This window comes from Bacillus sp. UNCCL81 (assembly GCF_900112535.1).
GTDB classification, from domain to species: Bacteria; Bacillota; Bacilli; order Bacillales; family Bacillaceae_G; genus Gottfriedia; species Gottfriedia luciferensis_B.
This window is the reverse complement of record NZ_FOMF01000020.1, coordinates 1-46,367: the sequence shown is the minus strand read 5'-3', so window position 1 is coordinate 46,367 and position 46,367 is coordinate 1. Positions and strand designations below refer to the sequence as shown.

Annotated in this window: 57 protein-coding genes, 2 rRNA genes and 2 other annotated features; all 59 genes read right to left on the bottom strand. The window is 36.9% G+C overall.

The window, feature by feature from the left end:
* Nucleotides 1-156: 156 nt before the first annotated feature.
* Nucleotides 157-546 (bottom strand): 30S ribosomal protein S11, encoded by a 390-nt coding sequence (rpsK, locus tag BM319_RS23535; RefSeq protein WP_056467481.1) that lies wholly within the window; start codon nucleotides 544-546, stop codon nucleotides 157-159.
* A gap of 29 nt (nucleotides 547-575) precedes the next feature.
* Nucleotides 576-941: a 30S ribosomal protein S13 gene (gene rpsM / locus BM319_RS23530; RefSeq protein WP_056467478.1), complete on the bottom strand. Its 366-nt coding sequence runs from the start codon at nucleotides 939-941 to the stop codon at nucleotides 576-578.
* Nucleotides 942-962: 21 nt separating this feature from the next.
* Nucleotides 963-1,076, bottom strand: a complete 114-nt coding sequence (gene rpmJ / locus BM319_RS23525; protein WP_000868344.1) for a 50S ribosomal protein L36 — start codon at nucleotides 1,074-1,076, stop codon at nucleotides 963-965.
* Between the two features lie 38 nt (nucleotides 1,077-1,114).
* Nucleotides 1,115-1,333 carry a translation initiation factor IF-1 gene (gene infA / locus BM319_RS23520; protein WP_056467475.1) on the bottom strand — a complete coding sequence of 73 codons (219 nt, stop codon included), beginning with the start codon at nucleotides 1,331-1,333 and terminating at the stop codon, nucleotides 1,115-1,117.
* Between the two features lie 226 nt (nucleotides 1,334-1,559).
* A complete protein-coding gene (locus BM319_RS23515) occupies nucleotides 1,560-2,210 on the bottom strand; it encodes an adenylate kinase (protein WP_056467472.1) in 651 nt (216 codons plus the stop codon).
* Nucleotides 2,211-2,259: 49 nt separating this feature from the next.
* A complete protein-coding gene (secY, locus tag BM319_RS23510) occupies nucleotides 2,260-3,567 on the bottom strand; it encodes a preprotein translocase subunit SecY (RefSeq protein ID WP_069033616.1) in 1,308 nt (435 codons plus the stop codon).
* Between the two features lies 1 nt (nucleotide 3,568).
* On the bottom strand, nucleotides 3,569-4,009 hold the full coding sequence (rplO, locus tag BM319_RS23505; protein WP_056467467.1) for a 50S ribosomal protein L15: 441 nt from the start codon (nucleotides 4,007-4,009) through the stop codon (nucleotides 3,569-3,571).
* A 30-nt stretch (nucleotides 4,010-4,039) separates the two neighbouring features.
* Nucleotides 4,040-4,222, bottom strand: coding sequence for a 50S ribosomal protein L30 (rpmD, locus tag BM319_RS23500; protein WP_056467464.1), 183 nt, complete (start codon nucleotides 4,220-4,222; stop codon nucleotides 4,040-4,042).
* Nucleotides 4,223-4,237: 15 nt separating this feature from the next.
* The gene (rpsE, locus tag BM319_RS23495) at nucleotides 4,238-4,738 is read right to left on the bottom strand and encodes a 30S ribosomal protein S5 (RefSeq protein WP_056467462.1); all 501 of its coding nucleotides are present in this window, start codon (nucleotides 4,736-4,738) and stop codon (nucleotides 4,238-4,240) included.
* Nucleotides 4,739-4,758: 20 nt separating this feature from the next.
* Nucleotides 4,759-5,121 carry a 50S ribosomal protein L18 gene (rplR, locus tag BM319_RS23490; protein ID WP_069033615.1) on the bottom strand — a complete coding sequence of 121 codons (363 nt, stop codon included), beginning with the start codon at nucleotides 5,119-5,121 and terminating at the stop codon, nucleotides 4,759-4,761.
* A gap of 33 nt (nucleotides 5,122-5,154) precedes the next feature.
* Nucleotides 5,155-5,691 carry a 50S ribosomal protein L6 gene (rplF, locus tag BM319_RS23485; RefSeq protein WP_069033614.1) on the bottom strand — a complete coding sequence of 179 codons (537 nt, stop codon included), beginning with the start codon at nucleotides 5,689-5,691 and terminating at the stop codon, nucleotides 5,155-5,157.
* Between the two features lie 30 nt (nucleotides 5,692-5,721).
* Nucleotides 5,722-6,120: a 30S ribosomal protein S8 gene (rpsH, locus tag BM319_RS23480; RefSeq protein ID WP_056467453.1), complete on the bottom strand. Its 399-nt coding sequence runs from the start codon at nucleotides 6,118-6,120 to the stop codon at nucleotides 5,722-5,724.
* Nucleotides 6,121-6,153: 33 nt separating this feature from the next.
* Nucleotides 6,154-6,339, bottom strand: coding sequence for a type Z 30S ribosomal protein S14 (locus BM319_RS23475; RefSeq protein ID WP_056467450.1), 186 nt, complete (start codon nucleotides 6,337-6,339; stop codon nucleotides 6,154-6,156).
* A gap of 34 nt (nucleotides 6,340-6,373) precedes the next feature.
* Complete coding sequence (gene rplE, locus BM319_RS23470; protein ID WP_069033613.1) at nucleotides 6,374-6,913, bottom strand: 50S ribosomal protein L5; 540 nt, start codon at nucleotides 6,911-6,913, stop codon at nucleotides 6,374-6,376.
* A 28-nt stretch (nucleotides 6,914-6,941) separates the two neighbouring features.
* Nucleotides 6,942-7,253 (bottom strand): 50S ribosomal protein L24, encoded by a 312-nt coding sequence (gene rplX, locus BM319_RS23465; RefSeq protein WP_056467443.1) that lies wholly within the window; start codon nucleotides 7,251-7,253, stop codon nucleotides 6,942-6,944.
* A gap of 56 nt (nucleotides 7,254-7,309) precedes the next feature.
* Nucleotides 7,310-7,678: a 50S ribosomal protein L14 gene (rplN, locus tag BM319_RS23460; protein WP_056467440.1), complete on the bottom strand. Its 369-nt coding sequence runs from the start codon at nucleotides 7,676-7,678 to the stop codon at nucleotides 7,310-7,312.
* Between the two features lie 46 nt (nucleotides 7,679-7,724).
* Entirely contained in the window at nucleotides 7,725-7,988 is a 264-nt protein-coding gene (gene rpsQ / locus BM319_RS23455; protein WP_069033612.1) for a 30S ribosomal protein S17, read from the bottom strand.
* Between the two features lie 21 nt (nucleotides 7,989-8,009).
* Complete coding sequence (gene rpmC, locus BM319_RS23450) at nucleotides 8,010-8,210, bottom strand: 50S ribosomal protein L29 (RefSeq protein ID WP_056467434.1); 201 nt, start codon at nucleotides 8,208-8,210, stop codon at nucleotides 8,010-8,012.
* Nucleotides 8,200-8,634 carry a 50S ribosomal protein L16 gene (gene rplP, locus BM319_RS23445; RefSeq protein ID WP_069033611.1) on the bottom strand — a complete coding sequence of 145 codons (435 nt, stop codon included), beginning with the start codon at nucleotides 8,632-8,634 and terminating at the stop codon, nucleotides 8,200-8,202. Before rplP ends, rpmC begins: the two co-directional genes overlap by 11 nt.
* 2 nt (nucleotides 8,635-8,636) lie before the next feature.
* On the bottom strand, nucleotides 8,637-9,296 hold the full coding sequence (rpsC, locus tag BM319_RS23440; protein ID WP_056467428.1) for a 30S ribosomal protein S3: 660 nt from the start codon (nucleotides 9,294-9,296) through the stop codon (nucleotides 8,637-8,639).
* A 3-nt stretch (nucleotides 9,297-9,299) separates the two neighbouring features.
* On the bottom strand, nucleotides 9,300-9,641 hold the full coding sequence (gene rplV / locus BM319_RS23435) for a 50S ribosomal protein L22 (protein WP_056467425.1): 342 nt from the start codon (nucleotides 9,639-9,641) through the stop codon (nucleotides 9,300-9,302).
* Between the two features lie 17 nt (nucleotides 9,642-9,658).
* Nucleotides 9,659-9,937, bottom strand: coding sequence for a 30S ribosomal protein S19 (rpsS, locus tag BM319_RS23430; protein WP_069033610.1), 279 nt, complete (start codon nucleotides 9,935-9,937; stop codon nucleotides 9,659-9,661).
* 57 nt (nucleotides 9,938-9,994) lie between these two features.
* On the bottom strand, nucleotides 9,995-10,825 hold the full coding sequence (gene rplB, locus BM319_RS23425; protein ID WP_056467419.1) for a 50S ribosomal protein L2: 831 nt from the start codon (nucleotides 10,823-10,825) through the stop codon (nucleotides 9,995-9,997).
* Between the two features lie 31 nt (nucleotides 10,826-10,856).
* The gene (rplW, locus tag BM319_RS23420; protein WP_056467416.1) at nucleotides 10,857-11,147 is read right to left on the bottom strand and encodes a 50S ribosomal protein L23; all 291 of its coding nucleotides are present in this window, start codon (nucleotides 11,145-11,147) and stop codon (nucleotides 10,857-10,859) included.
* Nucleotides 11,147-11,770, bottom strand: coding sequence for a 50S ribosomal protein L4 (gene rplD / locus BM319_RS23415; RefSeq protein ID WP_091024920.1), 624 nt, complete (start codon nucleotides 11,768-11,770; stop codon nucleotides 11,147-11,149). The genes rplW and rplD overlap by 1 nt, the downstream gene beginning before the upstream one ends.
* A 27-nt stretch (nucleotides 11,771-11,797) precedes the next feature.
* Nucleotides 11,798-12,427 (bottom strand): 50S ribosomal protein L3, encoded by a 630-nt coding sequence (rplC, locus tag BM319_RS23410; protein ID WP_056467410.1) that lies wholly within the window; start codon nucleotides 12,425-12,427, stop codon nucleotides 11,798-11,800.
* Nucleotides 12,428-12,460: 33 nt separating this feature from the next.
* Nucleotides 12,461-12,769 carry a 30S ribosomal protein S10 gene (rpsJ, locus tag BM319_RS23405; RefSeq protein ID WP_056467407.1) on the bottom strand — a complete coding sequence of 103 codons (309 nt, stop codon included), beginning with the start codon at nucleotides 12,767-12,769 and terminating at the stop codon, nucleotides 12,461-12,463.
* A gap of 337 nt (nucleotides 12,770-13,106) precedes the next feature.
* On the bottom strand, nucleotides 13,107-14,294 hold the full coding sequence (tuf, locus tag BM319_RS23400) for an elongation factor Tu (RefSeq protein ID WP_056467401.1): 1,188 nt from the start codon (nucleotides 14,292-14,294) through the stop codon (nucleotides 13,107-13,109).
* Between the two features lie 130 nt (nucleotides 14,295-14,424).
* Nucleotides 14,425-16,503 (bottom strand): elongation factor G, encoded by a 2,079-nt coding sequence (gene fusA / locus BM319_RS23395; RefSeq protein WP_069033608.1) that lies wholly within the window; start codon nucleotides 16,501-16,503, stop codon nucleotides 14,425-14,427.
* Between the two features lie 235 nt (nucleotides 16,504-16,738).
* Complete coding sequence (gene rpsG, locus BM319_RS23390) at nucleotides 16,739-17,209, bottom strand: 30S ribosomal protein S7 (RefSeq protein ID WP_056467395.1); 471 nt, start codon at nucleotides 17,207-17,209, stop codon at nucleotides 16,739-16,741.
* Between the two features lie 32 nt (nucleotides 17,210-17,241).
* Complete coding sequence (rpsL, locus tag BM319_RS23385; RefSeq protein ID WP_056467392.1) at nucleotides 17,242-17,664, bottom strand: 30S ribosomal protein S12; 423 nt, start codon at nucleotides 17,662-17,664, stop codon at nucleotides 17,242-17,244.
* A gap of 248 nt (nucleotides 17,665-17,912) precedes the next feature.
* Nucleotides 17,913-21,521 carry a DNA-directed RNA polymerase subunit beta' gene (gene rpoC, locus BM319_RS23380; protein WP_091024918.1) on the bottom strand — a complete coding sequence of 1,203 codons (3,609 nt, stop codon included), beginning with the start codon at nucleotides 21,519-21,521 and terminating at the stop codon, nucleotides 17,913-17,915.
* A 47-nt stretch (nucleotides 21,522-21,568) separates the two neighbouring features.
* Entirely contained in the window at nucleotides 21,569-25,099 is a 3,531-nt protein-coding gene (rpoB, locus tag BM319_RS23375; RefSeq protein ID WP_069033606.1) for a DNA-directed RNA polymerase subunit beta, read from the bottom strand.
* A 246-nt stretch (nucleotides 25,100-25,345) separates the two neighbouring features.
* A complete protein-coding gene (locus tag BM319_RS23370; RefSeq protein ID WP_069033605.1) occupies nucleotides 25,346-25,945 on the bottom strand; it encodes a class I SAM-dependent methyltransferase in 600 nt (199 codons plus the stop codon).
* Nucleotides 25,946-26,055: 110 nt separating this feature from the next.
* Nucleotides 26,056-26,415, bottom strand: coding sequence for a 50S ribosomal protein L7/L12 (rplL, locus tag BM319_RS23365; RefSeq protein WP_069033604.1), 360 nt, complete (start codon nucleotides 26,413-26,415; stop codon nucleotides 26,056-26,058).
* 56 nt (nucleotides 26,416-26,471) lie between these two features.
* Entirely contained in the window at nucleotides 26,472-26,972 is a 501-nt protein-coding gene (rplJ, locus tag BM319_RS23360; protein ID WP_069033603.1) for a 50S ribosomal protein L10, read from the bottom strand.
* Nucleotides 26,973-27,015: 43 nt separating this feature from the next.
* Nucleotides 27,016-27,153: a sequence feature (ribosomal protein L10 leader region), on the bottom strand.
* A 54-nt stretch (nucleotides 27,154-27,207) separates the two neighbouring features.
* Entirely contained in the window at nucleotides 27,208-27,897 is a 690-nt protein-coding gene (rplA, locus tag BM319_RS23355; RefSeq protein WP_056467376.1) for a 50S ribosomal protein L1, read from the bottom strand.
* Between the two features lie 115 nt (nucleotides 27,898-28,012).
* Nucleotides 28,013-28,438: a 50S ribosomal protein L11 gene (gene rplK, locus BM319_RS23350; RefSeq protein ID WP_056467373.1), complete on the bottom strand. Its 426-nt coding sequence runs from the start codon at nucleotides 28,436-28,438 to the stop codon at nucleotides 28,013-28,015.
* Nucleotides 28,439-28,607: 169 nt separating this feature from the next.
* Nucleotides 28,608-29,141, bottom strand: a complete 534-nt coding sequence (gene nusG, locus BM319_RS23345) for a transcription termination/antitermination protein NusG (protein WP_056467370.1) — start codon at nucleotides 29,139-29,141, stop codon at nucleotides 28,608-28,610.
* 114 nt (nucleotides 29,142-29,255) lie between these two features.
* The gene (secE, locus tag BM319_RS23340) at nucleotides 29,256-29,453 is read right to left on the bottom strand and encodes a preprotein translocase subunit SecE (protein ID WP_235832964.1); all 198 of its coding nucleotides are present in this window, start codon (nucleotides 29,451-29,453) and stop codon (nucleotides 29,256-29,258) included.
* Between the two features lie 110 nt (nucleotides 29,454-29,563).
* Nucleotides 29,564-29,710 (bottom strand): 50S ribosomal protein L33, encoded by a 147-nt coding sequence (gene rpmG / locus BM319_RS23335; protein WP_082459366.1) that lies wholly within the window; start codon nucleotides 29,708-29,710, stop codon nucleotides 29,564-29,566.
* A 134-nt stretch (nucleotides 29,711-29,844) separates the two neighbouring features.
* Entirely contained in the window at nucleotides 29,845-30,495 is a 651-nt protein-coding gene (gene sigH / locus BM319_RS23330; protein ID WP_056467364.1) for an RNA polymerase sporulation sigma factor SigH, read from the bottom strand.
* Nucleotides 30,496-30,560: 65 nt separating this feature from the next.
* Entirely contained in the window at nucleotides 30,561-31,040 is a 480-nt protein-coding gene (locus tag BM319_RS23325; protein ID WP_254664585.1) for an NYN domain-containing protein, read from the bottom strand.
* A 34-nt stretch (nucleotides 31,041-31,074) separates the two neighbouring features.
* Nucleotides 31,075-31,818 carry a 23S rRNA (guanosine(2251)-2'-O)-methyltransferase RlmB gene (gene rlmB, locus BM319_RS23320; protein ID WP_069033601.1) on the bottom strand — a complete coding sequence of 248 codons (744 nt, stop codon included), beginning with the start codon at nucleotides 31,816-31,818 and terminating at the stop codon, nucleotides 31,075-31,077.
* A 1-nt stretch (nucleotide 31,819) separates the two neighbouring features.
* On the bottom strand, nucleotides 31,820-32,236 hold the full coding sequence (locus BM319_RS23315; RefSeq protein ID WP_091024916.1) for a Mini-ribonuclease 3: 417 nt from the start codon (nucleotides 32,234-32,236) through the stop codon (nucleotides 31,820-31,822).
* 4 nt (nucleotides 32,237-32,240) lie between these two features.
* The gene (gene cysS, locus BM319_RS23310; protein ID WP_069033599.1) at nucleotides 32,241-33,641 is read right to left on the bottom strand and encodes a cysteine--tRNA ligase; all 1,401 of its coding nucleotides are present in this window, start codon (nucleotides 33,639-33,641) and stop codon (nucleotides 32,241-32,243) included.
* 4 nt (nucleotides 33,642-33,645) lie between these two features.
* Nucleotides 33,646-34,284 (bottom strand): serine O-acetyltransferase, encoded by a 639-nt coding sequence (gene cysE / locus BM319_RS23305; RefSeq protein WP_069033598.1) that lies wholly within the window; start codon nucleotides 34,282-34,284, stop codon nucleotides 33,646-33,648.
* Between the two features lie 83 nt (nucleotides 34,285-34,367).
* Nucleotides 34,368-34,587, bottom strand: a binding site (T-box leader).
* Between the two features lie 42 nt (nucleotides 34,588-34,629).
* A complete protein-coding gene (gltX, locus tag BM319_RS23300) occupies nucleotides 34,630-36,090 on the bottom strand; it encodes a glutamate--tRNA ligase (protein WP_069033597.1) in 1,461 nt (486 codons plus the stop codon).
* A gap of 42 nt (nucleotides 36,091-36,132) precedes the next feature.
* The gene (gene ispF, locus BM319_RS23295; RefSeq protein WP_091024914.1) at nucleotides 36,133-36,612 is read right to left on the bottom strand and encodes a 2-C-methyl-D-erythritol 2,4-cyclodiphosphate synthase; all 480 of its coding nucleotides are present in this window, start codon (nucleotides 36,610-36,612) and stop codon (nucleotides 36,133-36,135) included.
* A gap of 11 nt (nucleotides 36,613-36,623) precedes the next feature.
* Nucleotides 36,624-37,310 carry a 2-C-methyl-D-erythritol 4-phosphate cytidylyltransferase gene (gene ispD / locus BM319_RS23290; RefSeq protein WP_069033595.1) on the bottom strand — a complete coding sequence of 229 codons (687 nt, stop codon included), beginning with the start codon at nucleotides 37,308-37,310 and terminating at the stop codon, nucleotides 36,624-36,626.
* A 20-nt stretch (nucleotides 37,311-37,330) separates the two neighbouring features.
* Nucleotides 37,331-38,401: a PIN/TRAM domain-containing protein gene (locus BM319_RS23285; protein WP_069033594.1), complete on the bottom strand. Its 1,071-nt coding sequence runs from the start codon at nucleotides 38,399-38,401 to the stop codon at nucleotides 37,331-37,333.
* A gap of 49 nt (nucleotides 38,402-38,450) precedes the next feature.
* Entirely contained in the window at nucleotides 38,451-39,524 is a 1,074-nt protein-coding gene (gene disA, locus BM319_RS23280) for a DNA integrity scanning diadenylate cyclase DisA (RefSeq protein WP_069033593.1), read from the bottom strand.
* Between the two features lie 2 nt (nucleotides 39,525-39,526).
* On the bottom strand, nucleotides 39,527-40,906 hold the full coding sequence (gene radA / locus BM319_RS23275) for a DNA repair protein RadA (RefSeq protein WP_069033592.1): 1,380 nt from the start codon (nucleotides 40,904-40,906) through the stop codon (nucleotides 39,527-39,529).
* 179 nt (nucleotides 40,907-41,085) lie between these two features.
* Complete coding sequence (clpC, locus tag BM319_RS23270; protein ID WP_069033591.1) at nucleotides 41,086-43,527, bottom strand: ATP-dependent protease ATP-binding subunit ClpC; 2,442 nt, start codon at nucleotides 43,525-43,527, stop codon at nucleotides 41,086-41,088.
* 20 nt (nucleotides 43,528-43,547) lie between these two features.
* The gene (mcsB, locus tag BM319_RS23265) at nucleotides 43,548-44,615 is read right to left on the bottom strand and encodes a protein-arginine kinase McsB (RefSeq protein ID WP_069033590.1); all 1,068 of its coding nucleotides are present in this window, start codon (nucleotides 44,613-44,615) and stop codon (nucleotides 43,548-43,550) included.
* A gap of 5 nt (nucleotides 44,616-44,620) precedes the next feature.
* Nucleotides 44,621-45,169, bottom strand: a complete 549-nt coding sequence (mcsA, locus tag BM319_RS23260; protein WP_069033589.1) for a protein-arginine kinase activator protein McsA — start codon at nucleotides 45,167-45,169, stop codon at nucleotides 44,621-44,623.
* Nucleotides 45,170-45,188: 19 nt separating this feature from the next.
* Complete coding sequence (locus BM319_RS23255; protein WP_069033588.1) at nucleotides 45,189-45,650, bottom strand: CtsR family transcriptional regulator; 462 nt, start codon at nucleotides 45,648-45,650, stop codon at nucleotides 45,189-45,191.
* Nucleotides 45,651-46,060: 410 nt separating this feature from the next.
* Nucleotides 46,061-46,176: ribosomal RNA gene (rrf, locus tag BM319_RS23250) — 5S ribosomal RNA — on the bottom strand.
* A gap of 57 nt (nucleotides 46,177-46,233) precedes the next feature.
* A 23S ribosomal RNA gene (locus BM319_RS23245) occupies nucleotides 46,234-46,367 on the bottom strand; the annotation flags it as partial.

Here is a 46,367-nt window from a genome sequence, read left to right as displayed (position 1 = left end):
CTCCTTCAAAACGTCGAAACCCTCGGTTAGACCATGCTAACCGAAAGTCCCTATTAGGCAGTTCCTAATTGTGCACAACAAGAGATGTCTGTTAATATTTGCCAAACATATATCATAATCCATTATAGACAATTTTTGAAAATTTATACAGACAAATTATACACGACGACGTTTTGGTGGACGGCATCCGTTATGTGGAACTGGAGTAACGTCTCTGATAGCAGTTACTTCAAGACCAGCAGCTTGAAGAGCACGGATAGCAGCCTCACGACCAGCACCCGGACCTTTAACAGTTACGTCAAGAGTTTTTAAACCGTGTTCCATAGAAGCTTTAGCAGCAGTTTCAGCAGCCATTTGTGCAGCGAATGGAGTAGATTTACGAGATCCTTTGAAACCTAATGATCCAGCGCTTGACCAAGAAATTGCGTTACCATGAACATCAGTGATTGTTACGATTGTGTTATTGAAAGTTGAACGAATATGAGCTGTACCAGCTTCAATATTCTTTTTCACACGACGTTTACGTACATTTGTTTTACGTGCCATGTTGAATACCCTCCTTTACTTAAAAAATATTATTTCTTCTTGTTCGCTACTGTGCGGCGTGGGCCTTTACGAGTACGAGCATTGTTTTTAGTGTTTTGACCACGAACAGGTAAGCTACGACGGTGGCGAATACCACGATATGAACCGATTTCGATTAGACGTTTAATGTTTAAAGAAACTTCACGACGAAGATCCCCTTCAACTTTCAACTTATCGATTAATTCACGAATTTTACCTAATTCTTCTTCTGTTAAATCACGTACACGAGTGTCTTCTGAAATACCAGCTTCAGCTAAGATTTTTTCAGAAGTTGCACGACCGATTCCGTATACATAAGTTAAAGAAACAACCACGCGTTTGTCGCGAGGAATATCTACACCAGCAATACGAGCCATTCTAGTGCACCTCCTTCTTTATTAACCTTGTTTTTGTTTATGTTTTGGATTTTCACAAATTACCATTACTTTACCACGTCTGCGGATAACTTTACATTTTTCACAGATTGGTTTTACTGATGGTCTCACTTTCATGATTTCAACCTCCTTGTAGATTACGGAGTGCATATTTATTATTTAAAACGGTACGTAATACGGCCACGAGTTAAATCATATGGAGATAGTTCTACAGTAACTTTGTCACCTGGAAGAATACGAATGAAGTTCATACGAATTTTACCAGAAACGTGTGCAAGAACGACATGACCATTTTCCAATTCAACCTTGAACATCGCATTCGGAAGTGTTTCCGTAACGGTACCTTCAATTTCAATTACATCATCTTTCGCCATTAGGGCATTCTCCTTTCTTCAAATCAGTAGCTTGCTTGTAGGCAAACATACGCTTAGGAACATTAAGCCAAAGTGCTCTGATATGTTGGAGATTTTTGGCCTACTAAAGACCTATATTATATCAATCGTTCCAAGCAAAGCCATGTTTAAGCTTTAATAACAGTATCAGTTTTGACGAAACAACAATACGTCATACACAAGGAACGACGATCTTATCGTTCAATTATTAAACTAACTCTTTTAAAAGATTATCAATGTCATTGAAAACTTTATTAATCTCTTGTTCACCTTCAATTGTTTTTACATAACCAAGATTATTATAGAAATCAAGTAAAGGCTGAGTTTGTTTGATATTTACTTCAAGGCGATTTGCAACTGTTTCTTCATTATCATCCGCACGTTGATAAAGTTCTCCGCCACATTTAGGGCAAACACCCTCTTCAACAGGTGGATTGAAAATTAAATGATAAGTTGCTCCACACTCTTTGCAAATACGACGACCTGTTAAACGTTCAATTAAAAGTTGTTGGTCTACATGAATGTTTAACACGAAGTCAATTTTACGATTCATTACTTTCAGAGTCTCTTCTAGTGCTTCAGCCTGCGCAACTGTTCTAGGAAAACCATCCAGTAAAAAACCGTTTTGGCAATCATCTTTAGCTAATCGTTCACGTACAATACCAATTGTTACCTCATCAGGAACAAGATGACCTTGATCCATAAACGATTTTGCTTGAAGACCTAGTTCTGTGCCGTCTTTAATCGCTGCACGGAACATATCACCAGTAGATATATGAGGAATGCCGTATTTTTCGACAATTTTCTCAGCTTGTGTGCCTTTGCCTGCACCAGGAAGCCCCATAAGAATTAAATTCATGGTTAATCCTCCTCAAAATTAGGTGAGCAATAGGGAATTATGCATTTCCCTATGCTCGTTCTTTAATAAAGCCTTTGTAGTTTCTCTTAACAAGCTGACTTTCTAATTGTTTCATTGTTTCAAGCGCAACGCCGACTACGATTAGTAAACTTGTTCCTCCAATTTGAGCTGAAGGTGGTAAGTTCGCAATTTTACCAAATACGATTGGTAATAAAGCGATGACAGCTAAGAAAATTGCTCCTACGAAAGTTAAACGATATAAGACTTTAATGATATATTCTTGAGTGCTCTTACCTGGGCGAATACCCGGGATGTAGCCACCTTGCTTCTGAAGATTTTCAGCCATTTGCTCTGGATTTGCCTGAACAAAAGTATAAAAATATGTGAAAGCAATGATCAAGATTAAATAAAATGCCATTCCCCATGGATTGTTATACGTAAAATGCGTTTTAATCCATTCAGTCACATTGTTACTTGGTAAGAACGATGCAATTGTTGAAGGAGTAATTAAAAATGAAACAGCGAAGATTACCGGAATAACCCCAGCGCCATTTACTTTTAATGGCAAGTGAGTAGATTGTCCTCCGACATAGCTATTATTACCATTGTTACGTTTAGCATATTGAATTGGAATTTTACGATTAGCTTGTTGAATGTAAATTACAGCTACGATTACTAAAAGTAAAACTAAAAACACTATGCCAACCTTAACGATGTTCATGAATAGCGCGTCTCCAGCATTTTGAAATTGTTGCTGATAGACTTGGTGAAGTGTATTAGGAATAGCAGCAACTATACCGCCAAAGATGATAACTGATATACCGTTCCCTACACCTTTAGCAGTAATCTGCTCACCTAACCACAATAAGAAAGATGTTCCAGCTGTTAGTACAATTGCTATATAAATATAGGTTGACCAACCTGGATTTTCTATTAACATTCCGCCAGTAACATTGTTCATACTGATTGATAATCCAATTGCTTCTACAAAACCTAGAATAATTGTGATGTATCTAGTCAGTTGAGTCAATTTACGTCGACCAATCTCACCTTGCTTCGACCATTCAGTTAACTTCGGAACAACGTCCATTTGAAGTAACTGAATAATGATTGAAGCAGTAATGTAAGGCATTATACCCATTGCAAAAATCGAGAACTGTTTAAGAGCTCCTCCACCGAATGTATTTAACACTCCGAAAATACTCGTCGTACTATCTTGAGATGCTAATACATCAGCGTTGACGTTTGGAACAGGTATAAACGTTCCAATACGAAATACAATTAACATTAATAACGTAAAGAATATTTTTTTTCTAATATCTGCAATGCGCATAAAGTTGGAGATTGTCCGGAACATTTTAGATCACCTCAGCATTTCCACCAGCTGCTTCGATTGCCTCTACTGCAGAAGATGAGAACTTGTGAGCTTTAACAGTAAGTTTTACTTCTAACTTACCTTTACCTAAAATCTTAATACCAGCTAATTCTTTACGAACAATACCAGTTTCGATCAGTAACTCAGGAGTTACTTCAGTTCCGTTTTCGAAGCGATTTAACGTTTCAACATTAACGATTGCGTAATCTTTACGGTTGATGTTAGTGAAACCACGTTTTGGTAAACGACGGAATAAAGGAGTTTGACCACCTTCAAATCCAAGACGAACACCGCCACCTGAACGAGCGTTTTGTCCTTTATGACCTTTACCAGCAGTTTTACCAGTACCTGAACCAATACCACGACCGATACGTTTAGATACTTTACGAGAACCTTCTGTAGGTTTTAATTCATGAAGTTTCATTAGGGCACCTCCTTACTTATTCATGTTCAATTAAATTTCTTTTACAGATACAAGGTGAGAAACTTTATTAATCATCCCACGCATTGCAGCGTTATCTTGTTTAACAACAGTTTGGTTTGTTTTAGTAATACCTAAAGCACGAACTGTTGCGATTTGATCTTGTTTACGACCAATTACACTGCGAGTAAGGGTAATTTCTAACTGTTTAGCCATCGTTATCCCTCCTTATTAACCTAGTAATTCTTCTACAGATTTACCACGTAATTTTGCAACTTCATCCGCACGTTTTAAGTTACTTAAACCTTCGATTGTAGCACGTACAATGTTTACTGGTGTATTAGAACCAAGAGATTTAGATAAAATATCATGTACCCCAGCAAGTTCTAATACCGCACGAACAGGACCTCCAGCGATAACTCCAGTACCTTCAGAAGCAGGTTTTAAGAATACTTCACCAGCTCCAAAACGACCAGTAATTACGTGAGGAATTGTAGTTCCAACGATTGGTACATTAATTAGATTTTTCTTAGCATCTTCAACAGCTTTACGAATAGCATCAGGTACTTCTTGAGCTTTACCAGTACCAAAACCTACATGACCGTTTTTGTCACCAACAACTACTAATGCTGCAAAGCGGAAACGACGACCACCTTTTACAACTTTAGCAACACGGTTGATCGTAACTAAGCGTTCTTCAAGCTCTAATTTATTAGGATCAATGCGACGCATGTATGTCCCTCCTTCTTTTATTAAAATTGTAAACCAGCTTCACGAGCAGCTTCAGCTAAAGCTTTTACGCGACCATGATATAAGTAACCACCGCGGTCGAATACAACTACAGAAACACCTTTTTCAGTAGCACGTTTTGCAACTAAGCTACCAACTAATGTTGCTGCTTCGATGTTACCAGTACCATTTAAAGTTAATTCTTTATCTAAAGTTGATGCACTTGCTAATGTTACACCATTAACATCATCAATGATTTGAGCATAGATATGGTTGTTTGAACGGTAAACGTTTAAACGTGGACGTTCTTGAGTACCAGATAATTTAGTACGAACACGAGCATGTCTTTTTTTACGTACTGCATTTTTATCAGCCTTAAAGATCATCTTGGTCACTCCTTTCTCTTATCTAGTTATAGATTACTTCGCAGTTTTACCTTCTTTACGACGAACCATTTCGCCTTCGTAACGGATACCTTTACCTTTGTAAGGCTCTGGTGGACGTACTTGACGAATGTAAGCAGCAAGAGCACCTACACGTTCTTTGTCGATACCTTTAATACTGATTTTAGTATTTGAAGGTACTTCGATTTCAACACCATTTTCAGGAGTGATCTCAACTGGGTGAGAATAACCAACAGCTAGAACAAGTTTGTCACCTGTTTTAGTCGCACGGTAACCTACCCCAACTAATTCAAGGTTACGAGTATAACCATTAGTTACACCTTCAACCATGTTACCTAAGATAGCACGAGTTGTACCATGAAGAGCACGGTGCTCTTTGTTATCAGTTGGACGTGCAACTGATAATACGTTCTCGTTAACTTCGATTGTCATATCAGGGCTAAAAGTACGAGTTAACTCACCTTTAGGTCCTTTTACTGTAATAGTATTGTTGTTATTAGTAAGAGTAACTCCAGCAGGAATTACAAGTTCTTTTTTACCAACACGAGACATTCACTACACCTCCATTCTCTCTGTGTTATATTACCAAACGTATGCTAAGATTTCGCCACCAGTTTTTGCTTGACGAGCTTCTTTATCTGTCATTACACCTTTAGATGTTGAAACAATAGCAACACCTAAACCGTTAAGTACGCGAGGTACTTCGTCAGCTTTCGCGTATACACGTAAGCCAGGCTTAGAAATTCTTTTTAATCCAGTGATAACACGTTCGTTGTTCACACCATATTTTAAGAAAATACGGATGATACCTTGTTTATCATCTTCAATGTACTCAACGTCACGGATGAAACCTTCACGTTTTAGAATTTCAGCAACCTCTTTCTTTAGGTTAGAACCTGGGAATTCTAATTTCTCGTGACGTACCATGTTCGCATTACGAATGCGAGTAAGCATATCTGCAATAGGATCTGTCATGACCATGTTCAGATAACCTCCTTCCTAATATCTATAGAATTACCAACTAGCTTTTTTAACGCCAGGGATTTGTCCTTTATAAGCAAGTTCACGGAAACAAATACGGCAAAGTTTAAATTTACGTAATACTGAGTGTGGACGTCCGCAACGTTCGCAACGTGTATACTCTTGTACTTTAAATTTCTGAGCACGTTTTTGTTTCGCAATCATTGATTTTTTAGCCACGTTTTCGCCTCCTCTTCTTTAGCGCTGGCTTTCATTATTTTTGAAAAGGCATTCCGAATAATGTTAGCATTTCACGAGCTTCTTCATCAGTATTTGCAGTAGTTACAATAACGATGTCCATACCACGTACTTTGTTTACTTTATCATAATCGATCTCTGGGAAGATTAATTGCTCTTTAACACCTAAAGTGTAGTTTCCACGGCCATCGAATGCTTTTTTAGAGATTCCACGGAAGTCACGTACACGAGGTAAAGTTACAGAAACTAATTTCTCAAAGAATTCGTACATACGCTCACCGCGTAATGTAACTTTAGCACCGATAGGCATTCCTTCACGAAGACGGAATTGAGCGATTGATTTTTTAGCTCTAGTAACAACAGGTTTTTGACCTGCGATTAAAGTTAATTCCTCAACAGCAGTATCTAATGCTTTTGAATTTGAAACAGCCTCACCAACACCCATGTTGATGACGATCTTTTCAATTTTTGGCACTTGCATAACTGATTTATAGTTAAACTTGCTCACTAGAGCAGGAGTGATTTCATTTTGATATTTCTCGACTAGGCGGTTCATTCAGTTGACCTCCTTTCATAAATTTCTATTATTTATCAAGTAATTCGCCTGATTTTTTTGCAATACGTACTTTTTTACCATCCACTAATTGGTAACCTACGCGTGTAGGTACTCCAGTTTTTGGATCTAATGCCATAACATTAGAAACATGGATTGGTGCTTCTTTCTCGATGATGCCACCTTGTGGGTTAGCTTGAGTAGGTTTTGAGTGTTTTTTAATGATGTTAACACCTTCAACTAGTACGCGGTTATTCTTTGGAAAAGCAGCAAGGATAACACCTTGTTTTCCTTTGTCTTTACCAGAGATAACTTGAACTTTATCACCTTTTTTTACATGCATCTTCTTCGTGCACCTCCTTAATAAGGCTTTCTGAAGTATTTATTAAAGTACATTAATTAAAGTACTTCTGGAGCTAATGATACGATTTTCATGAAGTTGCTATCACGTAATTCACGTGCAACTGGTCCGAAAATACGAGTACCACGTGGGCTCTTATCATCTTTAATGATAACAGCTGCGTTTTCATCAAATTTGATGTAAGTACCGTCTGGACGACGAACACCGCGTTTCGTACGAACGATAACAGCTTTAACTACATCACCTTTTTTAACAACGCCACCTGGTGTTGCTTGTTTTACTGTACATACGATGATATCACCGATGTTAGCAGTTTTACGGCCTGAACCACCTAATACTTTAATAGTAAGTAATTCACGTGCACCTGAATTGTCAGCAACTTTTAAACGAGTTTCTTGTTGGATCATGTCAAATTGACCTCCTTTCGGATTAAGAATGATATCCGATCATCTATTAGATAATAACAGCTTCTTCTACGATTTCAACTAAACGGAAACGTTTTGTAGCTGATAATGGACGAGTCTCCATGATTTTTACGATATCGCCAACTTTTGCAGTGTTTAGCTCATCGTGCGCTTTATATTTCTTAGAATATCTAACGCGTTTTCCGTATAGTTTATGTGTTTTATAAGTTTCAACTACAACAGTAATTGTCTTATCCATCTTATCAGAAACTACACGTCCTGTGTAAACTTTACGTTGGTTACGTTCGCTCACTGTGCAAACCTCCCCTCATCATTAATTATTAGAGTTAATTTCTCTTTCACGAACTACAGTTTTCATACGAGCAATTGCTTTACGAACCTCGCGGATACGAGCAGTGTTCTCTAATTGTCCTGTAGCTAATTGGAAACGAAGATTGAATAACTCTTCTTTAAGAGATTTCACTTTTAATTCAATTTCAGCAGTGGTAAGATCGCGAATCTCATTAGTTTTCATTAGAATCACCACCATTGTCTTCACGTTTTACAAACTTACATTTAACTGGTAATTTGTGAGCTGCTAAGCGTAGTGCTTCACGAGCTACTTCTTCAGATACACCAGCGATTTCGAACATAATTTTTCCTGGTTTAACGACTGCTACCCAACCTTCAGGAGCACCTTTACCGCTACCCATACGAACCTCAAGAGGTTTAGCTGTGTAAGGTTTAGAAGGGAAGATTTTAATCCATACTTTACCGCCACGTTTCATGTAACGAGTCATTGCACGACGCGCTGCTTCAATTTGACGGTTAGTAATCCAAGAAGCTTCAGTAGATTGTAAACCGAATTCACCAAATGCTACTTCAGTACCACCTTTGGCACGTCCGCGCATTTTTCCACGATGCTCTCTTCTATATTTAACACGTTTAGGCATTAACATAATTAATTTCCTCCTTCCTCAGAAGCTTTCTTTTTTGTAGGAAGAACTTCACCTTTGTAGATCCATACTTTTACGCCTAGTTTACCGTATGTTGTATCTGCTTCTGCAGTTGCATAATCGATATCCGCACGTAATGTATGAAGTGGCACTGTACCTTCACTATATGATTCTGAACGAGCAATATCTGCTCCGCCAAGACGACCAGAAACTTGTGTTTTAATACCTAATGCACCAGCACGCATAGCACGTTGAAGTACTTGCTTTTGAGCACGACGGAAAGAAACACGGTTTTCTAATTGACGAGCGATGTTTTCAGCTACTAATTTAGCATCAAGATCTGCTCTTTTAATTTCGATGATGTTGATATGAACACGTTTGCCAGTAAGGTTGTTTAAAGCTTTACGAAGAGCTTCAACTTCCGAACCACCTTTACCGATTACCATACCTGGTTTTGCAGTGTGAACAGTAATGTTTACACGGTTAGCAGCTCTTTCGATTTCTACTTTAGAAACAGCAGAATCTTTTAAACGAGTGCTGATGTACTCACGAATTTTGATGTCTTCATGTAAAAGATCAGCGTAATCTTTTTCAGCGTACCATTTAGATTCCCAATCTTTAATAATACCAACACGAAGTCCGACTGGATTTACCTTTTGTCCCATCGATTATCCCTCCTTCTTCTCTGATACCACGATTGTAATGTGGCTTGTGCGTTTGTTGATTGCGCTAGCACGTCCTTGTGCACGAGGGCGGAAACGTTTTAAAGTAGCACCTTCATCAACGAATACTTTTTCGATGTATAAGTTATTAACATCCATATCATAGTTGTGCTCTGCGTTAGCAATAGCAGATTTTAATAATTTTTCTACAACAGGAGAAGCAGTTTTTGGTGTGTGTCGAAGGATTGCGATCGCTTCGCCAACTTGTTTACCTCGGATTAAATCGACTACTAGACGAACTTTACGAGGAGCGATACGAACTGTTCTCAGTACAGCTTTAGCTTGCATTGGAGTGCCTCCTCTCATTATCTTCTAGTTTTCTTGTCATCCGCATCGTGACCTTTATAAGTACGAGTTGGAGCAAATTCACCAAGTTTGTGACCTACCATATCTTCCGATACATATACAGGTACGTGTTTACGACCATCGTACACTGCAATAGTATGTCCGATAAATTGTGGGAAAATAGTCGAACGACGTGACCAAGTTTTAACAACTTGCTTAGAGTCAGTCTCGTTTAATTTCTCAACTTTAGCTAATAAGTGATCATCAATAAATGGACCTTTTTTCAGGCTGCGTCCCATTGTGGTACCTCCCTTCGTGATTGACCTACGGTTCTAGTGAACCGTAGCACAATCGCGTTATTTTTTACGACGACGAACGATAAACTTGTCTGACGCTTTGTTTTTCTTACGAGTTTTGTAACCAAGAGTTGGTTTACCCCATGGAGACATTGGTGATTTACGTCCGATTGGAGAGCGTCCTTCACCACCACCGTGTGGGTGATCAACTGGGTTCATTACAGATCCACGTACAGTTGGGCGTTTACCCATCCAACGAGAACGACCTGCTTTACCGATGTTAATAAGTTCGTGATGTTCGTTACCAACTTGACCTACTGTCGCGCGGCAAGTTGCTAAAATCATACGTACTTCACCAGAGTTTAAACGAACTAGTACATAACGATCTTCTTTACCTAATACTTGAGCAGAAGTACCAGCTGAACGTACTAATTGTCCTCCACGACCTGGTTTTAACTCGATGTTGTGAATTGTAGTACCTACTGGAATGTTTACAAGTGGTAAAGCGTTACCTACTTTAATATCTGCTTCAGGACCTGAAACGATTTCCATTCCTACTACTAAGTTTTTAGGAGCTAGGATGTAACGTTTTTCTCCATCAGCGTAGTTAATTAACGCAATGTTTGCAGAACGGTTTGGATCGTACTCGATTGTAGCAACGCGTCCTGGTATACCATCTTTATCTCGTTTGAAATCGATGATACGGTATTGACGTTTGTGTCCACCACCTTGGTGACGAACAGTAATTTTACCTTGGTTATTACGGCCAGCTTTTTTACTAAGTGGAGCTAATAATGATTTTTCTGGTTTGTCAGTAGTGATCTCAGCAAAATCATTAGTAGTCATACCACGGCGACCGTTAGTGGTTGGTTTATACTTTTTGATTCCCATCGTAATTTCCCTCCTTTTCTAGTAGTTAGTATTAAACGCCTTCGAATAATGTAATTTCTTGGCTATCAGCAGTTAATTTAACGATTGCTTTTCTACGACGGTTTGTGTAACCAGCATGTTTACCCATACGTTTAAACTTACCTTTGTAGTTCATTACGTTAACTTTTTCTACTTTAACACCGAAGATTGCTTCAACAGCATCTTTAACTTCAGTTTTGTTAGCTCTTACATCTACTTCAAAAGTGTATTTTTTTTCAGCGATTGCTTCCATAGAAGCTTCAGTGATAACTGGGCGTTTGATAATATCACGAGGATCCTTCATTACGCAAGCACCTCCTCTACTTTTTCCACCGCAGCTTTAGTCATGATTAATGTATCATGATGTAAAACGTCGATTACGTTTACTTCATTTGCTGCAAGAACTGTGATTCCAGGGATATTGCGAGCAGATAAAGCTACGTTTTCATTTAGGTCAGCTGTTACGATTAAAACTTTCTTAGCAACTGATAAGCCAGTTAATACAGTAACCATATCTTTTGTTTTTGGTGCGTTTAACGCTAAATCTTCAAGAACTAGCATGCTTTGTTCTAATACTTTAGTAGATAAAGCTGATTTAATCGCTAAGCGACGTACCTTTTTAGGTTTTTTATATGAGTATGATCTTGGAGCTGGACCGAATACGATACCACCACCACGCCATTGTGGAGAACGGATTGAACCTTGACGAGCACGGCCAGTTCCTTTTTGTCTCCATGGTTTGCGACCACCACCACGTACTTCAGAACGTGTTTTAACTTTGTGTGTACCTTGACGTAAAGATGCACGTTGCATCATTACAGCATCAAATAAAGCATGTTCGTTTGGAGCGATTCCGAATACAGCATCAGCTAATTCGATTTCTCCTACTTGAGCACCTGTTTGATTAAACATAGTAACTTTAGGCATTTTATTTCCTCCTTTCTTCTAAATTAATTATTTAGATTTAACCGCAGTACGGATTGTTACGTAAGATTTTTTAGAACCTGGTACATTACCTTTTACTAAAAGTAAGTTACGTTCAACGTCAACTTTAACGATTTGTAGGTTTTGTACAGTTACTTTTTCTCCACCCATTTGACCAGGTAAAGCTTTGTTTTTGAATACACGGTTCGGAGCAACAGGACCCATTGAACCTGGACGACGGTGGTAACGAGAACCGTGAGACATTGGTCCACGAGATTGTCCGTGGCGCTTAATGCTACCTTGGAATCCTTTACCTTTTGAAGTTCCAGTTACATCAACGATGTCACCATTTGCAAAAATATCTACTTTGACTTCTTGACCAACTTCATAAGCTGATACGTCAGCGTTGCGAAGTTCACGAACGAAGCGCTTAGGTGCAGTGTTTGCTTTAGCAGAGTGCCCTTTTTCTGGTTTGTTAGCTAATTTTTCACGTTTGTCAGCGAAACCGATTTGGATAGCTTCGTAGCCATCAGTTTCAGTAGTTTTCTTTTGTAAAACCACGTTTGGAGTAGCTTCGATTACAGTTACTGGAATTAACTCGCCGTTTTCAGCAAATACTTGTGTCATACCGATCTTTTTCCCTAAGATTCCTTTAGTCATAAGTCACACCTCCTGAATTTATATATAATGTTATTAAAGTTTGATTTCAATATCAACGCCAGATGGTAAATCTAGTCTCATTAATGAATCAACTGTTTGAGGAGTTGGATTCACGATATCGATTAAACGTTTGTGAGTGCGCATTTCGAATTGCTCACGAGAATCTTTGTATTTATGAACCGCACGAAGGATCGTGTAAACTGATTTCTCAGTTGGTAACGGAATCGGACCAGATACAGAAGCACCAGAACGTTTCGCTGTTTCAACGATTTTCTCTGCAGATTGATCTAAAATACGGTGATCATAAGCTTTTAAACGAATACGAATTTTTTCTTTTGCCATAATTTTCCCTCCTTTTTCGCCTATTTAAATAATAGACATACTCCATGGAAATTTCCTTACACTCGCCATGGCAAAGCGGCCGGGTGTATCAGCAACCTTCCACTTCTACGCAGTCAAAGACCAACATCATCTATTATACATAAAAAATAATGCTATTGCAAGCATTTGTTATAAGTTTAGATAAATAATGTTCTCGTCGTCTTCAGTACTTAGTTATTATATTATCTTCAATTATTAAAATCAAGCAAGAATCGGTTATATTGCATATTTTAAATATTTCCAATTAACTTATAAAAAAAAGCTTAGAAGAAAAGATCTTCTAAGCTTTTAAGTTTAATTATTCAACGATTGTAGCAACTACGCCAGCGCCTACAGTACGTCCACCCTCACGGATAGAGAACTTAGTTCCTTCTTCAACAGCGATTGCGTTGATTAACTCAACAGTCATTTCGATGTTGTCGCCAGGCATAACCATTTCAACGCCTTCTGGTAATTGGATGATTCCAGTTACGTCAGTTGTACGGAAATAGAATTGTGGACGGTAGTTAGCGAAGAATGGAGTGTGACGTCCACCTTCTTCTTTAGATAAAACGTAAACTTCAGCTTTGAACTTAGTGTGTTGTTTAACTGAACCTGGTTTAGCTAAAACTTGACCACGTTGGATATCGTCACGAGCAACCCCACGAAGAAGTGCACCGATGTTATCTCCAGCTTCTGCTTGGTCAAGAAGTTTACGGAACATTTCAACACCTGTTACAGTAGTTGATTTTGGCTCTTCAACAAGACCGATGATTTCTACTACGTCACCAACTTTAACGATACCACGCTCAACACGACCAGTAGCAACTGTTCCACGACCAGTGATTGAGAATACATCCTCAACTGGCATTAAGAAAGGCTTGTCAGTTTCACGAGCTGGTGTTGGGATATAAGAATCAACTTCAGCCATTAATTCATGAATTTTAGCTTCCCACGCAGCATCTCCTTCAAGAGCTTTAAGTGCAGAACCTTTGATTACTGGAATGTCATCGCCAGGGAATTCGTATTCTGATAATAGATCACGGATTTCCATTTCAACTAATTCAAGTAACTCTTCATCGTCAACCATGTCACATTTGTTCATGAATACTACGATGTAAGGTACACCTACTTGACGAGATAAAAGGATGTGCTCACGAGTTTGAGGCATTGGACCATCAGCAGCAGATACTACTAAGATACCACCGTCCATTTGAGCAGCACCAGTGATCATGTTTTTAACATAGTCAGCGTGACCTGGGCAGTCAACGTGTGCATAGTGACGAGTTTCTGTTTCGTACTCAACGTGTGCAGTAGAGATTGTGATTCCACGCTCTCTTTCTTCTGGAGCTCCGTCGATTTGATCGTAAGCGCGAGCTTCAGCTCCACCTACTTTAGCTAATACAGTTGTAATAGCAGCAGTTAATGTAGTTTTACCATGGTCAACGTGTCCGATTGTACCAATGTTAACGTGTGGTTTTACACGTTCGAATTTAGCTTTACCCATTGTAAAAATCCTCCTTATAATTAAGAAAATTAATTTTTAGTTTTATTATTATGCTATAAAGGGTAACTTGTACCCCTTATAGCTAACATCTAACATAAATAGTTATACATGATGAGAACTAAATAATCAATTACTCACCTTTATATTTTTTAATAATTTCTTCAGAAATTGATTTTGGTACATCTTCGTAATGGTCAAATACCATTGAGAACGTTCCACGACCTTGAGTGTTAGAACGTAATGAAGTTGCATAACCAAACATTTCTGAAAGTGGTACCATAGCACGAACAACTTGAGCGTTACCGCGTGCTTCCATACCTTCAACGCGTCCACGACGAGATGTAATATCACCCATGATATCTCCTAAGTATTCCTCAGGGATAACAACTTCTACTTTCATTAATGGTTCAAGTAGAACTGGGTTACATTTCTTAACAGCATTTTTAAGAGCTAATGAAGCAGCTACTTTAAACGCCATCTCGTTTGAGTCAACATCATGGTAAGATCCATCGAATAATTTCGCTTTAATGTCGATTAGTGGGAAACCAGCTAATACACCATTTTTAAGGGAATCTTCAAGACCTGCAGCTACAGCTGGGATGTATTCACGAGGAACAACACCACCAACGATTGCATTTTCAAATTCGAAGCCTTTTCCTTCTTCGTTTGGTGAGAATTCAATCCAAACGTGTCCGAATTGTCCACGTCCACCTGATTGACGAACGAATTTACCTTCTACTTGTGCAGAAGAACGGAAAGTTTCACGGTATGCTACTTGAGGAGCACCAACGTTAGCTTCTACTTTAAATTCACGACGCATACGGTCAACGATGATATCAAGGTGAAGCTCACCCATACCAGCGATGATTACTTGACCAGTTTCTTGGTCAGTATGTGCACGGAAAGTTGGATCTTCTTCAGTTAATTTAACTAATGCTTGACCCATTTTATCTTGGTCAGCTTTAGATTTTGGTTCGATCGCAATTGAGATAACTGGATCAGGGAACTCCATAGACTCAAGAATTACTAGATTCTTTTCATCACATAAAGTATCACCAGTTGTAGTGTCTTTAAGACCTACAGCAGCAGCGATATCTCCAGCGTATACTTTCGAAATCTCTTGACGAGAGTTAGCATGCATTTGTAGGATACGTCCTACACGCTCACGCTTACCTTTTGTAGAGTTTTGAACGTATGAACCAGATTCTAACGTACCTGAGTATACTCGGAAGAACGTTAATTTACCAACATAAGGATCAGTCATGATTTTGAATGCTAATGCAGCGAAAGGCTCTTCATCACTTGAAGGAACGATTTTCTCTTCATCAGTATCAGGTAATGTTCCTTTGATAGCTGGTACATCTAATGGAGATGGTAGGTAGTCAATTACTGCATCAAGCATTAATTGAACACCTTTGTTTTTGAAAGCAGAACCACAAACTACTGGGTAGAATTGTACTGAACATGTAGCTGTACGAATAGCAGCTTTTAATTCAGGAATTGTGATTTCTTCACCTTCAAGGTATTTCATCATTAATTCTTCATCTAACTCAGCTACCGCTTCGATTAAACGACCACGGTACTCTTCAGCTAGTTCTTGATATTCTTCTGGAATTTCGATTGTTTCAATGTCAGTTCCTAAGTCATTATTATACTTAATAGCTTTCATTTCAACTAGGTCAACAATACCCCAGAAGTTATCTTCAGCACCCATCGCTAATTGGATTGGGTGTGCGTTAGCTTGTAAACGGTCATGTAACGTACCTACAGAGTATAAGAAATCCGCGCCGATTTTATCCATTTTGTTAACGAATACTACACGTGGAACTCCGTAAGTAGTTGCTTGGCGCCAAACTGTTTCAGTTTGAGGCTCAACACCTGATTGAGCATCAAGTACTGCTACTGCGCCATCAAGTACACGTAGTGAACGTTCAACTTCTACAGTGAAGTCTACGTGACCTGGAGTATCAATGATATTTACACGGTGGTTATTCCACTGAGCTGTTGTAGCAGCAGATGTGATTGTGATACCACGCTCTTGCTCTTGCTCCATCCAGTCCATTTGTGAAGCTCCTTCATGAGTTTCACCAATTTTGTGAATACGACCTGTGTAATAAAGGATACGCTCTGTTGTTGTTGTTTTACCAGCATCAATGTGAGCCATGATCCCGATATTACGAGTGTTATTTAAGGAGAACTCTCTAGTCATCAGGGTTCTTTCTCCCTTCCAGTATTAGTTAGGATTTTTTAGTACAAGAAAAAGTTATTCCTATACATACTTCATGTTATTAAGTTAAGCAAGCACTACAAGCAAGGAACTATTATGTCATCCTAAATTATGTAATCCGACGTTCACCTATTTAATCTAGCAAGCTAAATTAGAAATAGGTGAACGACTTAACCAACATTCATTATGTGCAGAAATAACTAAATTGCTTTTAATCTTACCAACGGTAGTGAGCAAACGCTTTGTTCGCTTCTGCCATTTTGTGTGTATCTTCACGTTTCTTAACTGCAGAACCTGAGTTGTTAGCTGCATCAAGAATTTCATTAGCTAAACGCTCTTCCATCGTTTTTTCTCCACGAAGACGAGCATAGTTAACTAACCAGCGAAGACCTAAAGTTGTACGGCGCTCAGGGCGAACCTCAACTGGTACTTGGTAGTTTGAACCACCAACACGACGAGCTCTAACTTCTAGAACTGGCATGATATTTTTAAGAGCTGCTTCGAATACTTCCATTGGTTCTTTACCAGAACGTTCTTGGATTAATTCAAATGCTCCGTATAAGATAGCTTGAGACTTTCCTCTTTTTCCGTCAATCATCATTTTGTTGATTAAACGAGAAACTAATTTTGAATTATAAAGTGGATCTGGCAATACATCTCTTTTTGCAACAGGACCTTTACGTGGCATGTTATTTCCTCCTTTCGGCTAGTTGTTATTTATTACTTCTTAGCTGCTTTTGGTCTCTTAGTTCCATATTTAGAACGACCTTGCATACGTTTGTCAACACCTGCAGTATCTAATGCACCACGAACGATATGGTAACGTACCCCCGGTAAATCTTTTACACGTCCACCACGGATAAGAACAACACTGTGCTCTTGTAAGTTGTGTCCGATACCTGGGATATAAGCAGTTACCTCGATTTGGTTAGTTAAACGCACACGAGCATATTTACGTAAAGCTGAGTTTGGTTTCTTTGGAGTCATTGTACCAACACGAGTACAAACACCACGTTTTTGTGGAGCTGATAAATCAGTTGATTTTTTCTTTAATGAGTTGAAACCTTTATTTAATGCTGGTGATTTTGATTTCCATACTTTAGAAGTACGTCCATTACGCACTAACTGGTTAATAGTAGGCATGAGTTTTCCTCCCTTCAAATATTTATAAGACCACACATCCAGGTGGTTCATAATAAGTTGAAAACAAAGTTTTTGCAAGAAGAAGGAAGCCCTCCTTCTCACAAAAACAGTTTTAACTACTGTATATTCCTAAATTAGCCCCGGATCTAACCTGCTTAGATTAGCAGTGCTATTGTCTAGGAGCAACCTTGAATATCTTATCATTTTTCATCAAATGATGTCAACTCAAGTTTGAAAATATTTTAAGTTTATTTTTCAACTAATACTTCTTCGTTCATTTCAACTGATTCAGTTAAATCTTTAACAAGATCTACTTTACGGTATCTGTTCATACCTGTACCAGCTGGAACCAACTTACCTATAATAACATTCTCTTTTAATCCTAGCAACTCATCACGTTTTCCTTTAATCGCAGCGTCTGTTAATACACGCGTTGTTTCTTGGAATGATGCAGCAGATAGGAATGAGTCTGTTTCTAATGATGCTTTTGTAATACCTAGTAATAATGGGCGCGCAGTAGCTGGTTGTTTACCTGCAAATAAAGCTTCTTTATTCGCTTCAGTAAACTGGTGTAGTTCTAATAATGTACCAGGTAGTAAAGTTGTCTCACCTGCATCCATTACACGAACTTTCTTCAGCATTTGACGTACCATTACCTCTACGTGCTTATCGCCAATTTCTACCCCTTGCATACGGTATACTTTTTGCACTTCACGTAGTAAGTATTCTTGAACAGCATTTGTACCTTTTACTTTTAACAGTTCTTTCGGATCGATTGAACCTTCTGTCATTACTTGACCACGTTCAATTGATTCACCTTCTTGAACTTTTAGTCTAGCGCCATAAGGAACTGGGTAGTTTCTAGATTCAACTGAGCCTTGAACAATAATTTCTTGTTTATCTTTAGCGTCAGTAGAAATTGAGATAATACCATCAATTTCAGAAATAACTGCTTGACCTTTAGGATTACGTGCTTCAAATAGTTCTTGAATACGAGGTAAACCTTGAGTAATATCGTCTCCTGCTACCCCACCTGTATGGAATGTACGCATCGTTAACTGTGTACCTGGTTCACCGATTGATTGTGCAGCAATAATACCTACTGCTTCACCAACTTCAACCTCAGCACCTGTAGCTAAGTTACGGCCATAACATTTTTTACATACTCCATGGTTAGTATTACATGTGAACGCAGAACGAATATTAACTTCTTCAATACCAGCATCGATAATTTCACGAGCTAAGTCTTCTGTAATTAAATCGTTCTCTTGAGCAAGTAATACACCTGTTTCTGGGTGGCGTATAGTTGAACGTAAATGACGACCAACTAAACGATCGTATAATCCTTCAATAATTTCGTTACCTTCTTTAATTGCCTTAACATGTAATCCACGGTCAGTACCACAATCATCTTGGCGAACGATTACATCTTGTGCAACGTCAACTAGACGACGAGTTAAGTAACCTGAATCGGCTGTTTTTAGTGCTGTATCGGCAAGACCTTTACGTGCACCGTGTGTAGAGATGAAGTATTCAAGTACCGTTAGACCTTCACGGAATGAAGATTTGATTGGTAACTCGATAATACGACCAGCCGGGTTGGCCATCAGACCACGCATACCTGCAAGCTGAGTAAAGTTTGATGCGTTACCACGGGCACCAGAGTCACTCATCATAAAGATAGGGTTACGTTTATTTAGGGAAGCCATCAGTTTTCCTTGAATTACATCCTTCGCATCACTCCAAATAGCGATTACACGATCATAACGCTCATCTTCTGTGATTAAACCACGACGGAATTGTTTTAGTACTTTATCTACTTTTTCTTGAGCTTCAGCAATAATTAACTGCTTCTCCGGTAATACGATGATATCGGATACACCAACTGTAATACCAGCTTTAGTAGAGTGTCTAAATCCAAGATCCTTCATGCGGTCTAGCATTTTTGATGTTTCAGTAATTTTGAAACGTTTAAATACTTCTGCGATGATATTTCCAAGTATTTTCTTTTTGAAAGGAGCAATTTCTTCTCTGCTTTCAATGATTTCTTTAATATTCGAACCTTTAGATACAAAATACATCTGAGGAGTTTCCTTCTCAAGATTACTCTGAGTAGGTTCATTAATATATGGGAACGAAGTAGGTAAGATTTCATTGAAGATTAACTTACCAACCGTTGTAATTAATAATGAATTTTTTTGTTCTTCAGTAAATGTTTCGTTATTTAATGAATTTGCTGCAACAGCAACACGAGAATGTAAATGTACATAACCATTTTGGTATGCAATTAACGCCTCATTGATATCTTTAAATACCATACCTTCACCGACAGCGCCTGCACGCTCAAGAGTTAAGTAATAGTTACCTAATACCATATCTTGAGATGGTGTAACTACTGGCTTACCATCTTTCGGGTTAAGGATGTTTTGTGCTGCAAGCATTAGGATACGAGCTTCTGCTTGTGCTTCACTTGATAACGGTACGTGAACAGCCATTTGGTCACCATCAAAATCGGCATTGTATGCAGTACATACAAGTGGATGAAGACGGATTGCACGGCCTTCTACTAATGTAGGTTCGAACGCTTGGATACCAAGTCTGTGTAGAGTTGGGGCACGGTTTAGTAACACCGGATGCTCACGAATAACTGATTCTAATACATCCCAAATCTCAGGGTGTAAACGCTCAATTTTACGTTTCGCAGACTTAATGTTATGTGCTAATCCACGCTCTACTAATTCTTTCATCACGAATGGCTTGAATAATTCAATTGCCATTTCTTTTGGTAATCCACATTGATACATTTGTAAGTTTGGTCCTACAACGATAACCGAACGGCCAGAGTAGTCAACACGTTTACCAAGTAAGTTTTGACGGAAACGCCCTTGCTTACCTTTAAGCATGTGAGAAAGAGATTTTAATGGACGGTTACCTGGTCCAGTAACTGGACGGCCACGGCGACCATTGTCAATTAACGCATCAACTGCTTCTTGAAGCATACGTTTTTCGTTTTGTACGATGATGCTTGGTGCACCAAGGTCTAATAAACGTTTTAAACGGTTGTTACGGTTAATTACTCGACGATATAAATCGTTTAGATCTGAAGTTGCAAAACGTCCACCATCTAATTGAACCATAGGTCGTAATTCAGGTGGGATTACTGGTAGCACATCTAAGATCATCCAAGAAGGCTCATTACCAGAGTTACGGAATGCTTCTAAAACTTCTAAACGTTTAATTGCTCTTGTACGACGTTGACCTTGAGCAGTTTTCAACTCCTCTTTTAATGAATCAACATCTTTTTCAAGATTAATATCGCTTAATAGTTTTTTAATTGCTTCAGCACCCATAGATGCTTGGAAAGTTTGACCATAACGCTCACGATAAGCACGGAACTCCTTCTCAGAAAGCAATTGTTTCTTTTCTAAAGGAGTATCTCCAGCTTCTGTTACTACGTAAGAAGCAAAGTAGATTACTTCTTCCAGAGCACGAGGGGACATGTCTAAAACAAGTCCCATTCGGCTTGGAATACCTTTGAAATACCAAATATGTGATACTGGTGCAGCTAATTCAATGTGACCCATACGCTCACGACGTACTTTTGCACGAGTTACTTCAACTCCACAACGATCACAAACTACACCTTTATAACGTACACGTTTATATTTTCCGCAATGACATTCCCAATCTTTCGTAGGACCGAAAATGCGTTCACAGAAAAGACCATCTTTTTCAGGTTTTAATGTACGGTAGTTAATTGTTTCAGGTTTTTTAATTTCCCCGTATGACCACGAGCGAATTTTGTCAGGCGATGCAAGTCCGATCTTCATATACTCGAAATTATTTACATCTATCAAGGGGCCTACCTCCCTTTCTGTCCTAAGGTTTTACCCTAATATAATACTTATTCTTTTACGTATTCCATATCCATCGCTAAATGTTCTGAAGCTTGATCATCATCATCTTCAGTATCACGCATTTCGATTTCTTGATCTGTTGCAGACATCATTTTAACATCCATACCTAGAGATTGTAATTCCTTAATCAATACTTTGAATGATTCTGGAACACCTGGTTCTGGTACATTTTCACCTTTAACGATTGCTTCATATGTTTTCACACGGCCAACAACGTCATCAGATTTAACTGTTAAGATCTCTTGTAATGTATAAGCAGCACCGTATGCTTCAAGTGCCCAAACCTCCATCTCACCAAAACGCTGTCCACCAAATTGTGCTTTACCACCAAGTGGTTGTTGCGTAACAAGTGAGTATGGTCCCGTTGAACGAGCATGTAACTTATCGTCAACCATGTGTGCAAGTTTGATCATATACATGACACCTACAGAAACACGGTTATCGAAAGGCTCACCACTACGTCCATCATATAATACAGTTTTAGCATCACGTGCCATACCAGCTTCTTCAATTGTTCCCCAAACATCTTCCTCACGCGCTCCGTCAAATACTGGAGAAGCAACATGAATGCCAAGATATCTTGCAGCCATACCTAAGTGCAGCTCTAATACCTGACCGATGTTCATACGAGAAGGTACCCCTAATGGGTTTAACATGATATCAACTGGCGTTCCATCAGGTAAGAATGGCATATCTTCTTCTGGTAAAATACGAGAGATAACCCCTTTATTACCATGTCGTCCAGCCATTTTATCCCCTTCAGAGATTTTACGTTTCTGAACGATATAAACACGAACAAGTTGGTTTACTCCTGGTGGTAATTCATCACCGTTTTCACGAGTGAATACTTTCACATCAAGAATAATTCCGCCTCCACCGTGTGGAACACGTAAAGATGTATCACGAACTTCACGAGCTTTTTCACCGAAGATTGCATGTAGAAGACGTTCTTCAGCAGTTAATTCAGTTACACCTTTAGGCGTTACTTTACCAACTAATAAATCTCCATCTTTAACTTCCGCACCAATTCGGATAATTCCACGCTCATCAAGATTTTTAAGTGCATCTTCACCAACGTTTGGAATATCACGAGTGATTTCTTCAGGTCCTAATTTTGTATCACGAGCTTCTGATTCATATTCTTCAATATGAACTGAAGTGTAAACATCTTCTTTAACAAGACGGCGACTCATAATAATCGCATCCTCGTAGTTGTAACCATCCCATGTCATGAATGCTACTAATACGTTACGTCCTAGAGCTAATTCACCTTTTTCCATTGAAGGTCCATCTGCAAGAATTTCGCCTCTTACTACTTCGTCACCAACACTTACGATTGGGCGTTGGTTATAACAAGTACCTTGGTTAGAACGTACGAATTTTAACATACGATATTTATCAAGGTCACCTTTAACTTTTTGTCCATCTACTTCTAAGTAGCGACGTACCCAAACTTCTTTCGCTTCAACACGTTCAACGATACCTGGGTGTTTACAAATTACTGCAGCACCAGAGTCTTTTGCTGAAACGTATTCCATACCTGTACCTACGATTGGTGATTCAGGGTTTAATAATGGTACTGCTTGACGTTGCATGTTCGCTCCCATTAGGGCACGGTTTGAGTCATCGTTCTCTAAGAAAGGAATACATGCTGTCGCAGCTGATACTACTTGTTTTGGAGATACATCCATGTAGTCAATACGTTCACGTTTAACAACTGTGTTGTCTCCACGGAAACGAGCTACTACATCTTCATCTAAGAAGCTTCCGTCTTCACCTAAACGTGCATTCGCTTGGGCTACAACGTATAGATCCTCTTCATCAGCAGTTAAATAGTCAATTTTATCAGTTAGACGACCTGTTTCAGGGTCTACACGACGATATGGAGTTTCAATGAAACCAAATTGATTTACTTTTGCATAAGAAGAAAGTGAGTTAATTAATCCGATGTTTGGTCCCTCAGGCGTTTCAATCGGACACATACGACCATAGTGAGAGTAATGAACGTCACGTACTTCAAATCCTGCACGTTCACGTGTTAAACCACCTGGTCCAAGTGCTGATAGTCTTCGTTTATGAGTTAATTCAGCAAGAGGATTTGTTTGATCCATGAATTGAGATAACTGTGAACTACCAAAGAATTCTTTAATTGAAGCAATTACAGGGCGAATATTAATTAACGCCTGTGGAGTAACTGCGTTTGTATCTTGAATTGACATACGTTCACGTACTACACGTTCCATACGAGATAAACCGATACGGAATTGGTTTTGAAGTAATTCACCAACTGAACGTAAACGACGATTTCCTAAATGGTCAATATCGTCAGTGTCACCTACGTTATGTAGCAGGTTAAAGAAGTAAGAAATTGAAGAAATAATGTCCGCAGGTGAAATGTTTTTCACACTTTTGCTTACATTCGCATTTCCAATAACTTGAATAACTTGTTCACCATCTTCTACAGGAGCGTAAATTTTAATAGATTGTAAAGTAATCTCATCTTCTAATACGCCACCAGCAGGGTGAGCAACTTTTTCACCGATATTCTTTTCTAAGAATGGAAGAATACGGTCTAACGTACGGCGATCAAGAGTTGTCCCTTTTTCTACAATAATTTCACCAGTTTCTGGGTCCACTAGAGTTTCTGCAATACGTTGGTTAAACAGTCTATTTTTAATGTGTAATTTTTTATTTATTTTGTAGCGTCCAACGCTAGCTAAGTCATAACGCTTCGGATCAAAGAAGCGAGTAATTAATAGGTTTTTAGCGTTTTCTACTGTAGGTGGTTCACCTGGACGTAATCTTTCATAGATTTCAAGAAGCGCTTTTTCAGTGCTATCTGTGTTATCTTTTTCAAGAGTATTACGTAGGTATTCATTTTCGCCTAATAAGTCTAGAATCTCTTGGTCTGTACCAAACCCAAGCGAACGTAGTAGTACCGTTACAGGTAATTTTCTTGTACGGTCAATACGTACATAAACTACATCCTTCGCGTCCGTTTCGTACTCTAACCAAGCACCACGGTTCGGAATAACTGTAGCCGTAAAACCTTTTTTACCATTTTTGTCTATCTTTCCACTATAGTACACACTTGGAGAACGTACTAATTGTGAAACGATTACACGTTCAGCACCATTAATAATGAATGTGCCTGTGTCCGTCATCAATGGGAAATCACCCATGAAAACGTCTTGCTCTTTAACTTCGCCAGTTTCCTTATTTAATAGGCGAACTTTTACTCGAAGCGGAGCAGCGTAGTTTACGTCACGCTCTTTTGATTCTTCTACAACATACTTCGGCTCACCTAAACTGTAATCAATGAATTCTAATGATAGATTACCTGTGAAATCCTCAATTGGTGAAATGTCTTGGAACATTTCTCTCAAACCTTCATCTAAAAACCATTGGTAAGATGCTGTTTGAATTTCAATTAAGTTAGGTAACTCTAAAACTTCACTGATACGAGCATAACTTCTGCGTTGGCGGTGTCGTCCATATTGAACTAGTTGACCTGTCAACATATTCACCCCTTAAATTAAGAGTATTTATAACAAAAAAATAGTAACAAATAAGCAGAAAAATGCCACTTACTTGTTAGACAAAAAATAAAATGGTTTCAAAATGAAAACCATTTATTAAACTCAACGACAGTCATTTTACTATCATTTCCAAAGAATATAGAAATATACCCACTTTCAAAAAATCATTTTTGAAAATAAATATATATTGGCATTTAATAATACTATCACAAGCAAAAATTACAGTCAATCTTTTTTACTTTTTATGATATAATATCCTTTATCTTTTTTCACTACCTCAACCTCGTCGAACGTTTCTTTTAATAATTCAAGAGCAGATGGCGCTCCTTGCTTCTTTTGTATAACTACCCAAAGCTCTCCACCAGGGAGTAATTTATCATGAGCACCTTTCAAAATTTCATGAACAACACTTTTCCCAGCACGAATTGGCGGATTTGTTAAAATAGCAGCATATTGTCCAGTTACATTTTCATAGATGCTACTTTCATAGATTTTCACATTATCAATCTTATTTACATTCGCATTTTCTTTCGCTAATTCTATCGCTCTTAAATTCACATCGACCATTTCCACTGTTCGACTAATACCATCTTTTGCGATTGATAATCCTATTGGACCGTATCCACATCCAACATCTAAAATATTACCTTCAATTTCTGGAAACGTGAAAATGTTAATTAAAACACGGGATCCAAAATCAACTTCATTCCTAGAAAAAACCCCTGAATCAGATTGGAATTTTAAATCATTACCTCTCAGAGTAAACGAAAATACCTTTTTATCAGTTTTACTATTCGGTTGATTTGTAAAATAATGATCTGCCATAAAAAAATCCTTCTTCCATAAATATACTTATCAACAGTCTTCCCAAAAGCAATCCCATATGTACAAAAAAAGCTCGCATAAATGCGAGCTTTTCTAAAAACTTTTAGAAATTACTTAACTTCTACGTTAGCGCCAACTTCTTCAAGTTTAGCTTTCATTTCTTCAGCTTCTTCTTTGCTGATTCCTTCTTTAATTGCTTTAGGAGTGTTGTCAACTAATTCTTTAGCTTCTTTTAATCCTAAACCAGTTAATTCACGAACTACTTTGATTACTTTGATTTTTTGGTCGCCAGGGCTAGCTAATACTAAATCAAATTCAGTTTGCTCAGCAGCAGCTTCTACAGCGCCACCCATCATAGCTACAGGAGCAGCAGCAGTTACGCCGAACTCTTCTTCGATTGCTTTTACTAAGTCATTTAATTCTAATACAGTCATGTTTTTAACTGCTTCAATGATTTGTTCTTTAGTCATTGTTAATTTCCTCCTTGTTTATACCTTTAAATTATATATTTTAAGCGATCTTGGCATTAAGCGCCTTGTTCTTCTTTTTGTTCTGCAACTGCTTTAGTTGCAAGAGCGAAGTTGCGGATTGGTGCTTGTAGCACGCTAAGCAACATAGAAAGTAAACCTTCGCGAGATGGAAGTTCAGCAAGAGCTTTAACTTCTTCAACAGTAGCAACGTTTCCTTCGATTACACCAGCTTTAATTTCTAAAGCTTCATGTTTTTTAGCGAAATCGTTGATTACTTTAGCAGGAGCAATTACATCCTCCGTACTAAACGCGATTGCGTTTGGACCAGTTAATGATTCGTTTAAACCAGCTAAGCCAGCCTCTTCAGCAGCACGACGAGTTAAAGTGTTTTTGTAAACTTTGAACTCAACGCCAGCTTCACGTAATTGCTTACGTAATTCAGTTACTTCAGCAACATTTAAACCACGGTAGTCAACAACAATTGTTGATTTACTATCACGTAATTTAGCAGCTACTTCAGATACAACTTGTTTTTTAGCTTCTAATACTGCGCTCATTTATTACACCTCCTGTGGATTTTAGTGTGTATACCGCAAAAGTGTAACCATAGCAAAACCTCCACGAACTTTTTTTAAAAAAAGACATGGAGGTTGTATATGCACGAATTTATCAGTTATACACCTCGGTAGGATATTAAGCATAAGCACCTACTGTCTACGGTAGTCTATTTAATTAGCAAGACAAACTCCATTATAGAGAGTTCTTGTCGAATTGTCAACTTTGTTTTTTATCTTAGAAACTAGCTGGATCTACTTTGATACCAGGGCCCATAGTTGAAGTGATTGCTACGTTCTTCATGTATGTTCCTTTAGCAGCAGCAGGTTTAACTTTTACCATAGTTTCAAAGATTGTTGTAAAGTTTTCTACTAACTTTTCGTTTTCGAAAGATACTTTACCGATTGGTACGTGAATGTTACCAGCTTTATCAACACGGTATTCAACTTTACCAGCTTTGATTTCGTTAACAGCTTTAGTTACGTCAAATGTAACTGTACCTGTTTTCGGGTTTGGCATTAAACCTTTAGGTCCTAATACACGTCCTAATTTACCAACTTCAGCCATCATGTCTGGAGTTGCTACTACTACATCAAAATCGAACCAACCTTGTTGGATTTTGTTAATCATGTCAGCATCGCCTACGAAATCAGCACCAGCAGCTTCAGCTTCTTTAGCTTTTTCACCTTTAGCGAATACTAATACACGTTGTACTTTACCAGTACCGTGTGGAAGAACTACTGCACCACGAATTTGTTGGTCAGCTTTCTTTGGATCTACTCCTAAACGGAATGCTACTTCAACTGTTGCATCAAAGTTAACAGTTGTAGTCTTTTTAACAAGTTCAACAGCTTCGTTTACTGCGTAAACAGCTGTACGATCTACTAATTTAATAGCTTCTTGGTATTTTTTACCTTTGTTAGCCATGTTTTATTCCTCCTAATGTGGTTTTAACGGATTTTCCTCCCACGAATAAAGGTTGCGATAAAACACATCAAATGATGTTCGCAACCTCCTCAATCACACCTTATTGAAGATGGGATTAGTCTTCAATAACGATACCCATACTACGTGCAGTACCTTCTACCATACGCATAGCAGCTTCAACAGAAGCAGCATTTAAGTCAGGCATTTTTTGTTCAGCAATCTCACGCACTTTATCGCGTTTAACTGTTGCTACTTTTTTACGATTTGGTTCACCAGAACCAGACTCGATACCAGCCGCTACTTTAAGAAGTACAGCAGCAGGAGGAGTTTTCGTAATAAATGTAAACGAACGATCTTCGAATACAGTGATTTCAACAGGAATAATTAGACCAGCTTGGTCAGCTGTACGAGCGTTGAACTCTTTACAGAATCCCATGATGTTAACACCTGCTTGTCCTAATGCAGGACCAACTGGTGGTGCTGGGTTTGCTTTTCCTGCAGGAATTTGCAATTTTACCATTTTAATTACTTTTTTAGCCACGAGACACACCTCCTTAAGTCCGTGATGTGGTAATGGGGTTTTACACCCTCCCACTCATATCGTGTTGCATTTTCATGCATATTCTTATACAGAAGTTAATACCATCTTTTCGATGCATATTGACCTTTAAAAGTCTAACATTTTCAAATTAAAAATGCAAGGTCTTGTATTATAATTTTTCAACAAGATGTAAATCCAGTTCTACTGGCGTTTCTTTATTAAAGAATTCTACTAACACAGTCACTTTTTTCTTTTCGAAGTCAATTTCCTTAATTGATCCAGTATAATTCGCAAATGGTCCTTCTTTTAATCGAACAACTTCATTTACATCTAAATCAATATCGATTGTTTGTTCATCTAGACCCATATGTTTTAGAATATGCGTAATCTCTTCTTCTAAAAGTGGGGTTGGTTTTGAACCAGAGCCAGCTGAGCCAACGAAACCAGTTACTCCCGGTGTATTTCGAACTACATACCAAGAATCGTCAGTCATTACTAGTTCAACTAACACATAACCTGGAAACACTTTACGTTTCGTTACTTTCTCTTTACCGTTCTTCATTTCTACTTCTGATTCTTCTGGAACTATTACACGGAAAATTTTATCCTGCATTCCCATTGTTTCTACACGTTTTTCTAAATTTGCTTTTACTTTATTCTCATATCCTGAGTAAGTATGAACTACATACCATCTTTTTTCCATGTTAGAGGACTACTTGTCCTTCCCTCCCCGGTCAACTTTCTTTGCAAATTAAAAAACCCGTTACCGGGCTTTTTTTTAAACATTATCACTCATTATAGCACAATTAGTTTTAACTTATTCAAGAATAAGTCGAATTAGTTTAGAAAGTCCTGTGTCAATTACAGCGAAGAATACTACAAAGAATAAAACTGTAGCTAATACTGTAACTGTTGAATTAACTAATTCTTTACGTTTAGGCCATGAAACTTTTTTCATTTCACTTTTTACTTCGCGAAAAAACTTACCGATACGACCCACAGATGCAACCCCCATATATACTAGTTTAGAGATTTACGAAACGTCCGCCTTGTCCAAAAAGTAGTGCTGAATCTAGTTTATATAATGAATAAGGACATTCGCAATTATCATTTATCTTACTTCATTTATTTTGTTTCTTTATGTGTAGTATGCTCATTGCATGTTTTACAAAACTTTTTCATCTCCAAACGTTCTACAGAAGAGGAATTCTTCATCGTGGAGTAATTTCTATTATTGCAATTAGCGCACGACAGGACAACTTTTTTTCTCATGGTGACACCAACCTAATTCATCTATAATTATCCATTTAGAATGTACCATGTGAATTATAAACTGTCAAACTCAATGGTATACCCTTGTATTCCTATACATTATCACGAATTACAAGGGAGTTTTTTTGATCCGATTAAACCGACAGTTCTCTAATTTCCATATATCTTTCAAGCTTTCTTTTTACTCGTTGAAGAGCATTATCAATCGATTTTACATGTCTGTTTAATTCTTCTGATATTTCTTGGTAAGATCGACCATCTAAATAGAGTGATAATACTTTCCTTTCTAAATCGCTTAATAATTCAGACATTTTAAGCTCTATGTCCACATTTTCTTCTTGATTGATCACAAGTTCCTCTGGGTCCATGTTTTTTGTTTCTGTTAAAACATCCAGTAAAGTACGATCAGATTCCTCATCGTAAATAGGCTTGTCCAATGAAACATAAGAATTTAATGGAATATGCTTTTGCCTAGTAGCTGTTTTAATTGCTGTAATAATTTGTCTTGTAATGCATAATTCTGCAAACGCCTTGAAAGACGAAAGTTTGTCTTCTTTGTAATCACGAATTGCTTTGTATAATCCAATCATACCTTCTTGAATGATGTCTTCACGGTCAGCTCCTATTAGGAAATAAGACCTAGACTTTGCTTTAACGAAATTTCGGTATTTTTGAATTAAAAATGTTAGTGCCTCTTGATCACCCTCTCGAACATATTCGAGAATTACCTCATCTTCTAAAGGGCCATACTCTATCATTAGCTTCAATTCCTGTTCAACGTTCACAATTAGCACCTCCGACCAAACAATTTAATTAAATTATACAGCACAAAGAAGAAGGAAACAATAAGTCATCGTTCCCCTCTTCGCCATTTTTCTAAAATTTCTGTTTGTTTCGAATTCAAAGTCTTACTAATTGTCAGTCTTTGATCAGGTATTTCACTAATTTGACTACTTATCATTTTTTTATTTTGAGTAACCGATCGATATAGTTCCATTGCAGGTATACGAAGTGCACCTTGTCCAAATATTTGCCATTGCTCAGTAAAGTCAGATGTCGCAACATAAATATGATGGTTAACATGACGAAGCTCAATTGCCAGTTTTTCAATTTTTTCATCAGCCGTCTGGTTTTTTCGAGTAAAAATCACTTCGACCTTTGAATTCTTGTCGACCTTTTCGATTCCATTTACAAAATGAGCATCAAATACAACAATTATAGACATCCCTGTGTATGCCTTATACTCAGCAAGCTGAGTAATTAGATAATCTCGTGATTTATCAAAGTCAATTTCTCGAAGTTTTCTAAGATTCGGCCAAGCTCCAATCATGTTATAACCATCTACAATAAGAATCTCTTTCTTTTTATGATCCAAGTGGATGTCTCTTACGATGTATTTCATACATTAATAAACTAGCCGCAACAGACGCATTTAAAGATGTAACTTTACCGACCATTGGTAACTTAATTAGGAAATCACATTTTTCCTTTAAGATCCTGCTCATGCCTTTACCTTCGCTACCAATAATTAAACCCAGAGAAATTTGGCCATCCATGTTTCGATAGTCATCAGCACCTTTTGCATCTGTACCAAAAATCCAAACTCCTCTTTCTTTTAATTCATCTACCGTTCTCGCTAAGTTCGTTACTCGAGCTACTGGAATGTATTCAATTGCTCCAGTAGAAGACTTAGCAACCGCTGATGTTAAACCTACCGCTCTTCTCTTTGGAATAATGATCCCATGAGCACCAACTGCATCTGCAGTTCTCATAATTGAGCCTAAATTATGAGGGTCTTCAATTTCATCAAGAATTAAGAAGAATGGCTGTTCATTTCGACTACTAGCAACTTCAAATAAATCATCAATTTCCACATATTCATATGCAGCTACTTGTGCTACTACACCTTGGTGGTTTCCTTTAACCATTCCATCTAATTTCTTGTTTGGTGCTGTTTGAACTATCACTTTGTTTTGGTTAGCTAATTCTAAAAGTTTATGGATTTGACCTTTATTTGCTCCTTCGCTAACCCAAATTTTATTTATATCACGACCTGAACGTATTGCTTCCATAACTGGATTACGTCCAATAATAAATTCTTCAGACATATTATGCTCCTTTATCATTCTCAATAAATTGAATCGCAAAATGTACAATTGTATTGAGTCTATCTTCATTTTTTAATAAATAATGGTATCCAATTAACGCTTCCATTGCGGTTGCGTACCGATATGTTTGTACATCAGTATTTTTTGGCACAGTTCCTGACTTTGCATTACGGCCCCTTTTAACGACCGCAACTTCTTCATCTGACAATATCTCAGTAAAAAGCATTTCTCTAATTACTTTAGCTTGTCCTTTCGCAGAAACAAATCTTGTTGCTGCTCGGTGAAGTTGATTAGGTCTCACTGTTCCTTTTTCAAGGAGGTGATGACGTACATAAATTTCATATACAGCATCACCTATATAAGCAAGTGCTAAACTGTTTAGTTGTTTAGCATCAACATTTTGGTTACTTTCAATCATGAAGTTATCCTCTTTTCCAGCGAATACCTTGCGGAGTATCTTCAATGATTATATTCATTTCTTTTAATTGATCACGAATTTGGTCCGCTAATGCAAAATCACGATTTTTACGTGCGTCGGTACGTTTTTGAATTAATGCTTCGATTTCATCATCTAACATTGCTTCTTCTTTAACTAGTGTAATGCCTAGTACATTTGATAATTCATCAAAAGTTGCTACTAATTGGTTTAATACATTCGTAGAAGTATGTGTCTCTAGTAAATATTGATTTGCCAATTTAGCTAATTGATATAAAACAGAAATCGCATTAGCTGTATTAAAATCATCATCCATTACTTTTGTGAAGACAGCTTTTTCATCTGCTATTTCTTTTAACCACTTATTGTCATCTTCAGTTAAGTTAGTACTACTTTCTAGACGGTGCTTACTATTTTGGTAAGCCGTTTTAATACGTTCAAAACCATTTCTAGCTTCTTGTAAAAGTTCATCGCTATAGTTAATTGGATGACGATAATGCACTGATAACATGAAGAAACGTAATAACATAGGATCAACAATTTTAATAATGTCATGGACTAATACAAAGTTACCCAATGATTTAGACATTTTTTCGTTGTCAATATTGATGTATCCATTATGCATCCAATAATTTGAAAAAGTTTTCCCGCTTAAAGCTTCTGACTGAGCAATTTCATTCTCATGGTGTGGGAATGATAAGTCTTGACCGCCTGCATGAATATCAATTGTGTCACCAAGGTATTTCTTTGCCATTGCTGAGCACTCAATATGCCATCCTGGTCTACCTTTCCCCCATGGACTTTCCCAGAATATTTCGCCTGGTTTTGCTGCTTTCCATAGAGCAAAATCTAGTGGGTCTTCTTTCTTTTCGCCAACTTCAATTCTTTCACCAATTCGAAGGTCTTCAATTGATTGGTGTGAAAGTTTACCGTAACCTTCAAATTCCTTTGTTTTGAAGTAAACATCACCTTCAGATTCATATGCATAACCTTTTTTTACTAGCTCATCGATAAACTCAATAATAATATCCATATTATCCATTACACGAGGATGATTCGTTGCTGTTTTGCAACCTAGCTCTTGAACATCTTCAAAATATGCATTAATAAAACGATCTGCTATAGTTGGGACATCTGAACCTAATTCATTTGCTGCTTTAATTAACTTATCATCAACATCAGTGAAATTTGAAACATAGTTTACTTCGTATCCACGATATTCAAAATAGCGTCTTACTGTATCAAAAACAATAGCAGGTCTTGCATTACCAATATGAATATAGTTATATACAGTAGGTCCACATACATACATTTTGACCTTGCCTTCTTCTATAGGCTTAAAATCTTCTTTATTTCTTGTTAAGGTATTATAAATTTGAATTGCCATAGTGTTACTTCCTTTCAGATATTCTCATTAAACTTCTTAGCTCTTCTAATTCCGCTTCTAGTTGTAGTAATCGATCTGCTACTGGGTCAGGTAGATCACAGTGATCAAATTGATTATTTACTCTAATTCCATCTTGAACAACTATCTTCCCAGGTATACCAACAACCGTAGTATTCTTTGGAACATCCTTTAGCACAACTGAATTTGCACCGATTTTTGCATTTTCTCCGATTGTGATTGATCCTAGAACTTTTGCTCCCGTAGCTACTAATACTCCACTCAATAAGGTCGGGTGTCGCTTACCTTTTTCCTTACCGGTTCCACCTAATGTTACTCCTTGATAAATCGTAACATCATCACCTATTTCACATGTTTCTCCAATTACAACTCCTGCACCATGATCGATAAAAAATCGTCTACCAATTTTCGCCCCTGGGTGAATCTCGATTCCTGTTAAAAAACGAGCAAACTGTGAAATACTCCTTGCAATAAAGTGCCATTTTTTCCGATAGAAATAATGAGCAAATCGATAAAGCCATAATGCATGTAAACCAGCATACGTAAGAATAACTTCTAAATAGCTAGTAGCGGCTGGATCGCGTTCAAATATCGTCGCTACATCTTCCTTCATGTACTTTAGCATCTTCATTTCCCCTTAAAGAATTTATTAAGAATTTGATTTTTTTCTCTATAAAAAATAAAAAGCGTCCCAGTGTACATAAAATACACAGAGACGCTTAATGCGCGGTTCCACTCTGTTTAGATAAAATAAATTTATCTCAACTCATGTAATGTAACGGTTTCCACCGCCTTAGCCTACTAAAACGTATTTTTCGGCTAAGGACTCAAGGGGGCACTTCAATGACTACTGTTAAAATCACTTTCACCAGTGTGATTCTCTCTGGGTAACGAGTAAGCATCTACTTTTCCCTATCAACATTTTACCTATATGAATATTACTTATATATATTACAAATTAATCAAAATGTTAACCAATTATTTGTTGTAAACGAGCAATAACTTTTTCTTTTCCTAATAAAGTCATCGCTGCTGGTAATTCAGGACCATGACATTGACCAGTTGTTGCCACACGAATTGGCATAAATAACTTTTTGCCTTTTTGTCCAGTTGACTTTTGAACTGATTTCATTGCAGCTTTAATTGAATCAACTGTAAATTCTTCAGAAGCATTAAGTTCTTCAACTAATGCTGAAAGTACTTCTTTCACTTGCTCTTCAGAAATAACAGCTTGCTCTTCTTCACCGAATGTTAATACATCTTTGAAGAATAAGCTTGATAATTCTACAATTTCAGCACCAAAGCTCATTTGGTCTTGATATAAAGCTACTAGATTTGTAACCCACAGATTTTCATCTGCAGTGCGTTCTTCATTTACAAAACCAGCTTTAATTAGATGTGGTAATGAAATTTCTACCACTTTTTCTAATGGTTGCTCTTTAATATATCGGTTGTTAATCCAAGTTAATTTTTGCTTATCAAACATAGCAGGAGCAGAACTTAAACGGCTAGGATCAAAAATCTTAATAAATTCATCCTTGCTGAAAATCTCTTCTTCACCAACTGGTGACCAACCAAGAAGAGCAATAAAGTTAAATAACGCTTCTGGTAAGTAACCAAGATTTTGATATTGTTCAATAAATTGTAATACAGATTCGTCACGTTTTGAAAGCTTTTTACGGTTTTCGTTCACAATTACTGCCATATGACCAAAACCTGGAGCATCCCAATTTAATGCACGATATACCATTATTTGTTTAGGTGTATTAGAAATATGCTCTTCACCGCGAAGTACGTGACTAATCTTCATTAATGCATCGTCAACTACTACAGCGTAGTTATAAGTAGCGATTCCGTTCTTTTTAACAAGAACCCAGTCGCCGATATCTTTTGATTCAAATTTAATATTTCCACGAACGATATCTTCCCACTCATACGTATCGTTTGCTGGTACTGCAAAACGAATAGTGTGCTCTGCACCTGCTGCTTCTTTTACAGCTCTTTCTTCAGCTGTTAAGTGACGGCATTTTCCGCTATAACGTGTAGTTGGATGACCAGCAGCTAATTGTGCTTCACGTTCCGCTGCAAGCTCTTCCTCTGTACAATAGCACTTGTATGCATGACCATTCTCAATTAATTCATTAGCATATTGTTTGTATAAGTCTAGTCTTTCTAGCTGGCGATAAGGACCGTACTCGCCACCTTTATCTGGACCTTCATCCCAATCAATACCTAACCAGTGTAAATATTTCGCTTGGCTTTCTTCGCCACCTTCAACATTACGTTCAATATCAGTATCTTCAATACGTAATACCATATCACCGTTAAAATGCTTAGCAAATAAATATACGTATAATGCTGTACGTGCATTTCCAATATGTAAATGACCTGTCGGACTAGGTGCATAACGAACTCTTACTCTATTTGACATTTATAGACACTCTCCACTAATTAATTAATATACTTTATTAGTTTAAGCCTTCTTTTGTAACAATACAACCGCTTGGGATGCAATTCCTTCTTTTCTTCCTGTAAAACCTAATTTTTCAGTTGTTGTTGCTTTAACATTAATACAATCAGATGTCGTTTCAAGCAGTTCGGCAATTCGCTCTCTCATTAATTGGATATATGGTGCCATTTTAGGCGTTTGAGCAATAATCGTACAATCTGCGTTAACTACCTCATAGCCTTTATCCTTAACAATATGAAATACGTGTTGAAGTAGTTTTGCTGAATCAGCATCTTTAAAAGCTGGATCTGTATCCGGGAAATGTCTACCTATATCTCCTTCACCAATAGCCCCTAGCAATGCATCCGATATTGTATGAAGAAGAACATCGGCATCAGAATGACCTAATAAACCTAACTCGTACGGGATCTCAATTCCACCAATAATTAATGGGCGATTTTCTGCAAAAGCGTGAACATCAAACCCTTGTCCAATTCTAAACATGTAAACACCTTCTAACCTCTATATTGTTCATAGATTGTTTCTGCAAAAAACAAATCTTCTTTAGTTGTTACTTTAATATTGTTATAATCTCCATTTACTACAAAAACTTTACTTCCGTTCCATTCAACTAAGCTAGCATCATCAGTTCCTAAATAACCATTTTCAATTGCTTTTTGATGCGCTTCTATTAAGCATTTGTATGTAAAAGCTTGGGGAGTTTGTACTCCCCAAAGTGTAGAACGATCGATTGTTTCAACGACTTCTTGATCAATAACTTTCTTTATTGTATCTTTCATCGGAACTGCACAGATGACTGCCTCATGTTCATTCATCTTTTCAAGAATCCGCTCAATCACTGCATTTGTTACAAAAGGTCTCGCCCCGTCATGTACTAAAATAAAACTTTCAGTATCCTTAATTGAAACTAAACCATTATAAACACTTTCTTGCCTCTCTGCTCCACCTTTTACATAGGTTATTTTATTTTGAATAAAGCTTGGCAAATTTAAAGTTTCAAAGAACTCTTTTTCAGATTCTTTAATTGGTAAGATAATCTCATTACAGCGATGATCTTCGCCAAATACTTTTAAGGTTAATTCAATAATTGGCGAGCTAATTATTTTTAGAAATAATTTATTATAGCCTGCACCCATTCGAGAGCCAGAACCCGCTGCTGGAATGATGACCTTATATTGCATTTTACGTATACCCCTCTAACTTACTTTACTTTTGCAAAAATCATGCGACCAGCAGAAGTTTGTAGTACGCTCGTAACGACTGTCTCTACTCGTTTACCAATTGATTCTTTACCGTCTTCTACAACGATCATTGTACCATCGTCTAAATATGCAACACCTTGTAATTTTTCTTTACCTTCTTTTACTACAAAAGCAGTTAATACTTCCCCTGGTAATACTACTGGTTTAATTGCATTTGCTAGATCGTTAATATTCCAAACTTTAATTTGCTGAAGTTCACTTACTTTATTTAAATTAAAGTCATTTGTCACTAAAATACCATTTTTTAATTTAGTAAGCTTTACTAATTTGGCATCTACTTCAGGAACATCTTCAAAATCACCTTCGTAGATTTCAACTTTCATAGCTAGCTCTTTTTGGATTCTATTTAGAATATCTAATCCTCTTCGCCCTCTATTTCGTTTTAACGTATCTGAGGAATCAGCTATATATTGTAACTCTGCTAATACAAATTGTGGAATCACAATTGTTCCTTCTATGAATCCAGTTTGGCATATATCAGCAATACGACCATCAATGATTACACTAGTGTCTAAAATTTTAACTGGAATATCGAATGCTGCATCTTGCTCTTCAGCAACCTTTTTCTTGGCCTTAGAAGATAAAGTAAATAAACTCAATAATTCTTCTCTTTTTTTAATCCCAACTTGAAAACCTAAATATCCTAATAAAATCGTAACAACTATTTGAATAATTGATGAAACATACTGTAATCTAATTGAGTCAATTGGCAATGAAATAAGAAATGCCAGAATAAGTCCAAAAACAAGTCCTAAACTACCAAACAAAATCATTGAAATAGGAGCCTTTAATAATTTCTCCTCAATATACTTAATAAACGTTACTGTTGGATCAACTAACCAAAGCGATAAAATAAAAAAGATCACTGCTCCACTTAAAGCTTGCACATAAGAATTATGCAAAATATTAGGTAACTCAGTTTTTAAGAGTTTATCTAATAGTGGAAAAAGTACTAAACCTAAAGTACTTCCGACAAAAATATAAATAACTTGAACGATCCTCTTTATCAATTCGCCACCTCCTTTAAATAAATAATAACTCTATCTTAGACGAAATAACTTAGTTATGTCTATTGATATACAGTTGCTCCTGAATTCGTTTTAATCCTTCTTTGATTTTTTTTGCACGAATTTCACCAATTCCATCAACATCATCCAACTCAGCAAGAGTAGCTTTGTAGATCCCTTTAAGGTGCTTAAATCGCTGTGTTAAATTTTCAATCACTAGCGGCGGCAGTCTAGAAATTTTCATCAACATACGATACCCTCTAGGCTCTACCATTTCCTCAAGATTTGTGTTATTCGGATAACCTAGTAATTTAATAATGGCATGATCCTCTAACAATTCTTCGTTTGCCAGTTCTTGGAGCTTTTGCAAAATACTTTTAGGATCTTGTTCCTTACTATAATGATAATCCTTTATTAAAAGTAATGCCTCCTCCTCAAGGTCCGAAATGATCTCAATTAACTGTAATTCAATCAGTCTTCCTTCATCACCAAGCTCAATTACATAATTATTAATTTCATTTTTAATTCGAAGAACCATTTCAACACTATGTAAAACATTTACAACTTCAAATAATGTCACTAGCTCTTCAAATTCTAAAATACTAAGTGAGGTAATTCCTTGATTCCATACAATTTTATATTTTTCAAGAGTCTGAATCGCCTGATTAGCTTTTGTTAAAATTACACCAATATCTCGCAGTGTATAGCGCAAATTACCTTTATATAAGGTAATAACATTACGTCTTTGCGAAATAGCAATTACTAAGTTTCCAGTCTGTCTTGATACTCGTTCTGCAGTTCGATGACGCATACCAGTTTCTTTTGTAAAGATTGATTGATCTGGTATCAATTGTGCATTTGCTAACAGGATTTTTGACCCTGTTTCATTTAAAATGAGCGCTCCATCCATTTTTGCTAATTCATATAAGCTAGCTGGAGAGAAAGGGTCATTAATATGAAAACCACCGTCGACCATTTCTTTTGTTTCATCATTAAAGCCAAGTACAATTAGTCCACCAGTCTGTGCTCTAAGTACATTATCAATGCCATCACGCAATGGTGTACCTGGAGCGATCATTTCTAAAACTGGCAACATTGATTTAGCTTTTTGTTTTTGATCCTCCATCTCTACCCTCCTAACACGTATTTTAATGCTTCATGTACTGTATTAATACCTATTATTTCCATTCCTTCGGGAAAACTCCATCCTCCAATATTTTTTGATGGAATTATTGCTCTTTTAAATCCAAGTTTAGCTGCTTCTTGTACTCTTTGCTCTATTCTAGATACCCTGCGAACTTCTCCTGTTAAACCGATCTCACCAATTACTACATCTGTTGGATTAGTAGGTTTATCTTGAAAGCTTGATGCTATACTTACCGCAACAGCTAAGTCTACAGCTGGCTCATCTAACTTCAGTCCTCCGGCAACCTTTAAATAAGCATCTTGATTTTGTAATAAAAGGCCCATTCTCTTTTCTAATACAGCCATAATTAACGATACTCTATTATGATCTATACCAGTTGCCATTCGTCTTGCATTTCCAAAGCTCGTTGGAGAGACAAGTGCTTGTAGTTCAACTAATACAGGTCTAGTACCTTCCATAGAAGCAACAACAGTTGAACCTGCTACTCCAAAAGGTCTCTCTTCTAAAAATATTTCCGATGGATTCAGTACTTCCACTAATCCTAACTCTTTCATCTCAAAAATACCAGTTTCATTAGTAGATCCAAAACGATTTTTAACTGCCCTTAATATTCGATATGTATGATGTCGTTCACCCTCAAAATATAATACTGCATCTACCATATGTTCCAGTAAACGTGGGCCTGCAATTGATCCTTCTTTTGTTACATGTCCTACTATAAAGATCGGGATCCCTTTAGTTTTCGCGAATTTCATTAATTCTGAAGTACACTCTCGTACTTGTGATACACTACCAGGAGCAGATGTTACTTCTTGTAAATAGATTGTTTGAATCGAATCAATTACAACAAAATCAGGAGCCATCTCATCCATATATCGAGCAATATGAGACAAATCTGTCTCGGATAAGACATATAAGTTTTGTGTAGCGACACCTAGTCGTTCTGCTCTTAATTTTATTTGCTTCTGAGATTCTTCACCTGAAACATATAAAACTTTATGGTCCTTTTTAGCCAATTGTGAGGAAACCTGTAATAGCATTGTCGACTTACCAATTCCCGGGTCACCACCAATTAATACTAATGAACCTAAAACGATACCTCCACCTAAAACCCGATTAAACTCATCAAATGAGGTTTCGATACGAGTTTCAGTGCCTATTTCAACTTCCATGATTGAAATTGGTTTCGTTCCTTCTACTGTAGCATTTGTATTAAATGTTAGCCTTCTTGAACTAGCAGGCTGTTCTATAAACTCAACCATTGTATTCCACTCGTTACATGCAGGACACTTTCCAATCCACTTAACCGATTCATATCCACAAGATTGACAAACGAATTTAGTTTTACTTTTTTTAGCCATATGTATAGTACCTCTTTTGTTACTATGATTTTCTATATTAATAGAGTATGTATTCTAAGTCTATCCTAACGCTTTTTTGATATAAGAAAAAGGGCTTCACGCCCTTTTTCACAAATTAGATAACTTTACAATTAATTTGTTCAATTATCCTTCATAAAAGGTATGAACTTTGTAATTGCTTATTGATTTACAGTTTCAGCCGCTGATCTAATCAAATATTCATTATCCTTTACATCAAGAATAACTTTTCGGCCTTTTTCAACATTACCTTTTAATAATTCTTCGGATAAACGATCCTCTACTTGTTTTTGAATTGCTCTTCTTAATGGACGAGCTCCGTATTCAGCATCGAATCCTTCATCTGAAATTTTATCAATTGCTGCATCTGATAATTCTAGTTCAATTTCTTGTTCTTTTAAACGCTTCGTTAAGCTATTAACCATTAAGTGAACAATTTCTTTAATATGTTTCTTCTCTAATGAATGGAAGACGATTGTTTCATCGATACGGTTTAGGAATTCAGGACGGAATGCTTTTTTCAGTTCCTCTAATACTTTTCCTTTCATATCTTTGTAATCTTTTTCTCCATCGTTAATATTGAATCCAACATATTTATTTGTTTTTAAAGCACTTGCTCCGACGTTTGATGTCATAATAACAAGTGTATTTCTAAAGTCAACTGTGCGACCTTTTGAATCGGTTAATCGACCGTCTTCTAATACTTGAAGTAGGATATTAAATACGTCTGGGTGAGCTTTCTCAATTTCATCTAATAGAATTACTGAGTAAGGTTTACGTCTAACTTTCTCAGTTAATTGACCACCTTCATCATAACCTACATATCCTGGAGGTGCTCCTACTAAACGAGATGTTGCGTGTTTTTCCATATACTCTGACATATCAATACGAATCATCGCATCTTCATCGCCGAAAATTGTTTCAGCTAATGCTCTAGCCAACTCTGTTTTACCTACCCCTGTAGGACCTAAGAAAATAAATGAACCAATTGGGCGTTTTGGATCTTTTAATCCAGCTCTTGCACGTCTTACAGCTTTAGAAACTGCTACTACTGCTTCTTCTTGACCAATTACTCGTTTATGAAGAACGCTTTCCATATTTAACAGTTTATCTGCCTCTGTTTGAGCAAGTTTTGTAACTGGAATATTCGTCCAAGATGATACAACATTCGCTATATCCTCTACAGTTACTTCGGAATTTTCTTTACCTTGTTTCTCTTTCCATTGACGTTTCGTATCTTCTAATTGTTCACGTAATCTTTGTTCTGAATCTCTTAATGATGCTGCTTTTTCAAATTCTTGACTTTGAACAGCTGCATCTTTCTCTTTACGAACTTCCTCTAATTTTAATTCTAATTCTTTTAAATTTGGCGGTGTTGTAAAGCTACGTAGTCGTACTTTAGAACCAGCCTCATCAATAACATCAATTGCTTTATCCGGTAAGAAACGGTCTGTAATGTATCGATCAGATAGTTTTACAGCTTCAATAATTGACTGATCAGAAATTGATACTCTATGATGTGCCTCATAACGGTCACGTAAGCCTTGAAGAATTTGAATTGACTCCTCTACACTCGGCTGATCAACTTGAATTGGTTGGAAACGACGCTCTAACGCAGCATCTTTTTCGATATATTTACGGTATTCATCAATTGTTGTTGCACCGATGCATTGTAGTTCACCACGTGCTAATGATGGCTTTAAGATGTTAGATGCATCAATTGCACCTTCCGCTCCACCTGCACCAATTAATGTATGAAGTTCATCAATGAAAAGAATAATATTACCAGCTTGACGAATTTCGTCCATTACTTTTTTCAGACGATCTTCAAATTCACCACGGTACTTAGTTCCAGCTACGACAGTACCCATATCAAGTGTCATAACTCGTTTATCTCTTAAAATTTCTGGTACTTCATTATTTACAATTTGTTGAGCTAAACCTTCTGCAATAGCTGTTTTACCAACACCAGGCTCACCAATTAATACTGGATTATTCTTAGTGCGTCGGCTTAACACTTCAATTACTCGCTGAATTTCTTTACCACGCCCGATTACAGGATCTAAGCGACCCTCTCTAGCTGATACTGTTAAATCACGAGCTAAGCTGTCTAATGTCGGTGTGTTTGCTTGATTAGCAGATCCATTTTGATGATTAGACGAGCTTTCATTACTGCCTAATAATTGAAGAACTTGTTGACGAGCTTTATTTAAGCTAACACCAAGATTATTTAATACTCTTGCTGCTACGCCTTCTCCTTCTCGAATTAATCCTAAAAGGATATGCTCTGTTCCTACATATGAATGACCTAATTTACGAGCCTCATCCATTGATAATTCAATCACTTTTTTAGCTCTAGGAGTGTAGTGTACAGTTTGAGCAACTCCTTGGCCACGTCCTATTAATGTTTCCACTTCTTGTTGTACTTTCTCTGGGCTTAATCCAAGTGCAAGTAATGCCTTAGCAGCAATCCCTTCTCCCTCTCGAACAAGTCCTAGTAAAATATGTTCTGTACCTATATTTGAGTGTCCAATTCGGATTGCCTCTTCTTGAGAAAGAGCTAATACTTTTTGAGCACGTTCTGTAAATCGACCAAACATCATAATTGGTTCCTCCCATATAATTAGTTATTTTTGTTAGATAGTCTTTCGCGTATTAGTGAAGCTCTTTTAATATCCCTTTCTTCGGGAGTAAGCTGATCACCGACATACTGTTGTAAGATACCTGGTTGGGTTAATATCATTAATTCATGTAAAAAGTTTTTAGATAACCCATCAATTAAACCTAGATCAATCCCTAATTGTACATCCGATAAACACTTAGCACTTTCCTTTGTTTCTATTATTCTTCCGTATTTCAATGTACCTAAAGAACGAAAGACTCGATCTTCTAAAAGAATTAAAGAAGTTCTTGCAAGTGCATCTCTTGCTGATTTCTCGTGTTTAATCAGTTGTTGAACAATTGTCGTTAAATCTTCTATTATTTCTTCTTCCGATTTCCCTAATGTTATTTGATTCGAAATCTGAAAGATATTACCTAATGCTTCGCTACCTTCACCATAAATTCCTCTTACTACTAAACCAAGTTGATTAATAGTAGGGATTAAACGGTTAAATTGTTTCGTGATGACTAGTGCTGGTAGATGCATCATCACTGAGGCCCTTAATCCGGTACCAACGTTAGTAGGACAACTAGTTAAATAACCAATTGTTTCATCAAAAGCATATTCAAGCTGACTCTCTATATAATTATCAATATGATTCGCTTGAGTAAGTGCCTCTCTAAGTTGTAAACCTGGAAATAGAGCTTGAATTCTTAAATGATCTTCTTCATTGATCATAATGCTAATTTGTTCATCCTGAGATAGTATACATGCTCCATGTACCGACTCTTGAACTAAATTAGGACTTATTAAGTGTTTTTCAATTAATACTCTTTTTTCTACTGGTTCTAACTTATTAATTTCAATATATTCAAAAGGTCCGTTTGGTAAAGCTGTACTACCTTCAAAATAATGTTTAACTAAATGACAAATTTCTTTAGCCTTGTCTTGACTAAGTAAAGTTGGATACAAATATGCACTGAAATTTCTAGCTAACCTAATACGACTACTTAAAACGATATCATCATCTGGGCCTTCTTGTTTCATCCATGGACTGATGGCCTCATTAATAATTCGATTAATAGACATGTAACTTACTCCACCTCCTTTTGAAGGGCTTGTAAATCTTTTTCAATTTCACGAATTTCATCCCGAATCTTAATTGCTTGCTCAAAATCTTCGTTATCAATAAAATTTTTCATTTGAGATTTCAAGTCTTGTAACTTCCTTTTCAAGGAGATTGCCCCATTAATCTTTTGAGGGATTTTCCCTGTATGCGATACATTACCGCTATGAATTCTTTTAACAATTGGTTTCATCTGATCCATAAATGTTTCATAACAAGTAGAACAACCTAACCGTCCAATTTTAGTAAACTTTTGAAAAGTCATCTTACATCTAGGACATTCAATTTGGGAATCTTGATGAAATTTATTTTTCTTCATTTCATAAATACCAGTATTACCTTTAAACAATCCAGCTAACAAATCATTTACAGAATAACCACCTATTTCAGAAAAAATATGTTTATTGTTCGATTCATTTGCGCATTTCTCACATAAGTGAATATCTGTTTTCTCACCATTAATAATTTTAGAATAGTGTAATGTTGCCGGACGTTCTTGACATTCTTGACAAATCATTATGGGCAACCTCCATATTCTATTTATACTTTAAGCTTCTTAGCATTGCCTTGAACATTCTTGCTCTTAACTCGTCTCTATAAGGTAAATTAACCATTATTACTGAACGATCTAATACACTTAACATCATTTTTGCTTCTCGCCCAGTAATTACATTTTTTTCAAGTAGTAGACGAATATAGTCCTCTGAGCTAGACTGTGCAATATTATTAGTAAAGCTACTTAATATTTGATCTATCACGCTCGCTTTATCATGAAATTGTACTTTAATAATTCGAATATACCCGCCGCCGCCGCGTTTACTTTCTACTACATATCCTCTTTCTAATGTGAATCTAGTATTTATTACATAATTTATTTGAGAAGGTACACAATCAAATTTATTCGCTATTTCACTTCTTTTTATCTCGACATAATCTTTATCGGATATGTCAAAGTAGTGCATTAGATATTGTTCAATAATATCTGATATATTCTTCATCTATTTACCACCTTTACTGACTTTGACTATCTTTGACTATTATTATATTCCTTTCATGAAAAATTTCAACTATTATCTCTTTACCATTTTTTCCAAACGATACAGCTCTTAATCTTTTTTATACATTAAGAATTGTATAAATTGGTAGCCTAGAAGAAAAATTGACGTATTTTTCAATATTGGATATTAAATATAAGTGCTATATCCTCTCTGTCATTACCTAAAGGCTCGCCAATTGGCGATTTTTCTTTATCAGTATATATATATATATGTTATACAATTCTTTTAAGAAGCTTTTTTTCCTTTTTACTTTTATTAAAAAAATTATTATTTTGATCAATCTCGTTTGATCATTTGAGCATTTTTAGATAACAAAAAAAACATCAGCCTAATTGCTGATGTTTTTGGTTACCAGGCGACGTTCTACTCTCACAGGGGGAAACCCCCAACTACCATCGACGCTGAAGAGCTTAACTGCCGTGTTCGGTATGGGAACGGGTGTGACCTCTTCGCAATAATCACCTGATTTGTATTGAGTTGTACTTCGTACCCTCAAAACTAGATAATGTCATTATCAAACTTGTTAGTTAAGTCCTCGACCGATTAGTATCAGTCAGCTCCACGTGTCACCACGCTTCCACCTCTGACCTATCAACCTGATCGTCTCTCAGGGGTCTTACTAGCTTAACGCTATGGGAAATCTCATCTTGAGGGGGG

Coding starts and splice junctions, on each gene's coding strand:
- rpsK (WP_056467481.1), bottom strand. CDS start 546: ATGGCACGTAAAACAAATGTACGTAAACGTCGTGTGAAAAAGAATATT.
- rpsM (WP_056467478.1), bottom strand. CDS start 941: ATGGCTCGTATTGCTGGTGTAGATATTCCTCGCGACAAACGCGTGGTT.
- rpmJ (WP_000868344.1), bottom strand. CDS start 1,076: ATGAAAGTGAGACCATCAGTAAAACCAATCTGTGAAAAATGTAAAGTT.
- infA (WP_056467475.1), bottom strand. CDS start 1,333: ATGGCGAAAGATGATGTAATTGAAATTGAAGGTACCGTTACGGAAACA.
- BM319_RS23515 (WP_056467472.1), bottom strand. CDS start 2,210: ATGAATTTAATTCTTATGGGGCTTCCTGGTGCAGGCAAAGGCACACAA.
- secY (WP_069033616.1), bottom strand. CDS start 3,567: ATGTTCCGGACAATCTCCAACTTTATGCGCATTGCAGATATTAGAAAA.
- rplO (WP_056467467.1), bottom strand. CDS start 4,009: ATGAAACTTCATGAATTAAAACCTACAGAAGGTTCTCGTAAAGTATCT.
- rpmD (WP_056467464.1), bottom strand. CDS start 4,222: ATGGCTAAACAGTTAGAAATTACCCTTACTCGCAGTGTAATTGGTCGT.
- rpsE (WP_056467462.1), bottom strand. CDS start 4,738: ATGCGTCGCATTGATCCTAATAAATTAGAGCTTGAAGAACGCTTAGTT.
- rplR (WP_069033615.1), bottom strand. CDS start 5,121: ATGATCTTTAAGGCTGATAAAAATGCAGTACGTAAAAAAAGACATGCT.
- rplF (WP_069033614.1), bottom strand. CDS start 5,691: ATGTCTCGTGTTGGTAAAAAAGAACTTGTAATTCCTGCTGGAGTTACT.
- rpsH (WP_056467453.1), bottom strand. CDS start 6,120: ATGGTCATGACAGATCCTATTGCAGATATGCTTACTCGCATTCGTAAT.
- rplE (WP_069033613.1), bottom strand. CDS start 6,913: ATGAACCGCCTAGTCGAGAAATATCAAAATGAAATCACTCCTGCTCTA.
- rplX (WP_056467443.1), bottom strand. CDS start 7,253: ATGCATGTAAAAAAAGGTGATAAAGTTCAAGTTATCTCTGGTAAAGAC.
- rplN (WP_056467440.1), bottom strand. CDS start 7,678: ATGATCCAACAAGAAACTCGTTTAAAAGTTGCTGACAATTCAGGTGCA.
- rpmC (WP_056467434.1), bottom strand. CDS start 8,210: ATGAAAACTAATGAGATTCGCGATCTTACCACTGCTGAAATTGAATTA.
- rplP (WP_069033611.1), bottom strand. CDS start 8,634: ATGTTAATGCCTAAACGTGTTAAATATAGAAGAGAGCATCGTGGAAAA.
- rpsC (WP_056467428.1), bottom strand. CDS start 9,296: ATGGGACAAAAGGTAAATCCAGTCGGACTTCGTGTTGGTATTATTAAA.
- rplV (WP_056467425.1), bottom strand. CDS start 9,641: ATGCAAGCTAAAGCTGTACTGAGAACAGTTCGTATCGCTCCTCGTAAA.
- rpsS (WP_069033610.1), bottom strand. CDS start 9,937: ATGGGACGCAGCCTGAAAAAAGGTCCATTTATTGATGATCACTTATTA.
- rplB (WP_056467419.1), bottom strand. CDS start 10,825: ATGGGAATCAAAAAGTATAAACCAACCACTAACGGTCGCCGTGGTATG.
- rplW (WP_056467416.1), bottom strand. CDS start 11,147: ATGAAGGATCCTCGTGATATTATCAAACGCCCAGTTATCACTGAAGCT.
- rplD (WP_091024920.1), bottom strand. CDS start 11,770: ATGCCTAAAGTTACTATGTTTAATCAAACAGGTGCTCAAGTAGGAGAA.
- rplC (WP_056467410.1), bottom strand. CDS start 12,427: ATGACTAAAGGAATCTTAGGGAAAAAGATCGGTATGACACAAGTATTT.
- rpsJ (WP_056467407.1), bottom strand. CDS start 12,769: ATGGCAAAAGAAAAAATTCGTATTCGTTTAAAAGCTTATGATCACCGT.
- tuf (WP_056467401.1), bottom strand. CDS start 14,294: ATGGGTAAAGCTAAATTCGAACGTGTAAAACCACACGTTAACATTGGT.
- fusA (WP_069033608.1), bottom strand. CDS start 16,503: ATGACTAGAGAGTTCTCCTTAAATAACACTCGTAATATCGGGATCATG.
- rpsG (WP_056467395.1), bottom strand. CDS start 17,209: ATGCCACGTAAAGGTCCTGTTGCAAAAAGAGATGTATTGCCAGATCCA.
- rpsL (WP_056467392.1), bottom strand. CDS start 17,664: ATGCCTACTATTAACCAGTTAGTGCGTAATGGACGTACTTCTAAAGTA.
- BM319_RS23370 (WP_069033605.1), bottom strand. CDS start 25,945: ATGGCAGATCATTATTTTACAAATCAACCGAATAGTAAAACTGATAAA.
- rplL (WP_069033604.1), bottom strand. CDS start 26,415: ATGACTAAAGAACAAATCATTGAAGCAGTTAAAAACATGACTGTATTA.
- rplJ (WP_069033603.1), bottom strand. CDS start 26,972: ATGAGCGCAGTATTAGAAGCTAAAAAACAAGTTGTATCTGAAGTAGCT.
- rplA (WP_056467376.1), bottom strand. CDS start 27,897: ATGGCTAACAAAGGTAAAAAATACCAAGAAGCTATTAAATTAGTAGAT.
- nusG (WP_056467370.1), bottom strand. CDS start 29,141: ATGGAAAAAAGATGGTATGTAGTTCATACTTACTCAGGATATGAGAAT.
- secE (WP_235832964.1), bottom strand. CDS start 29,453: ATGGGGGTTGCATCTGTGGGTCGTATCGGTAAGTTTTTTCGCGAAGTA.
- rpmG (WP_082459366.1), bottom strand. CDS start 29,710: ATGAGAAAAAAAGTTGTCCTGTCGTGCGCTAATTGCAATAATAGAAAT.
- BM319_RS23325 (WP_254664585.1), bottom strand. CDS start 31,040: ATGATTGGAGCTTGGCCGAATCTTAGAAAACTTCGAGAAATTGACTTT.
- rlmB (WP_069033601.1), bottom strand. CDS start 31,818: ATGTCTGAAGAATTTATTATTGGACGTAATCCAGTTATGGAAGCAATA.
- BM319_RS23315 (WP_091024916.1), bottom strand. CDS start 32,236: ATGATTGAAAGTAACCAAAATGTTGATGCTAAACAACTAAACAGTTTA.
- cysS (WP_069033599.1), bottom strand. CDS start 33,641: ATGGCAATTCAAATTTATAATACCTTAACAAGAAATAAAGAAGATTTT.
- cysE (WP_069033598.1), bottom strand. CDS start 34,284: ATGCTAAAGTACATGAAGGAAGATGTAGCGACGATATTTGAACGCGAT.
- gltX (WP_069033597.1), bottom strand. CDS start 36,090: ATGTCAAATAGAGTAAGAGTTCGTTATGCACCTAGTCCGACAGGTCAT.
- ispF (WP_091024914.1), bottom strand. CDS start 36,612: ATGTTTAGAATTGGACAAGGGTTTGATGTTCACGCTTTTGCAGAAAAT.
- ispD (WP_069033595.1), bottom strand. CDS start 37,310: ATGCAATATAAGGTCATCATTCCAGCAGCGGGTTCTGGCTCTCGAATG.
- disA (WP_069033593.1), bottom strand. CDS start 39,524: ATGGAGGATCAAAAACAAAAAGCTAAATCAATGTTGCCAGTTTTAGAA.
- radA (WP_069033592.1), bottom strand. CDS start 40,906: ATGGCTAAAAAAAGTAAAACTAAATTCGTTTGTCAATCTTGTGGATAT.
- clpC (WP_069033591.1), bottom strand. CDS start 43,527: ATGATGTTTGGTCGATTTACAGAACGTGCTCAAAAAGTATTAGCTCTT.
- mcsB (WP_069033590.1), bottom strand. CDS start 44,615: ATGTCTATTAATCGAATTATTAATGAGGCCATCAGTCCATGGATGAAA.
- mcsA (WP_069033589.1), bottom strand. CDS start 45,169: ATGATTTGTCAAGAATGTCAAGAACGTCCGGCAACATTACACTATTCT.
- BM319_RS23255 (WP_069033588.1), bottom strand. CDS start 45,650: ATGAAGAATATATCAGATATTATTGAACAATATCTAATGCACTACTTT.